This is a genomic window from Winogradskya humida (genome assembly GCF_016862215.1).
GTDB lineage: Bacteria > Actinomycetota > Actinomycetes > Mycobacteriales > Micromonosporaceae > Actinoplanes > Actinoplanes humidus.
Genome location: NZ_BOMN01000033.1, coordinates 57,672 through 113,491 on the forward strand (window position 1 = coordinate 57,672; position 55,820 = coordinate 113,491).

A 55,820-nucleotide genomic window follows, 5' to 3' on the forward strand; every position below is an offset into this window, starting at 1 on the left:
GAGGACCGCACGTCGTGGTCCCAGTGGTCGTGGGCGCTGGGTCTGCCCGTGCTGCGCACCCTGGGGTTCGTCGTCGCAGGCGCGATCCTTGTCCTGGTCATGCGCAAGAGCTACCGCTCGCTGGTGGTCGCCGTGGTCGCCGCCGTTGCCGGGGCGAGCCTGGCCTACGGCACTTCCAGCTACACCAAGTCGTGGTGGAACGCCGAGTTCGGCCCGGCGCCGGCAGCGGCCGCACCCGCCCGGCAGCTCACCAGGGCGGAGATGCGGGCCGCGCTGTGGCTCGACGAGAACGCGGGCAACGACGACGTGGTCGCCACCAACGTGCACTGCCAGCCGATCGGGCGCGCCAAGCCGTGCGACGCCCGCGCGTTCTGGGTCGCGGGTCTCGGCGGACGGCGCACCCTCGTTGAGAGCTGGGGATACTCGGACGCCACCGTGGCCGCGAACGGGGTGAACGGGATCAAGTACCCGTTGCAGCCCGCTCCCGGCCCGGCGTTGTTCGCGCTGAACGAGCGGGTGTTCACCACCGCCGACGGGGCTGATGTTCGTCAGCTGCGGGAGGCGTACGGCGTGAAGTGGCTCTTTGCCGACGGCCGTGCCGGAACGGTCTCCCCGCAGCTGGCCACGCAGGCGAAGGTTGCCTACACCGCGGGCAGCGTCACGATCTACGAGCTCGAGTAGAAGTCACCGACCGCCCGGAACGATTCCTTCGGCGCCCACGTGCCGTCCTCACCCACCCTGACGATGCCGTAGCTCGCCAGGTCGAGGTCGTCACGTGGGTCGCCGTCAGGGCGGTGCGGGAACGACGACAGGGCGAAGGTGAACACGAACGCCGTGTCGATCCCGCCCGCGTCGAAGATCTCCAACAGCTCGCGGATGTACGCGCCCTGGCCCGCCTCGTCGCGCTCGTAGACGCCTTTCAGCCTTACGGGCGTACCGGCTTCGTCGTTCTCGACGATCTGCATTCCCTGCGCGCCGACGTCGCCTGCGTTCCGGTAGCTCGCCGTCCCGAACTCGGTGACCGCCACCGGCTTGGTCTCCGCAGCGAGGATTTTCACACCCGCCGCGAACTGGTCGACGATCTCCTTCGAGCGGTACAGATCGACCGAGATGATGTCGAACGGCGTCCAGTCGACCTGCTCGAGCTGCACGGACGCGTACGTGACCGGGCCGCCGAACCGCTCGCGGACAACCTTCACCGCCCGGCCCAGGAACTCGTTGATCTGCGCCGCCAGCCCCGGAATCCGCTGCCGGTCGGTCAGCAGGGCCGCGACCCGCTCATCGGTGTTCGCGCCGGGCAGGAAGCCCAGGGCCATCAGGCTCAGCTCCGCGCCGGTGACGAAGACGACCTCGGCGCCGCCCGTCCGCAGGCGCTCGGCCCGGTCGGCGCAGTCGGCGAACAGGTCCAGCATCTCGTCCGTGGTCAGGTCCAGCGGATACGGCGAGAACCAGACCTCCAGGCCGAGCTGGGCGGCGTACCGTGCGGCGATCTCGATCCGCCCGGCGTCACCGCCCATGATGCGCACGGTGTTGCAGTGCAGGTCGTCGCGGATGACTGTCAGGTCCCGCTCGACCTGCTCCGGCTCGAAAAAATCGCGTGAGTTCCGTCCCCTGAGGACCCATCCGGTGTCGTAGCTGATGCCTCTACCTCGCATGGCTCTTAAGGTACTCCACGTACCCTATATCGTCTACGGTACGGTCAGTACCCATGGGATCGTCACGGCGCCGCGGGCCCGAACTCGAACAGGCGATCCTGCGCGCCGCGGTCGAGGAGCTCACCGAATCCGGCTACGCGGGCTTGACCATGGACGGCGTAGCCGCCCGGGCCGGCACCAACAAGAACGCGATCTACCGCCGCTGGCCTTCGCGGGCCACGCTCGCCCTGGCCGCCTATCGCGAGCTGATCGGCGCCGACCGGGACCCGCCCGACACGGGCACGCTCCGAGGCGACGTAATGGAGTTGCTGCGAGGCGCCAACAACCACCTGGCCGCACCGGCGGTCAGCGGCATCGTGCTGGGACTGCTGGCAGCCGCCGCCGACGACCCGGACCTGATGGCCCAGCTGCGCGACAGCATCATCGACGCGGGCTCAGGCCTGTGGCTGACCGTGCTCGGCCGCGCGGTGACCCGCGGCGAGATCCCCGAGAAGGCCTTGAAACCGAGGGTGGCCACGGTCGCCATCGCCCTCCTGCGCAACGAATACGTCACCCGTGGCACGTCCTCGGTCCCGGACGCCGTCCTCACCGAGATCATCGACGACGTCTACCTGCCGTTGTTGCGCTCCCCCCGCTGAGGCGGGCTCCCGGTGGTCCGTCGGGGTTTGGCCGAGCGGGGCGGTGCGCTGCGCATCTGCGCCCGGACCCGCCCGAGGATGTCGGTGATCGCCGCGATGTCCGCGTCGCCGAGTGGCGTCAGGAACAGCCGGCGCACCACCTCGATGTGGCCGGGCATCACCTTGAAGAGCACCGCGCGCCCGGCGTCGGTCAGCGTCACGATCACGCTGCGTTCGTCGTCCTCGGCTGACGCGCGCGTGACCAGCTTGGCTTTCTCCAGTTGCGCGGCCTGGTAGGTGAGCCCGCTGCGGCTGTAGACCAGCCCGTCCGCGAGATCGGTCATCCGGCGCCGCCCGTCCGGAGCGTCGGCCAGCGTCGCGAGGATCTGGAACTGCGGCGTGGTGAGCCCGCCGTCCTCCTTCAGCTGCTGCTCGACCGCATGCTCCAGCAGGGCAGCAACGTCCTTGAGCGCCAGATAGGCGGTCAGCTGTCGCGGGTCGAGCGGCGTGGTATCGGTCACCAGCTCATCCTACTTGCTTCGAGTTCGAAGCATGCTACGGTAACCAAGTACTTCGAGTTCGAAGCAAAAACTTTTCGGAGGTAGTCATGAAGGCCATGCGATTCCACGAGTTCGGCGGCGCCCTTCAGCTCGACGAGACCGAGCGCCCGGTGCCGGCCGACGGTCAGGTCCTGGTCCGCGTCGCGGGAACGTCGTTCAACCCGGTCGACGTCGCCATTCGCGCCGGCTTCCTCCGCGATCAGATGCCCGTCACACTGCCGCACACCCCGGGCATTGACCTCGCGGGCACCACGGAAGACGGACGCAAGGTGATCGCGTTCCTCCCGATGACGGAGAACGGCGCCGCCGCCGAATGGGTCACCGTCCCGGCCGAGCTCCTGGCCGACGCGCCTGCCACGATCCCGCTCGCCGACGCGGCTGCCATCCCGTCTGCCGCCCTGACCGCCTGGCAGGCCATCCACGAGCACCTCGCCGTCAAGCCCGGCCAGCGCATCCTGATCAACGGTGCGGGCGGCGGCGTCGGCGGCTTCGCGATCCAGTTCGCCAAGCAGGCCGGCGCCCACGTCCTCGCCACCGCCAGCCCCCGTAGCCGCCAGTCGGTCAGCGAGGCCGGCGCCGACGAGATCATCGACTACACGGCGCAGCCCCTGACCGCCGCGATCACCACCCCGGTCGACGCGATCCTGACCCTCGTCCGAGCCGACGACACAACCATGGCCGGCCTGGTCACCCTCGTCAGCCCTGGCGGCACGGTCGTCAGCACCCAGTCCCCAGCCCCGGCCGACCCCATCCGCAACATCACCACCAGCAACATGTACGTCCGCAGCGACGCAACCCAGCTCACCGCCATCGCCGCCGCCGTGGACGCGGGCACCCTCCGCATCGACATCTCCGAGCGCCACCCCCTGACGGACCTCCCCGCCATCCACGACAAGGCCATGACCGGGGCCTTCCGCGGCAAGGTCATCATCGAGCTCTGACCGCCGCCTCAACCGATGAGCCTCAGTACCAGCGCCACGCTCTCCCGAGCGTCTGCCGGACCCAGCGCCAGGCTCTTCCGAGCGTCTGCCGGACCCAGCGCCAGGCTCTTCCGAGCGTCTGCCGGACCCAGCGCCCCGGGAGCGGCTCGGTGCCCCACACAGTCCGGGGACCCTGAGCCGCTCGCCGGTAGCCGCCCTTAACCCAGCGCTCGATCAGCTCACTTCCTCATACACTCGGATTGTTGATGCCAGGGCGGCGGTGGCGAGGCAGACGGCGGCCAGCAGGAGGACATAGGGCACGCCGAGGCCGCGGCCCAGGGCGAGGCCGCCGAGCAGGGGAGCGAGCACCGGGCCGGACTGCTGGGAGAGGGCGAGCGCCGCGTTGTAGCGTCCGCGCAGCTCGTCGGGTGCCAGGTCGTTGACGAGTGCGGGCAGCGTCGGTGAGAGCAGGGTCTCGCCGACGGCGAAGACGCCGAGCGCGGCAACGATCAGCGCCGCGTGGCCCGCCCCGAAGGCCAGCAGCACCCAGGCGCCCGCGAAGACAACGGCCGACGCGGCGGCCACGCGTAATCGGGAGCGGCCGCGGGCCCAGGCGAGCACCGGGAGCTGGCAGGCCAGCAGCACCGCGATGTTCACCGCGAACGCGATCCCGGCGACCCGCGACGACTGCCCGCCCGGGCCGGTCACCCAGGCGGTGAAGATCGCGCTCGGCTGGGCCAGGGCGAAGACCGTGAGCAGCGTGTTGACGACCAGGACCCTCAGCAGCGCCCGATCCCGCAGCACGACGCGATAACCACCGCCGGTGTCGGTGGAAGTCACCACGGGGGCCGGGACCAGCAGCATCGCCGCCGCCAGTGCCACGTAGGAGACGGCATCCACGAGCAGAATCGCCACATACGGCCCGGCCGTCGAGCCCACCGTCACGAACCCGGCGATCAGCGCGCCCGCACCGAAAGCCGCGTTGGCGCTCGTGTAGCGCAGCGCGAAGACCGCGCCCCGGGACGAGGCCGGCACCAGTTGCGCCAGCAGGCTCGCGAAGCTGTTCCACGTCAGGCCGCCCGAGAAGCCGTAGACGACGGCAGCGAGCAGTGCCCAGCCCAGGCTCGTGGCCACGGTGAAGAGCGCGATGCCGGCCCCGCCCACGAGCAGCCCGCCCACGAACGCCGGACGCGCTCCGGCACGGTCGACCAGAGGCCCGGTCAGCGGCACCACCACGAGCCCGGCCACACCGGAGACGGCGAGGACAGCTCCGGCCGTACCCAAGGGGAGATCTCGCACCGCATGCAGATAGACCAGGAGAAACGGCATGGTGAGACCGCTGCCCAGACAGGACAGCGCGTTCATCCCCAGCGCGAGCCAGGCGTCACGACCGAGCGGCGGAACCCTCACAGGCCCAAACTAGGCGGGGGGTACGACATGAATGTCGATGTGATCCTGGATCTGGCCGGCGAATCCCTCGGCCATGGTCAGCTGGTCGCGCAGGGCTGTGACCCGTGCCTGGGCCGCCTCGTGGAACATCGTCAGGCGGTCGAGCAGCGCGGCGCGGTTGTCGGCGGGGTCGGCCTCGGTGAGCGAGTCGAGGAGTGCGAGGAGGTCGCGCATCTCGTCGAGGGTGAAGCCGAGCGGCTTCATGCGCTTGACCACGGCGAGACGGGCGAGGTCGGGCTCGGTGTAGAGGCGGAAGCCGCCCTCGCTGCGGGCCGACGGCATGATCAGTCCGGCTTCCTCGTAGTGCCGGATCGTGCGGATGCTCAGTCCGACGCGCTCGGCTGCCTCGCCGATCTGCATGTGCCGTCCCGTGGTCATCCCCATAGTGTGCCCGTCGTGGGAAAAGGTCAGGAAAGCGTCCCGGCCAGCCGGTCACGCAGCTTCGCGCTCGGCGGGTTGAGACCGGTGATCTCCACCGTCTTGCCGCGGGCGGCGTACTTGGCGCTGATGGCGTCCAGGGCGGCGACCGACGAGGCGTCCCAGATGTGTGCCTGGGACAGGTCGATGATCACCGAGTCGGGATCCTCGGCGTAGTCGAACCGGGTGACCAGGTCGTTGCTGGAGGCGAAGAAGAGCGACCCGTGCACCGAATAGATCCGGGTGCCGCCGGCGGGGTCGAGGACGCTGGTCACCTCGACCAGGTGGGCGACGCGGCGGGCGAAGATGACGGTCGCGGTGAGGACCCCGAGCACCACGCCGATCGCCAGGTTGCGGGTGGCCAGGGTCGCCGCGACCGTCACGACCATGACGATCAGCTCGCCCGGGGGCATGCGCCGCAGGGTGGCCGGGGTGATGCTGTGCCAGTCGAAGGTGCCGACCGAGACCACGATCATGACCGCGACCAGGGCGGCCATCGGGATCAGCGCGACCACGTCGCCGAGGGCCACGACCAGGATCAGCAGGAAGACCCCGGCCAGGAACGTGGAGATGCGGGTACGCGCGCCCGACGTCTTCACGTTGATCATCGTCTGGCCGATCATGGCGCAGCCGCCCATGCCGCCGAAGAAGCCGGTGACGATGTTGGCCACGCCCTGGCCCCAGGCCTCGCGGGTCTTGTTCGAGCGGGTGTCGGTGATGTCGTCGACCAGCTTCGCGGTCATCAGGGTCTCCATCAGACCCACCAGAGCGACAGCCAGCGCGTACGGAAAAATTGTCTGCACCGTCCCGAAGCTGAACGGCACGTCGGGCAGTGCGAACATCGGCAGGCTGTCCGGCAGTGCGCCCTCGTCACCGACCGTCGGCACCGCGACGTGCACGCTCACCGTGAGAACCGTCAGGGCGAGGATCGCGACCAGGGGCGCCGGTACGACCCTGGTGAACCGGGGCAGGATCCAGATGATCGCGAGCGCCGCGGCGACCAGCGGATAGACCAGCCAGGGGACGCCGATCAGATGCGGCACCTGGGCCACGAAGATCAGGATGGCCAGCGCGTTGACGAAGCCGACCATGACGCTGCGGGGGATGAAGCGCATCAGCTTGGCGACCCCGAGCAGGGCCAGCACGATCTGGATGAGACCGCCGAGGATGACCGTGGCGAACAGGTAGTTGACGCCGTGCTCGCGGACCACCGGCGCGACGACCAGGGCAACCGCCCCGGTGGCCGCCGAGATCATCGCCGGGCGCCCGCCGCAGACCGCGATCGTCACCGCCATCGTGAACGACGCGAAGAGCCCCACCCGCGGGTCGACCCCGGCAAGGATCGAGAAGGAGATCGCCTCGGGGATGAGCGCCAGGGCGACGACCAGCCCGGCCAGCACCTCGGTACGCAGGACGCGGGGAGAGATCAGCACCGGCGAACCCTACCCTCCCGTAAGAGGAGAGTTGCTACCCGCCCACAACGGCCGCGTGGATCGTGGCGGCGATGCCCTCCATGGGGTCGTCGTCGGTCGTGCCGAGGTAGTTCTTGGTGATCGCCAGCGAGAGGCCCAGCTCGGGGTAGAAGCCGGCGAGGCTGCCGCCGTTGCCGCTCCAGCCGAAGCGGGTGCCGCCGAGCTGGGAGACGTACCCCATCGTCTTGGGCAGGTCGCCACCGAACGCCCAGTCCGGGCCTTCCGTCAGGACCGTCGTGACCTCTTTGAGGCGTTCCGGGGAGATCAGGCGTACGCCGTCCACCTCGCCCATCAGTGCCGCGTACATGCGCGCGATGGCCCGGGCGCTCACCGTGGCCACCGCGGGGATGTCGGTCTGCAGGATGTCGCGGCGGTTCGCGAGGCCGGACTCCGGGCGTACGTTCGGCGGGGCGATCGCGTCGAAGTTCTCGATGTGCTGGCTGAGGAGTTCCAGGGCCTGGCGCCAGTTGCGGTCCTTGAGCCGCGCGACCCGGTTGATGTCCTGCGGGGGCACCCCGAAGAACAACTCCCGCTCGCAGCCCAGCGGCCGGGCGATGTCCTCGGCCAGCACCCAGGCCAGGGGCCGCTGTGTGGCGCGCCGCACGACCTCGCCGATCAGCCAGCCGTACGTCCATTCGTGGAAGCCGTGCCGGGTGCCGGGCTCCCACGTCGGGGTGGCGCCGGCGATGGTGCGGCACATCCTGTCCCAGTCGAGGAAGTCCTCGGCGGTCGTGTACGACGGCAGCGTCGGCACCCCGGCGGCGTGCAGCAGCGCGTGCCGCAGTGTGGCGCCCTTCTTGCCGTGTTTACCGAACTCCGGCCAGACGTCCGCGATGAGCAGGTCGTAGTCGAGTTTCCCCTTCTCGACCAGGACGTGCACCGCCGTACTCGTGAGACCCTTGCCCGTCGAGAAGCTGAAGAAGGGCGTCTCCGGCGTGACGGGCGCCCCGGTCGACTCGTCGGCGAGCCCGCACACCGAGTTCACGATGAGCTGCCCGTCGAGGTAGGCGGCGACCTGCACGCCGATCTCCCGGCCCGCGAAGACCAGCGATTCGATCTGTCGCTGCACCTTTGTCTGCAGCTGCGCCCAGTCGCTCACATTTCCAGCATGGCGCAGAACAGACAGCTGGGTGGGGTTAACCCTACTTTCGCGCGGGGGGTCTGCGGGCTCGGCCGGGGTGCCGCCGATGCCTAGGGTTTGACCCATGAGAGCTCTGCGTCAGCTAGGAACCGACTCCTCCTACGTCCTGCTCGGCTTCCCGCTGGCGCTGATCACGTTCGTCCTGGGCGTGACCGGCTTCTGCCTGGGCCTCGGCACGGCGATCATCTGGTTGGGCGTGCCCATCCTGATGGGCACGCTGATGATGTCCCGCGGATTCGCCGTGCTCGAACGCAACCGGATCGGCCCGGTGCTCGGCTATCAGCTGCCACCGACCCGCTACAAGAGCGCGAAGCCGGACGCCGGGTTCGGCCGCAAGCTGATCACCCCGGCCACCGACGGGCAGTCTTGGCTCGATCTGCTGCATGCCGTCTTCCGGCTGGTCCCGGCGATGTTCGGCTTCGTCGTCGTGATCTCCTGGTTCGCCGTGGCGCTGGGCGGCATCACCACCCCGCTATGGGACTGGGCGATCCCGCGCGGCCCGGACCAGCACGACCTGCCCGAACTGCTCGGCCTGGGCGACGCCGCCTCCACCCGGATCATCTTCCACATGTGCCTGGGCTTCTTCTTCATCGGCACGCTCTTCCCGGTTGTCCGCGGTGTCGCGCTGCTCGAAGCCCAGTTCGGCCGGGCCCTGCTCAGCGGCATGACCACGCTGCGAGCCCAGGTCGCCGAGGCGAACGCCGACCGTGACACGGCCCGGGCCCAGAAAGCCGCCGCGGTCTCCGCCGAGGCGATCGCCCTGCGCCGGCTGGAACGCGACATCCACGACGGCCCGCAGCAGCGCCTGGTCCGGCTCGCCATGGACCTCGGCCGCGCCGAGCAGCAGTTCGCCACCGACCCCGACAAGGCCCGGGCCACCGTCGCCGAGGCGCTCACCCAGACCCGCGAAACCCTCGACGAGCTGCGCGCCCTCTCCCGGGGCATCGCCCCGCCGATCCTGGTCGACCGTGGCCTGAAGGCGGCCCTGACCGCCCTCGCCGGCCGCTGCACGATCCCGGTCGACCTGGACGCCCCCGCGATGGACCGCTTCGACCCGTCGGTGGAGAGCACGGCGTACTTCGTGGTCGCGGAAGCCCTGACGAACGTCGCCAAGCACAGCAACGCACTGGAGGTCCAGGTATCGGTCCGCCGGGCGGGCAACGGCCTGATGCTCACCGTCGCGGACGACGGCGTGGGCGGCGCCAGCCAGGCGAAAGGCCACGGACTCGCGGGCCTCGCCGACCGGGTTGAGGCCGCCGGCGGCGTCCTGAGCCTCGAGAGCCCGGCCGGGGCGGGCACGACGCTGACGGTGGCCCTCCCGGTCTGACCGCTACGCTCGTCGGCATGCGGGTGGTGATTGCCGACGACGCCGTCCTCCTGAGGGAGGGCCTGGTCCGGCTCCTGGAGGAGAACGATTTCACGGTCGTGTCCGCGGTCGCCGACGGCCCGTCCCTGGTCAAGGCGATCGTCGACCACCGTCCCGACGTCTCCATCGTGGACGTCCGGATGCCGCCCAGCCACACCGACGAAGGCCTGCGAGCCGCGGTCGAGGCCCGGCTCAAGGTCCCCGGCAGCCCGATCCTGGTCCTCTCGCAATACGTCGAGGTCGAATACGCCGACGACCTGCTCGCCGACCGCCGCGGCGCGGTCGGCTATCTCCTCAAGGACCGCGTCGCCGTGGTCGCCGAATTCCTCACGGCCCTGCGCCAGGTCGCCGGCGGCGCCACGGTCCTCGACCCCGAGGTGGTCGCCCAGCTCCTCGTCCGCCGCCGCCGCGACGACCCCCTGCGAGCCCTCACCCCCCGCGAACGCGAGGTGCTCGGCCTGATGGCCGAGGGCCGCTCCAACAACGCCATCGCCCGCAAGATCGTCGTCACCGACGGCGCCGTCGAAAAGCACGTCCGCAACATCTTCACCAAACTCAACCTGCACCAGGACGAAGAACAACACCGCCGCGTCCTAGCCGTCCTCACCTACTTGCAGGGTTAAAGGTCGACCATGTAGCGAAGGTTGCGCCGGACCTGCCCGATCTCCAGATCCTTGAGCGTCCACCACGGGTCAGCGCGCAGGAACCTCCGCGTGTCAACGGTCCGGAGCTGGTCGGTGATGACCCAGTTGGGCTCGTCGTGCGGGTTCAGGATCCGGACCCGATTGCGCAGCCGCCGGTCCTTGCTGGTGATCGGGGCGACGGTGGCCATCCGCCCGGCCATCGCGCGCAGGTGCAGCTCGGAACTGACGATGACCACGGGTCGCGCCCCGGCCTGCTCATGACCCTTCGGTGGGGTCCAGGTCCTAAGCCCGCAGCTCGTGGAGGGCCTGGAGGACTTCGGTGCGGAGTTGAGCCGGGCAGCCCCAGTAGTCGTAGATGCCGCCGCGAGTGCTGTTCTGGCCGCAGGTGACGAAGACGCCGGTGCCGAGCTCGCGTTTGAGGTGGGTGGCCAGCCAGCCGACGAAGCCGCTGTTGTCCAGCTCCGGCGGGAAGTGGAACGACACGACGACGAAGCGCTCGCCTGCTGACGGGTCGGCCGGGGCGAGCCAGGACCAGCTGTCCTCGTCGCGTACGACGGCGAGCATGTCTGTTGTCAGCGCGGGCGGCTGGGTGAGCGGTGGCGAGGGTGCGGACGTAGGGAACACGCGGCCAGTGCGCGGCCGGGCTGCCCGTGGCGGCGAAGTGGGTCCAGGTGGTGACCATCTGCTGGGGCAGGGCGGGTTGGGGCGCTCCGGGCAGCTCGTCGATGTCGAAGAGCCTGGCCCGGCCGGCCGCTCCGATTATCAACCGACGGGTGGTGAAACCCATCCGTCAACCGGTGGATGGTGGGGGTAGCACCACCACGAAGCGGGAGGCTGGCGGGTTCGTTACCGGGCAGCGTTCTTCATAGCGTTTTCGGTATGAAGAAGAGCGAAAACGTCACGGGGATCGCGGCTCGGGCCGCGGTGTGGAGTGCGCGGCATCGCACTCTGGCGATTCTTGGGTGGATTGCGTTTGTGGTCGGGGTGACCGTGCTGAGTGGACACTTCGGCACGCTCGAGGCGACGGAGAGCGACACGGGGCACGGGGATTCGGGGCGGGCGGATCGGGTCGTTGCGGCGGCGGGGTTTCCGGAGCGGCCGGCGGGGGAGTCGGTGCTGGTCCAGGGGGCAGGGCGGGAGGCTGCTGTCGCCGATGTCACGAAGATCTTGACGGGGCTGGCGGCGGTCGGGGACGTGGCGAAGCCGGTGGTGTCGCCCGACAAGGGGTCGACGCTGGTGTCGTTCACGATGGCGGGGGACTCCGAGACCGCGAAGGATCGGGTGCAGCCGGTGCTGGATGCCGTGGCCGGCGTACAGAAAAAGTATCCGCAGTTGTATGTGGCCGAGGCCGGGGATGCCAGCGGGGATCTGCTGATCGGGGATGCGCTGGATGAGGGGCTGACCCGGCTGTCGATGCTGTCGATCCCGATCACGCTGGGGATTCTGCTGGTGGCGTTCGGGGCGCTGGTGGCCGCGCTGCTGCCGGTGGGTCTTGCCGTGACCGCGGTGGTCGCGGCGACCGGTTTGCTCGCGTTCGCCAGCCGGTGGGCGCCGACCGTGGATACGACCATGCACGTGATGTTGCTGGTGGGGCTCGCGGTCGGGGTGGACTACTGCCTGTTCTACATCCGGCGGGAGCGCGATGAGCGGCGGCGTGGGGCCGATCCGCATCGGGCGCTGGTCATCGCGGCGCAGACGTCGGGGCGTTCGGTCTGGGTCTCCGGTCTCACCGTCATCGTGGCGATGGCGGGCATGTTCCTCACCCGGGATGCCGTGTTCACGAGCTTCGCGGTCGGCACGATCCTGGTCGTCGCGACCGCGGTGCTGGGGAGCCTGACCGTCCTGCCGGCGCTGCTCTCCACGCTGGGTGACCGGGTCGACTCGATCAAGATTCCGGGGCTGTACCGGCGGAACAGCGAGGGCCGGGTGTGGAAGGCGATCCTGCGGGTCGTGCTCGCCAAGCCGCTGATCTCGGCGGTGCTCGCCGTCGTGGCGCTGGGCGCGCTGGCCGCGCCGATGCTGGACATGAAGACCCGGGGCGAGGGCGGCGTGACGGATCTGTCGCCCAAGTTGCCGATCGCGCAGGCCATGGCCCGGATCAACGAGGCCTACCCGAGCGACCAGGCCACGGCGCAGGTCGTCGTGCAGGCGCCCGCGGTCAAGAAGTACGAGAAGGCGCTGGCGAAGCTCGGTAAGGAGATCGAGATCAACCCCGCCGGGACGGTCGCGGTGGTCAGGGTTCCGATCCCGGGTGATGGCAATGACAGTACGTCCAAGGCCGCGGTCGACGACCTGCGTGCGAAGGCGCCGGACGGTTTCCAGGGCGCGACCGTGCTGGTGACCGGGGACACCGCCGAGAACATGGACTTCGCGAACCGGCTGACCAGCTCGCTGCCCTGGGTCTTCGGGTTCGTGCTGGGGCTCGCGTTCCTGCTGCTGCTGGTGTCGTTCCGGTCGGTCGTGGTCGCGGCGACAGGTGTGCTGCTGAACCTGCTGTCGGTCGGGGCGGCGTACGGAATGCTGGTCTTCGTCTTCCAGTACGGACACTTCGAGAACGTGCTCGACTTCAGGTCGGGCGGCGGGATCACCGTGTGGATGCCGCTCTTCCTGTTCATCATCCTGTTCGGGCTGTCGATGGACTACCACGTCTTCGTGCTCAGCCGGATCCGCGAGGGCTACGACGGGGGCATGTCCACGCGGGAAGCGGTGTCGCGGGGCATCGGCAGCACGGCCGGGGTGATCACGAGTGCCGCGGTGGTGATGGTGGCGGTCTTCGCCCTCTTCGCGACGCTGCCGCTGATCTCGACCAAGGAGCTGGGAGTCGGGCTGGCCGCCGCGGTGCTGCTGGACGCCACACTCATCCGGGCGGTGCTGCTGCCCGCGGTGATGGCGCTGCTCGGCGAGCGCAACTGGTGGCTGCCGCGCTGGCTGAACTGGTTGCCGAAGGTCTCACACGAGCCCGCCCCGGTGGAGAACGCACCGGAGCGGGAACTCGTACAAGCGGGTTACTAGCTCTTGAAGGCGTCCTTGATGGCTTCGCCGGCCTGCTTCAGCTTCGAGCTGGACTGGTCGGCCTTGCCCTCGGCCTCGAGGCGCTCGTTGTCGGTCGCCTTGCCTACGCCCTCTTTGACCTTGCCGCCGAGCTCCTCGGACTTGTTCTCGATCTTGTCATCGGCAGCCATGTCAACCTCCAGGGGGACGGTGAGAACTTCCTACGACCTGGGGGTACCCGCCGTCAGCTCCGGCAACCCTGTATCGGGCTGTGAGAAAGCCGGGGTCAGCGAAACCCCGGCGCCGAGCAGCTCACCGAGCCTGGCGGGTGGCATCGGGCGGGCGAAGTAGTAGCCCTGCGCGGCAAGATAGCCCAGCTCCAGCAGCTGCTCGGCCTGCTCGGCGGTCTCCACACCCTCGGCCACCGCGTGCAGGCCGAGCACCTGGGCGAGGTGGATCACCGCCGCCGAGATCGGCACCCGGTTGTCGATCGGCGTCTGGGTGAACGAGCGGTCGAGCTTGATCTCGTCGATCGGGCAGTCGTGCAGCAGGGTCAGCGTCGAGTGGCCGGTGCCGAAGTCGTCGAGCGAGATGCGTACGCCCAGCGCCCGCAGCCGGTGCAGGTTGGTGACCGACTGCCCCGGCTCCACCGCCATGGTCTCGGTGATCTCCACAACGATCCGGTCCGCGGTGATCCGGTGCTCGGCGAGCAGCGCCGCCACCGCGTCCGCGAAACCGGCCTCGCGCAGGTCGCGCGCCGACACGTTGACGTTGAGAACGCCCGGGGCGGCCTCCTTGTGCTCCGCGATCCACGCGGCGAGCTGCGCGAACGCCGTCCGCAGCACCCAGCGCCCCAGCGGGACGATCAGCCCGGTGCGCTCGGCGACCGGGATGAACGAGTCGGGCGCGAGCGTGCCACGGGTGGGGTGGGCCCAGCGGACCAGTGCCTCCGCGCCGATGATCCGGCCGTCGTCGAGGGAGACGATCGGCTGGTAGAGCAGGAACAGCTGGCCGTCGGTGATCGCCTCACGCAGCTCCGCGCCGAGGTGGGCATGGTCGCTGCCGGTGGTGGCCATGGTCGGGTCGTAATGCAGGTACGCCGTCCCGTGCAGCTTCTTCGCCGCGTACATCGCGATGTCGGCGTGCCGCAGCAGCACCGACGCCTCGTCCCCGGTCCGCCCGTCGGCGATCCCGATGCTGGCCCGGATCGGCAGCTCGTGCCCGTCCGCGTAGATCGGCTGGTGCAGCGCGTTCATCATCCGCTCGGCGGCCAGGTCGGCGGCGGCCGGATCGGCGTCGTCGAGGACCACGACGAACTCGTCGCCGCCGAGACGCGCGACGGTGTCCTCGACGCGTACGCACCCCTCCAGCCGCTTGGCGACCCCGATCAGCAACTGGTCGCCGACCTCGTGGCCGAGCGTGTCGTTGACCTCCTTGAAGTCGTCCAGGTCGATCAGCGCCACGGCGACGGGCCGGTCCCCGGGTGCGGTCAGCGCCGTGTCCAGCCGGGCGTGGAACAGCACCCGGTTGGGCAGCTGGGTGAGCCCGTCGTGGGTGGCGCCGTGGTCGAGGCGGGCCAGCAGCTTGCCGTTGTCGCGGAAGGCGAGGCTCTGCCGGATGACGACCAGCGCCATGAGCATGACCGCGGCGCCGACGACGACACCCTCGTCGGGGCTGTCACTGACGGTGACCGAGATCAGCAGGGTGTCGACGGCGGCCACGGCGGCGTATGGCAGCAGGCTGAACGGCCGTCGCCGAGGCTCGATCACTCCCCGGCGCTTCGTCGCCACCCCGGCGGCGGTGCGCTGGCGGTCTGCGGCCCAGGCGGCGAGGAAGAAGACGAACGGGGGGCCCACCATGCTCGGGAAGAGGGCCGGGTCGACCTTCTCGAACAGCGGCCGGAACATCGGGCCGACCGCGCCGACGAACATCGCCACGCCCAGCAGCCGCAGCGCCTTGTTGTCCACGTGCAGGCGGCTGGTGAGCACGAACTTGACGACCGCGAACACGGCGAGCAGCGCGATGAGGGTGACCAGCAGCGACAGGTAGACGCCGGTCTTGTCGTTGCTCTCCAGCGCCTGACGGGTGGAGTAGTGCCAGATGAACACCGCGGCCGCCAGCGCGACCGTGGCGGCGTCGAGCACGATCCGGACGATCTCCCCGGCGGACTGGCGGCCGAGGGGGAGGCGGAAGAGGGCGTACATGACGACCAGGACCGCCGGGCCGCAGAAGGCGAGCAGGCCCGGACCGCTGTGTGGGCCGTGCGGGTCGGCGGTGGTGAGCACTTCGATCGCCTGCGCCGCCATCCCGCCCGTGACCAGGGCGACGGCCACGGTCAACTGCCGCCAGAACCGCTGTGTGGGCAGCGGGAGCGCCGCGCTGCGGGCAGTGCGGAGCAGCACCAGGAACGCGATGATCCCGCTGGCGACCACCGGCAGCCAGAGCAGGAACCGGGGGCCGACCGGGTGAACAAGGTTCAGAGCGACCCACAGCAGGGCGAACAGCGCTGTGCCCGCGGAGGCCCGCATCAGCCGGTCCACGCTCGCCCCTTCCCGATCGGTCAAAGGTCCTATCGGTCGTGCCGGGGCGCGTGTGAGTTATTCGTGGGGCGTCCAACCAGGGTTTCGGCTTTGGTCACCCAAGGGGTCGAACGTGAGCGGAATGAATTCCTTGCTGCTGACGGTCGTCGTCCCGGTGTACGCGGTGGAGGGCTACCTCTATCAGTGCCTGGAGTCGATCAGGGCGGGTCTGACCGCCGAGGAATCGGCGTCGGTCGAGGTCATCGCCGTCGACGACGCCTCGCCGGACGGCTGCGGGGAGATGCTCGACGGCTATGCGGCCCGCCACGGTGACCTGCGGGTGGTGCATCTGAGTCACAACGTGGGCCTGGGGCTGGCCCGCAACGCCGGCCTGGCCGAGGCGCGCGGGGAGTACGTCTGGTTCGTGGACAGCGACGACTGGCTGCCGGCCGGTTCGGTGCGGGCCGTGCTGCAGCAGCTGCGTACCGGGCCTGACCTGCTGCTCATCGATCATCTGCGGGTGCAGGAGAACGGCCGGCTGGAGCGTGACGCGAGCAGCGGCGCACTGAAGGACCCCTCGCTGGCGAGCCTGATCAAGCTGCAGCACACCGCCTGGAACAGGATCGTGCGGCGCGGCCTGCTGGAGGAGCTGAACCTGCGCTTCCTGCCCGGTTGGTACGAGGACGTCCCGTTCAGCAACCCGGTTCTGATCGCCGCTGACCGGGTCGCCGTGCTCGACCGGGTCTGTTACCACTACCGCGTCGGCCGGCTGGGCGCGATCACCGCGACCCGCAGCGAGCGGCATTTCGAGGCGTTCGAGCAGTACGACCGGATGCTCGCGTGGACCGCCGAGCGCGATCTCGAGCCGTGGCTACGACACGCGTTGTTCACCTTGATGGTCAACCACTTGTTGGTCGTCCTCGGTAACGACGGTCGTGTTCACCCGAGGCAGCGCCGCGCCTTCTTCAAGCGCCTGGCAGCGCACTACCGCCGCTATCTACCTGCGGACTACCCGGGTCACCCGGGGATCAAGCACAAGCTCGTGCAAGCGCGCAGTTACGCTGCGTACGCGACCATGCGGCAGGCGTACCGGGTGGTCAAGCGCAACCCCGAGCCGTCACCTGCGGTTCAGCCTGTCCTCGCCTCCGCGCCACAACCGGCTCAAACGGTGACCATACGTTGACGCCCGTGCTTCGCCCCGCCAGTGACTCCGACCGCGACATCGTGCTCTCCTGGCGTAACCACCCGGACGTGCGCGCTGTCAGCCTGACCACCCACGAGATCCTCCCGGAGGAGCACGCGAAGTGGTGGGAAGCGGCAACCGCGGACCCGCAACGGCACATCATGATCTTCGCGGAAGAGACCCGGGACTGCGGCGTCGTCATCTTCGACCTGCGCGAGGATCCGCCCAGCTGGAGTTTCTACCTCGACGTCGAGGGCCTGGACGGCAAGCTGCTGCCGGCCTGGATGCGGCTGGAACAGGCGGCGGTCGAGTACGCCTTCGGTGAGCTGGGCCTGACCCGGCTCGGCGGCGAGACGCTCGCCGCGAACAAGCAGGTCATCGCCCTGCACCGGCGCTTCGGTTTCCTGGAGAAGCGCCGCTACGAACGGCTGATCGACGGCATGCCACAGACCGTGGTGTGGACCGAGAGAGGGACTGACCAGTGATCGTCAACGACGTGGAGATCGGCGCCGGCAAGCGGCCCTACATCGTGGCCGAGATGTCCGGCAACCACAACGGCTCGCTCGACCGGGCGCTCGCCCTGGTCGACGTGGCCGCGGAGGCCGGCGCCCACGCCATCAAGATCCAGACCTACACGGCCGACACCATGACCGTGGACGTCAAGCACCCGCGCTTCCAGCTGTCCCAGGGCCACGAGCTGTGGGGCGGCGAGTACCTCTACGACCTGTACGAGCGGGCGCACACCCCGTGGGCGTGGCACGAGCCGATCTTCGAGCGGGCCCGCGAGCGCGGCCTGACGCCGTTCTCCAGCCCGTTCGACCGGACCGCGGTCGAGCTCCTGGAGAAGCTCGACGCCCCGATGTACAAGATCGCGTCCTCGGAGATCACCGACCTGCCGCTGATCCGGCTCTGCGCGAGCACCGGCAAGCCTCTGATCATCTCGACGGGCATGGCGAGCGTGCAGGAGATCGCCGCCGCTGTCGACGCTGCCCGGGGTGCCGGTGCGCAGGAGATCGTGGTGCTCTCGTGCACCGCCTCCTACCCCGCCCCGCCGGAATACACCAACCTGCGCCGCATCCCCGTGCTCGCCGAGGCGTTCCGGGTGCCGATCGGGCTCAGCGACCACACGATGGGCATCGGCGTGCCGATCGCCAGCGTCGCGTTCGGGGCATGCCTGATCGAGAAGCACCTCACGCTCGACCGCGCGGACGGCGGCGTCGACTCGGCGTTCTCGCTGAATCCGCAGGAGCTCGCGGCGCTGGTCGTCGAGTCCGAGCGGGCCTGGCAGGGCCTGGGCACCACCGCGATCGGCCCGACCGAGGCCGAGAAGGAGGGGCTGCGGTTCCGCCGGTCCCTCTACGTGGTGACCGACGTGCGCGCCGGTGACCCGGTCACCGAGGAGAACGTGCGCTCGATCCGCCCCACCGGGGGACTCGCCCCCGACGCCATCGGCCTCGTGCTGGGCCGCACCTTCACGCAGGACGCGGCCAAGGGCACGCCGCTTTCCTGGGAACTGATCTGAGAGGCACGGACAAACACGGTGTGGCTGAAGGCGAACAGCAAGGAACTCCAGGTCTTCCTGGAGTCGGCGACGGTGTACTGGGAGAAGAACCTCCCGCATCCGGCTGACGATGCCGTGATCGTGGTGGAGATGTTCCACCAGGACATCCGGGTGAACCTGCGCAACCTGGTGTTTGCGAACGCGCTCCGGCGGCTGCACCCGGCGCGGATGGTGGTGCTGACCGGCGTCGAGGACGCGTGGATGAGGACGCTGTGGAGCGGCTTCGACGTCGAGATCGTCCGTAAGGTCAGTGACGCGTTCGCCGGCTCCGAGGTCATCGACGTCTGGGAGCAGGTGCGCCGCTCGACGACGCCGGCCCGCGACGACGAGACCATCGTCGCCTACACCGACGCGACCTACTGCCGGCTCGCCAAGCTGCCGCGGCTACCGCAGGGATACCAGTCCCGGCCGGACTACCAGCAGCGCCACGCGTACGCGACCCGCCTGCACGACATCTACCAGGAGCTCTTCCAGCGCAACGTCGTCGCCCTGGTCACCAGTCACGTCGACTACGACCAGTGGGGTCTCGCCGCGGAGGCCGCCCGGCAGGCCCGCGTACCGATCATCCACACCCAGCAGACCGGGTGCATGAAGGCGTACGGCCTGTTCCCGGAGCACGACAGCGGCACCGGCACGTTCCGCGAGGAGCTGACCCGGCAGATCGGCGAGGTCTTCGAGAGCAAGGTCTGGAGCCGCCGCGAGAAGCTGCGCTCCACCGCCGAGCTGGTCGCCTGGCGCGCCAAGGTCAACCTGGGCCGGCCGAGCTGGTGGCGCGGCGGCGTCACCGCGTCCGTCGACCTCAACAACCCGGCCGAGCGGGCGCGGCTGCGCACCCACGTGGTCGACCGGCTGGGCTTCGACGCCACCAAGCCGATCATCACGGTCTACAACCACGCGGTCTCCGACGCGCTCGGCACCAACCGCGAGCTGTTCCCGAGCCTCGCCGACTGGTTCGCCGACACCGCGGCGTACGCGGCCGAGCACCCCGAGGCGCAGTGGCTCTTCCTGGACCACCCGAGCCAGGCGCTCTACGACTCCACGAGCTTCTTCGACTCGGTCGCCGCGCAGTACAAGAAGGTCAGGCACATGGCGTTCCGGCCCAGCGCGACGCTGAGCAAGAACGCGCTGTGGAGCCTCACCGACCTCGGCGTCACGGTGCGTGGCAGTGTCAGCAACGAGCTGCCCGCGTACGGCATCCCGGTCATCCAGGCCGGCTGGTCGGAGTGGAGCTCGTGCGGGCTGTCGATCGTCGTCGACGACCAGGACGCGTACTGGAAGACCCTCGAGCAGAGCATCACCGCCATCCGCGCCGGTGAGGAGCTCGTCACCGAGGAGCAGGTGCGTCGCGCGCGGCTCTGGCTGTGGCTCTACCGCAGCGGCACCGACGTCGTCACCCCGCTCGTCCCGCAGTGGGAGGTGTGGCCGGCCGACATCCTGCTCAAGACCATGCGGGCGACGTTCCGGCACATCGAGGCCGACGCCGACCCCATGTACGACTCGGTCGAGCGGATGTGGACCCGGCGCGAGCCGATGCTCACCCGGACGGACTTCGGCGCATGATCGGCCGCTGGTTCGCCACCGACTACGACGAGCCGGTGCGCTTCATCGAGGGCCTGCCGATCGAGGTGAGCAGCGGAAGTGAACTCGGCATCGTCGACCAGGTGGTGCGGGGCAACGCGATCGTGGGACGGGTCACCGGGGATTTCGGGGCTGTCGGGCTGAAGGTGCGTAGTCCGGGCGTACCCACCAGGGTCTCGGTTGTGGTCCATCTCGACGAGCTGGGCACGCGCTGGTGGTCCGACCGGGTGCGCCCGCCGCGGCACGCCCCCGAACTGCCCCGGCTGGTGCTGGTGCGCGCTCAGGGCGAGATGCGTGGGGCGGCGTTACTCGCCCGGCGGCAGGGCCTGCGCAGTGCGGGCGGTGCGAAGGTCACGGTCGAGTTCGACCTCACCGCCGAGGAGCTCGACGAGGACGGCCTGCTCATGATCGAGCTGGCCGAACCCCCGCGACCCGAGTGGATGTCCGGCCGCGTGGCCGCGCGTTCCGCTCTCGGCCTGCGCATCGACAAGATTTATGTACGCCCGGAGCCGACCACGACCGCACCAGCGCCGTCTCCCTATGCCACGGGTTGCGACCTCGCACTCCTGGCATCGGACGGGCCGGAGCAGTTCCGCCTGGAAGTCAGCCCCGTGACACCGGCGCCGCCGCTCCCGCGTTCACCCACGCACAAGTGGAGTCGCCGCAAGCCGGCCCGCGCCGGGTTCAAGGCACTCCGGATCGCCCGCCGCGCCGGCACCCGCGTCGCCGCCGAGGTGGTCAAGTCCCGCCCCACCGACAACTTCGGGGTGCGTGCGACCGACCTGCTGACGGGCGTACCCGTCGAACTGAAGGTCGTGTCCCGCGGAGCCGGAAGCGTCACGCTGCGCCGAGGTGCCGCCCAAGGTCCGATCCTGCTCGGCCTGGAACAGCCGGACCGCGGCCTGTCGTGCCGGATCGTCCCGTGATCCACCGCCCGGTCCTCGGCGCGAACGCCGAGGACAACCGCCGCGTGCTGCAGGACGTCCTGGACACCGTGCCGGCCGGCAAACTCGAGCTGCCGCCCGGCACGCACACCATCGCCGACGGCCTGCGGGTGCCCGGCGGCTGGACGATCCGCGGCTCGGAGGTCGCCGGCGCGAACGGCGGCCCGCCCGGCACCTGGCTGGTCTCGGCCGGCCTGACCGGGCACCCCGTCCTGCACATCGTCGGCTCGGACGTCGCGGTCAGCGACCTCGGCCTGCGCCCGCCGCCGGCCGACCCGGGCGAGCACGGCGGCGACCGCGGCACGGCCATCACCGTCGGCGACTATCTCTACGCCGCGCCCCCCGACTGGATCACGCACGTCGACCTGCGCCGCGTACACGTCGAACGTCTGGGTGAGAAACACGCCAACTGCATCGCGCTGATGGGCGCGGTCAGCGACATCACCCTGCACGACATCACCATCCGCGGCGGCTACACCGGCGTGGCCGTGCACTGGGGAGCCGTCGGCGCGGACGTCGCCTCGATCGTGGGCCCGACCTACCACCCGCACCGGCTCGCGATCACGGACCTGCGGGTCAGCGACGCGCTCGAAGGCTTCTACCTCAGCTCGGTGCACGACGTCCGCGTCGACGGCGCCTGCCTGACCGACGTCGAGATGGGCTTCCGCCTGCTCCCCGGTGACAACACCGACCGCTTCGTCACCTCCGACCTCGTCGGCTCCCGCATCGACATCTCCGACGTCTGCGTCACCTGGAACGGCCCCCGCTACGCGATCCGCGTCGCCGGCTGGGGCCGCAGCGAGATCGACGGCGAGGTCAGCGTCCTCACCTACCGCGACACCGCGATCCGCAACTGCACCCTCCGCGGCGCCGGCACCGGCGACGCCTGGTCCCCGATCCTCGTCGAACGCGCCGCCGGCGTGGAGATCGACCAGATCACGCTCACGACCGCGGGCTCCGAGGACTGCTGCCGGCTCCACTCCCGCTGAACACCGGCAGGGGATTGCTGCCGGCTCCACCTCGCTGAAACACCGACAGGGGGCTGTCGCGGCTACCGACGAGGGTGGGTTTCTCCCCACCTCAAGGAGTACGCCATGTCCGCGATCAACAAGGTCGACTGGTTCCAGATCGGCGCCGCCGAGTCCGCCGAGGCCGAACGTTTCTACAGTGAGGTCTTCGGCTGGACCTTCTCCGGCGACGATGACACCCCCGGTTACCGGCTGGCGACCACGCCCGGTCAGGCCGGCCCGAGCGGCGGCCTGACCGCGAGCCCGTCGAGCCATGCCATCTTCTTCATCAACGTCCCCGACACCGCGGAAGCCTGCCACCGGGCCGAGGCCGCCGGTGCAAAGGTGCTGGTGGCGCCCCAGGACGGCGGTGGCGGCCTGATCTTCGCCCACCTGCTCGACCCCTCCGGCAACCTCATCGGCATCTACACCCCGGCAGACCATTAGGGCGCACCTGAGGGATCACGGCGAGCCTGCGGCGAGGTCCCTCAGATGGACCCTAGGCCAGGCTCAGGGCATCCATCGGCTCGCCCGGGACCTGGAGGTCGCCGAACTCCAGGTGGCGCTGCGGCGGCTCCTCGGCGGTGACGGTGACGGCGGCGATCCGGTCGGTGCGGAACACCCGCACCGACTGGCGCAGCCGGCACCAAGCCACCAGATACCAGCTCGCGGGAAAACCCACGAAGACCAGCGGCTCGATCTCGCGCACGGTCGTCGCGCCGGCCTTGTCGGCATAGTGGATGCGAAGCACCCGGCGTAACGACAGCGCGTCGGCGACCAACCGGGGCATGCCGTTCTGGGGCTGGCCCGCGTTCTGGGGCTGGCCCGCGTTCTGGGGCTGGCCCGAGCTCTGGGGCTGGCCCGCGCTTTCGGGCCGGCCCGCCAGCAGCACCCGGCTGGCCAGATCCTGGGCCCGGGCGACGTCCGCAGGACGCATGGAGTTGACCAGCTTGCGCAGCGCGGCCGCAGCGGCGGCGTGGAACGGCGAGCCGGTCAGCTGCTGTAGCGCGACGGCCATGGCCACCGCTTCGTCGGGCCGGAAATTGACCGGCGGCAACGTGTGCGCCCGATCGAGGCAGTAACCCCCGGTCCTGCCCGGCTCGGCCCAGATCGGGGTGCCGGACTGCTGGAGAGCGGAGATATCGCGCTCGACGGTCCGGACGCTGATCTCGAAACGGCCAGCGAGCCATCGCGCACTGCGCGGGCGCGGGGCGACAGCACGTAACTCCTCGACGAGCGCATAGAGGCGGTCGGTGCGATTCACCTACCGAACGCTAGACCGGGGGTACGACACTCTGCCGACGCCGGCAGGCTAGCTTGATCAGGTGCGGAACGTTCCAGTCGTCGTGGCGGTCGCCGCGGGCGGGGTTCTCGGGGCGCTCGCTCGATACGGCCTGTCCACGCTGTGGCCGTCCGTGTGGACGGTCTGGGCCATCAACGTCACCGGCTGCTTCCTGATCGGTGTCCTGACCGTCCTGATCACCCGGCGCCGCCCGGAGTCCCGGTTGATCCGCCCGTTCTGGACCACCGGCGTCCTCGGCGGTTACACCACGTTCTCGACGGCGAGCGTCGACGTAGTGCGCGCAGCGCCCGCCACGGCTCTGGCCCTGCTCGGCGCGACCATCGTCAGCGCGCTGATCGCCGTCTGGCTCGGCACAGCACTGGCTGAGCGGATGGTCGCCCGATGACCGTCCTCTTTGTTGCCCTGGGTGCCGCCGTCGGCGCCGCGCTGCGCTACCTCACCGGGCGATGGGTCAAATCGGACAGCTTCCCGTGGCCGACGCTCACGGTCAACCTTGCCGGATCGCTGCTCCTCGGCTTCCTTGTCGGCCTCCCGGTCGCCCCCTGGCTCGCGGCACTGCTCGGCACCGGCTTCTGCGGAGCGCTGACGACGTACTCAACCTTCAGCCTGGAAACCTTGCAACTGGCCCGCGGCGGTCGGCGACTCCGGGCCGCCGCGTACGTCATCATCAGCCTCCTGGCGGGTCTCGGCGCTGCCTACCTGGGCATTCTCATCGCCGATCATCGGTAGGCCCGCACATTGCCGGCTGCCCACTGCGCGAACGTGCGGGGTGAGCGGCCGAGGATCTGCTCGACGTGCGGGCTGATCAGTTGCTCGGCCGGGGTGGGCGTGCCGAGGATGTCCAGCGTCCCCTCGACCACGGGCGGGGGCATGAAGGCCGACATCTGCGCGTACGCCTCATCGCGCGTCTGCTCCACGAACGTGACCGGCTCACCCAGCACAACCCCGATGTCCCCGGCCCGCTGCCGTGGCGTGCTCAGCTCCGGCCCGGTGAGCTCGTAGACCCGCTCGCCGTGCCCGCCCGTCCGCAGCACCAGATCGGCGACCGCGGCGATGTCCGCGGGATCGATCACCGGCAGCCCGACATCCCCGAACGGCGCAGCGACCGTCCGGCTCTTCCGGATCGGCTCCACCCAGGCGTATGCGTTGGAAGCGAACCCACCCGGCCGCAGAATCGTCCACCCGAGCCCGGACCCCCGCACAGCATCCTCGAGTCTCCGCAGCGGCGCATGCGACACGGATTCAGGCCGCGTGCCGGCAGCCTGCGACGAGAGCAACACGACCCGCTCGATACCGCCGTCCTTCGCCACTCCGAGGATCGCCTGTGGATCCAGGTGAGCCCCAGCCCCCGAAACCAGCAGGAACAACGCCTCAGCACCCTCCACCACCGGCCGCAACGTCTCCGGCCGCGAAAGATCCGCGCGCACCTCACCATTCCGCGACACCGGAACAACCTTTTCCCCGGCCTCGGTCAACGCCCGCACCAGCACCCGGCCGACGTTCCCGGTAGCCCCCGTAATCACAAACATGGCAATCTCCCTCACACTCCGTCGAGTTCGAGGGACGCTAACATCGTGCGGATACTAGGTACCTAGAAGAAAGCGACTATCCCGCCGTGGCCGATCCCGTGCAAACCTGCCCCATCACCCCCGTGGTCGACCTGGTCTTCAGCCGCTGGACCACCCCGATCCTCTGGACCCTCAACGAACACGGCCGCCAGCGCTTCGTCGAACTGGCCGCCCACATCGGAACCATCACGCCCAAGGTCCTGACCCAACGCCTCCGCCAACTCGAACGCGACGGCCTCGTCACCCGCACCTACCACCCCGAAGTCCCACCCCGGGTCGAATACGAAATCACGGCCCTCGGCCGCAGCCTCGCCCCGTTGTTCCACCACCTGGCAGCCTGGGGCGAAAACAACCTCCCCAAGGTCGACGAGGCCCGCACCACCTACGACGGCCGTTGACCCTTCGGGGCATCCGCGGGCTGCCGTCGGCGGCGATCCCGAAGTCCGGGACGAGCTCAACGAGTAACAATGAGTAATCAGCGGCAGCATGTACATCTCATGCTGAGACATGTCTGGCCCCCGTTTGACGGCCAGCGCCGCAGAAGATTGCGCCAGCACGGTTTTCGGCGCAACGTTCAACCCTGCACCGTCGCATCGGTAGTGGACCTGTTACCGACCGCTCCAGGCGTTCAGTGACCGGGCGTTACGGTCGCGAGCGGGGCCGAGCCGGTATTGAGTCTTTCTGTTCCTAACACGATCTCTGGGTGGTCCAGTTGATCAGTCGGCGCCAGCAGATCAGGACGCAGGCAAGGCTGACAAAGCCGTCGTGGATGTCGAGGCGGCGTTCCCACCTGCTGTAGGCCTTGTCGGCCAGCAGGGCATCGAAGCGGCGTCGTGGCCGGCCACGCCGTCCATCGCCGCGCGGGTCCAGTCGATCCGGTTCGCCGCGTTCAATCTGGTAAGCAGGAGTTGATGGACCTGATCGAACACGTCGGCTTCAGTCCAGCGCTGCAACCGGCGCCAGCAGGTCATCCTCGAACCGAACCCGAGCTCCTGCGGCAGATCTTCCCAGCCGATCCCGGTATGCAACACGAACAAGATGCCCTCCAAGCACAACCGATCCGGAACCGGCCTCGGCCCTGGAGCCTTCGCCGGCCACGGCGGTAGCAGCGGTTCGATCAGCTCCCACAGGCCGTCATCAACAATCCACGCCTTGCTCATACCTGGCCGAACGAGACTGATCTTCACATCGTCGAGCTGATCAACATCGATTTAGCAGATCGTGTTAGGAAATTTTTGACTCATTTGCTGAGGGTTCAGCGCAACATTCATCCCGGCCTCGCGGCCACCAGGAAACTCCTGACTCAGGAAGCTAGGAGGAGGCGCCGGTCGGGAAGAGGAGTTCGTCCGTGGCGATGTCGGTGAGGGGTTCGGCGAAGTAGTAGCCCTGGCCTAGTTCGCAGTTGCCGTCGGTGAGTTCGGTGAGCTGGAATTTGTCCTCGATGCCCTCGGCGATCGTGGAGAGGCTCAGGGCGCGGCCGAGCTGGATGATGCCCATGGTCAGGGCGGCGGCGGTGGGTTCGTCGCCGACGTCGTCGACGAAGCTCTTGTCGATTTTGATGATGTCGACGGGGAAGCGGCGCAGGTAGGCGAGGGACGAGTAGCCCGTGCCGAAGTCGTCGATGGCGAGGCGTACGCCCAGTTTCTTGATCTGTTCGAGCTGGTGCAGGGTGGAGTCGCGGTGATCGACGAGCAGGGATTCGGTCAGTTCGATGATGAGGGAGGTGGCCGGGAGGCCGCTGTTGGCGAGGGCTGAGGCGACGACCGCGGGGAGGTTGGGCTGGTCGAGCTGGACCGCGGAGAGGTTGACGCTGACGCTGAGCGGGTGCTGGCTGTCGCGGCGGGCGTTCCAGGTCGCGGCCTGGCGGCAGGCTTCGCGCAGGACCCATTCGCCGATCGGGACGATCATGCCGGTTTCCTCGGCGAGTGGGATGAAGTCGAGCGGGGGGATCACGCCGCGTTCGGGGTGCTGCCAGCGGATGAGCGCTTCGAGGCCGGTGATCTCGCCGGTTCGCAGGTGGACGATGGGCTGGTAGCGCAGTTCGAACTCGTGGCGGACGACCGCGCGGCGCAGGTCGGCCTCCAGTTGCAGGCCGGCCTGGAATGTTGCCTGCAATTCGGGTTCGAAGATCTCGTAGCGGTCCTTGCCCTGCTTCTTCGCGTGGTACATGGCCAGGTCGGCGCGGACCATCAGCTCTTCCGGGCCGGAGGTCACGCTGTAGGCGACGCCGATGCTGCAGCTGATGAACGTTTCCTTGCCGGCCAGGTCGAAGGGCTGCCGGAGGGATTCGAGGACGCGCTTCGCGACGGGTACGGCCTCCTCGATCCCGGCGCCGTTGGGCAGCAGCACGGCGAACTCGTCGCCGCCGAGGCGGGCGGCGGTGTCGCCGGAGCGCAGGCAGGCCTGGATGCGTTCGGCGACGCCGCGCAGCAGCAGGTCGCCGGCGGCGTGCCCGAGGGAGTCGTTGACCACCTTGAAGCGGTCGAGGTCGACGAAGAGGACCGCGACCCCGGTCGACGTGGCGAAAGCGCGCTCCATCCGGGTGAGGAACAGTGCGCGGCTGGCCAGCCCGGTCAGGGAGTCGTGGAACGCCTGGTTCATCGCCTCCAGGGTCTGCACGTCGGTGAGCGCCAGGCTGACGTGCTCCGCGAAGGCGCGCAGGACCTCCTGGGCGGCCTTGTCCCACTGGCGCGGGCCCTCGTACGTGCCGACGGTCAGCGCGCCGACGACCTCGCCGTTCTCGTGCACGGGTACGGCCATGACGGCCTTGAGGTGGGAGCGGACCACGTCGGGGATGGCGATGGGGGAGCCCGCGTAGTCCTCGACCATGACCAGTTCGTCGCCCATGACGGCGAGTCCGGCCGCACCCGCGGACGGCAGCGGTACGCGTTGCATACGGGTCAGGATGTCCGGGGCGAAGCCGACGCTGGACACCATGCTGCCGACCGAGCGGTCGTCGCGTTCGAGCAGGTTGAGCGAGGACATCTCGACGTTGAGCAGCTCGGCCGCGCCGGCGGTGATCGAATCGAGGATCTGGTCGAGCGGCGCGCGGCGGGCGATGAGCCGCTGGACCCGCGTGAGGTGGTCGAAGAGTCGCTGGTGTTCCTGGAGCGAGCCGACCAGCCGGACGTTCTCCTGGGCGCGCCGGCGTTCGGCGGCGGTGACGTGCAGTGCCTGCAGGCTGAGTTCGAGCACCCGGGCCATGCCGCGCAGCAGGCAGATCTCCTGGTCGGTGAACTCGGCGCCGCGACGGCCGAGCAGGAGCCGGCCGGGGGCGGGGCCACCGATCGGGGCGGAGGCGATCGCGTAGTCGTCTCCGACGAAGTCGCCGGGGTCGGGTTGCCCGACCGAGGCGACCATCTCTCCGTCGATCACCAGCGCGGCGATCTGCGCGTCGAGGGCACGCGCAGCGCACTCCACGGCGGCGTGTTGCGCCGCTGGTCCGTCCGGCCGGTCAGCAACGGCGGAGAGGAAGTCCGTCAGCTGCTGCGTTGCGAGCATGCCCATGACCTCGACTAACGGTCCGCGAGGGCGGGAGTTGAGCAAAAGCGGCGTGACCGTTTGGTCATGGCGACCGGTCCCGTCCGGTCCGGGGCGGTCCGCGACGGGCCTCGAACGCCCGAACTCACAGCGCGGAGCTAACCGACCTCACAGCCTCGGGCACTACTTGGGCGGTATTTTCGGGCAAACGGGCATGACCTTCATCCTGGTTCGTCACCCGATGGCACGATAAAGGGCGGACCGGAGCGGTTGCCAAACGGGCAGAGACAGGCCGAATCACCGTACATTGTGACGGCGGCCACACGTTTCCTCGGTGTTACAAATGGCGTACGGCAGGCGGGGAGGTGTGGTTTGAACGCGGACGAGCGACAGCATCAGATTGTCGCCCTGGCCAGACGGCAGGGCGAGGTCGACGTCGCCAAGCTCGCAGCGGAGCTCACCGTCTCGGCGGAGACCATCCGACGGGATCTGCGGCTGCTGGAGAAGCACGGTCTGCTCAGGCGCACGCACGGCGGCGCCTACCCGGTGGAGACCGCCAAATTCGAGACCGACCTCGCGATGCGTACGACGCGCGGGGTCCCCGAGAAGAGGCGGATCGCCGCCGCCGCCGTCGGACTCATCGGCGACGCGGAGACGATCTTCATCGACGAGGGATTCACGCCTCAGCTCATCGCGGAGGCGCTGCCCATCGACCGCCCCCTGACAGTGGTGACGGCCTCGCTCAACACCGCGGCGTGGCTGTCCACCAACACCCCGGCGACCGTGCTTCTGCTCGGCGGCCGGGTCCGTGGCCGCACGCTGGCCACGGTCGACCACTGGGCCAGCAGCATGCTGGCCGGCTTCGTGCTCGACCTCGCCTTCGTAGGCGCCAACGGCATCTCCCGGGAGGTGGGCCTCACGACCCCCGACCCCGCCGTGGCGGACGTGAAGGCGCGGGCCGTGCGCGCGGCACGCCGGCGGATCTTCGTCGGCATGCACACCAAGTTCGGCGTACGCACATTCTGCCGCTTTGCCGAGATATCCGATTTCGAGTCACTGGTCACGGACACGGGCCTTCCGGCGTCCGAGGCGCACCGCTATTCACGGCTGGGCCCGCAGGTAATCCGGGTCTGACCCGAACACAGAGATTCCAGAACCGGCCCTTCGCGGAATGGCCGGCACGTTCCCGCATGTCTTCAAACGGAGGATCTGCAGTGCACAAAAGAAATGGCAAGCTCTCTTTGCTGATCGCGGGGGCGGCGACCGGCGCGCTCGTGCTCTCGGGCTGTTCCGGCGCGGGCTCCACCAGCGGGGGCTCCGACGGGGACCACACCATCACCGCTCTGATGGTCGGTAACCCGCAGATGGAGGACATCCAGAAGCTGACCGCCGAGAACTTCACCAAGCAGACCGGCATCACGGTGAAGTTCACGATCCTCCCGGAGAACGAACTCCGCGACAAGGTCACCCAGGACGTCGCCAACCAGGGCGGTCAGTACGACGTCGCCACCGTCGGCGCGTACGAGGTGCCGATCTGGGCGAAGAACGGCTGGCTGCACGAGCTGTCCACGAAGTCGGCCGCGGACACCGCGTACGACAGCGCCGACCTGCTCAAGCCGATGGTGCAGTCGCTGACGGGTGACGACGGCAAGATGTACGCCGCCCCGTTCTACGGCGAGTCCTCGTTCCTGATGTACAACAAGGACATGTTCGCCGCGGCGGGCCTGACCATGCCGGAGAAGCCGACCTGGGCGCAGGTCGCCGAGTTCGCCAAGAAGCTCGACGACAAGCAGAAGGGCGTCGCCGGTATCTGCCTGCGCGGCCTGCCCGGCTGGGGCGAGCTGTTCGCGCCGCTGACCACCGTGGTCAACACGTACGGTGGCACCTGGTTCGAGAAGGACTGGACCCCCAAGGTCAACTCGCCGGAGTTCAAGGCGGCGACCGACTTCTACGTCAACCTCGTCAAGAACTACGGCGAGAAGGGCGCGGCGCAGGCCGGCTTCACCGAGTGCCTGAACACGTTCGGTCAGGGCCAGGCCGCCATGTGGTACGACGCCACGTCGGCCGCCGGCACGCTCGAGGACCCGAAGGCGTCGAAGGTCGCCGGCAAGGTCGGCTACGCGTACGCCCCGGTGGACAAGACCGCGTACTCCGGCTGGCTCTGGACCTGGGCGTGGGCCATGCCCAAGACCACCAAGCACGAGGACGACGCCTGGAAGTTCATCTCCTGGGCCACCAGCAAGGACTACGAGCAGGTCGTCGGCAAGAACCTCGGCTGGTCGCGCGTGCCGTCCGGCAAGCGCACCTCGACCTACTCGATCCCCGAGTACAAGGAGTCCGCGAAGGCGTTCGCCGACGTGACCCTCGGCTCGATCGAGAACGCCAACCCGCAGAACCCGGGTGTGCAGCCGCGGCCCGCACTGGGCGTGCAGTTCGTCGGCATCCCCGAGTTCGCCGACCTGGGCACCAAGGTGTCGCAGGAAGTGAACGCGGCCATCGCCGGTAGCTCCACGGTCGACAAGGCCCTGACGGATGGTCAGAAACTCGCCGAAGACGTGGCGAAGAACTACAAGTAGCGCCCGCGGAGGCGCTGTCCCCCACGGACAGCGCCTCCGTACCTACCCGGAAGGCCGACAATGACCGACGTCATCACCCGGGCGGATCCCAAGCCGGACGTTCCCGTGGTGTCACCCAAGGGCGGAGCCAAGGACCGCTGGGTCCGCCGGGCACCGTTGCTGCCCGCGCTCATCTTCGCCATCGTCGTGACCCAGGTGCCGTTCCTGGTCACCATCTACCTGTCCACGCTGGACTGGAACGCCCTGCGCCCGGGCGACCGGCCGTTCGTCTTCCTCGACAACTACGTGACGGTGCTGACCGACACGCGGTTGCAGTCGGCGCTGCTCAACACGGTGCTGCTGACCGCCGGCGCGGTGATCTTCTCGATGATTCTCGGGCTGGCACTGGCCATCCTGCTGGACCGCAAGTTCTTCGGCCGGGGCGTCGTCCGGACGATGCTGATCACGCCGTTCCTGGTGATGCCGATCGCGGCGGCGCTGCTCTGGAAGCACGCCCTCTACAACCCGGCGTACGGCCTGATCAACGGCATCTTCGGCGGCTCGACCGACTGGGTCTCGTCGTACCCGAAGGCCGCGGTCATCGCCACGCTGGTCTGGCAGTGGACGCCGTTCATGATGCTGATCCTGCTGGCCGGCCTGCAGTCGCAGAGCGAGGACATCCTGGAGGCCGCCCGCGTCGACGGTGCCGGCGCCTGGAAGATCTTCACCCACATGACGCTCCCGCACATGCGTCAGTACCTGGAGCTGGGCGCGCTGCTCGGCTCGATCTACCTGGTCAACACGTTCGACGCGGTCTTCACCATCACCCAGGGCGGACCGGGCACGGCAACGACCAACCTGCCGTACGAGATCTACCTGACGACGTTCCGCAAGTTCGAGTACGGCGAGGCGTCGGCCGCCGGCGTCATCGTGGTGATCCTGACGATCATCGTGGCGACGTTCGCGCTGCGCGTCATCTCGAGCCTGTTCCGCATGGAGGAGTCCCGATGACGACACTCGCCACGCCCGCAGTGAAGTCCTCCACGGCCTTGAAACCCGCCGCACGGCGCCGCATGGGCAGTGCGATCTGGGGGGTCGTCGCCTGGGTCGCCGGGATCATCTTCGTGTTCCCGGTGATCTGGATGGTGCTCACCAGCTTCAAGCAGGAGCAGGACGCCGCCAGCAACCCGCCCACGTGGGTCTTCACCCCGACGTTCGATCAGTACGCGCAGGTCTTCGACCGCAACATCATGCCGTTCCTGCTGAACTCGCTGATGGCGAGCGTGTTCTCCACGCTGCTGGTGGTCATCCTGGCCACCCCCGCGGCGTACGCCCTCTCGCTGCGCCCGGTCGCGAAATGGACCGACGCGCTGTTCTTCTTCATCTCGACCAAGATGATGCCCGCGGTCGCCGCGCTGCTGCCGGTCTACCTGCTGGTGAAGAACCTGGGCATGCTCGACAACGTGTGGACGATGGTGCTGCTCTACACCTCGATGAACCTGCCGCTCGCGGTCTGGATGATGCGGTCGTTCCTGCTCGAGGTGCCACGCGAGGTGCTGGAGGCCGGCGAGGTCGACGGTGCCGGGCTCGTCACGTCGATCCGGAAGATCATCCTGCCGATCGTCTCGCCGGGCCTGGCCGCGACGGCGCTGATCTGCTTCATCTTCGCCTGGAACGAGTTCTTCCTGGCGGTGAACCTGACCGCGACGAACGCCGGCACCGCCCCGATCTTCCTGGTCGGCTTCATCTCCTCCGAGGGCCTCTTCCTGGCCCGGCTCTGCGCGGCGGCCACCCTGGTCTCGCTGCCGGTGCTGATCGCCGGCTGGGTCGCCCAGAACAAGCTGGTCCGCGGTCTCTCGATGGGCGCGGTCAAATGAGAGCCGCCGTGGTTGTCACGCCCGGCACGATCCGGATCGAGAACGTGCCGGACCCGGCGCCCGGCCCCACCGACGTGGTGGTCAGGCCGGCGGCGGTGGGCATCTGCGGCACCGACGCGCACATCATGGACGGCGAGTTCGCGCCGGCCTTCCCGATCGTCCCCGGCCACGAGTTCGCCGGCGAGATCGTGGAGGTCGGCGCGGCCGTCACCGACTTCGCGGTCGGCGATCAGGTCGCGGTGGACCCCTCGCTGTACTGCGGCTACTGCTACCAGTGCAAACGCGCCCGCGGCAACCAGTGCGAAAATTGGAACGCCATCGGGGTCACCCGGCCCGGCGCGGCCGCGGAATTCGTCCTCGCACCCCGGGCCAACCTCTTCCGGCTGCCGTCGCACCTCGCGGCCCGCGACGCTGCCCTGATCGAACCCCTCTCCTGCGCGGTACGCGGATTCGACGTCCTCCCCCGCCGCATGTCCGACACGTTCCTCATCTACGGCTCGGGCACGATGGGCCTGATGATGCTGGAGCTCGCGAAACGCGCCGGCGCGGCCACCGTGTCCATGGTGGACATCAACCCGGAACGGCTAGAAACGGCAAAACTGCTGGGGTGTACGGCTGCAGTCACCAACGCCGAAGAGCTGGACGCCCCCCGCGGCTGGGACGTCGTCATCGACTGCACCGGAGCACCGGCCGCGATCCGGGACGGCCTCGCCCGCGTGGGCCGGGGCGGCACGTTCCTACAGTTCGGCGTGTCCGCGTACGACGCCCGCGTCGAGATCGAGCCCTACGAGATCTACCGCCGCGAGATCACTATCACCGGCTCGATGGCAGTCCTGCACAGCTTCGACCGCGCAGGCGAACTCCTGGCCGCGGGCGTCCTCGACCCGGCCATCTTCATCAGCCACCGCTTCCCGCTGACCGACTACGCCAAGGCCCTGTCCCAGTTCCGCGCCGGCGTGGGCAGGAAGACGCTGATAGAACCCTGATGTGCCAATCTTTTCACCATTGGTCATTGCGTGATCACAGGTAGTTGCCAACGACGTCCGGCATGGGCGTCAATGGAGCGGTGCCCCCGCCGCTGACCTTGAAGGCGGGGCGCCTCGGCGGAGCGTCCGTGATCGGCGTCGCCCTCGCCGCGGCGACCCCGCTGCTCCCCGCCGACCTCCCGGCGCCGCTGGTTGTGGCGGCCGCCGGGCTCTTCCTCCTGATCTTCGCCACTGCTTATGCGGGGCTTACCCGGCGGCTGTCGTCCTCGGGTGCGCTGTACACGTTTGCGGCGCGTGGGCTCGGGCGGCCGTTCGGGGTGGCGGCGGGGTGGTTGGCGCTCATGGCGTACCAATCAATGCAACTCGGTCTTTATGCAGTGCTTGCGCCGCGCTTCGGGGCACCGTGGTGGGCGGTAGCAGGTGTGTGCTGGGCAGTGGTCGCGCTGAGCGGAATGCTCCCGATCGGCGTCGCCGCGTGGTTGATGATCTTGTTGGTCGTAGGCGCCCTCGCCTCACTCACCATCCCGGTCGTGGCTGACCTCCCGCACACCCTGGACGCCCTGCGCCTGACCGAAACGGGTCGCCCGGAGCTGGGTCTGCTACTGCTCACCGCGACCCTCGCCTTCGTGGGCATCGAGGTCACTGCGGCATTCAGCCAGGACGTGCGACGCTCCGCGGCCCCCGCGACCTACATCGTGGTCCTGCTTCTGATCATCCTGTACGCGCTCAGGTCGTCCACGGACGTCCAAGCCACCACCTGGGCCTTCACCGCGAGCCTCCTCGCCGGCCAGCTCGCCCTCCACCACGTGATGGTCCGCTACCTCGCCGCCATGGGCCGAGAACGAGTGCTGCCGTCCTCGCTGGCCAGGCTCCGCCCCGCGTCCGCAACGCAATCCGTTGTTGCCGGACTGTCCATCGCAGCCCTGATCTTCGTCCCGGTGGATCCCCAGGACCTCACGCTCGCCGGCGGTCTCGGCGTTCTGGTCCTGCTGCTCGGGGCCTCGCTCTCCGCGCTGCTGTTCCTCAACCGCCACCCATCGGGCGAGGGGTTATGGCGCCGCCTTTTCGCGCCCGCTGTGTCCACTGTGGGGTTTGGGGTGCTGGGTTGGCTCGCCTACGAGAACCACCGCGCCCTGCTGGCCTGCGCCGCGGCACCGGTTGCCTTCGGGCTACTGCACGCGGCGGTGCTCCGGTTGGCGAAACCCGTTGTGTACGCCGGAATCGGCCTCGGCGGCACGGCAATCGTGGTCGCCCCCTCCCCATCCGCTCTCGCGGACCTTCGCGATCCTGAGATCCCGCAGTCCCGTGTCCCCGGTGCCCACCGCCCAGAGCGGGTAAATCCGGAGAAAATGATCGGCTGAGTTACTTGTCGCGTGCTAATACCTGACAAACGCCTACTAGGCCTTCCGCAACCCTTGCGGAACGACTAGCCTCATCCGCATGTCAGTCACACTCGCTGATGCCCCGGCGGCATCCGAAAGTTCCCTGGCGCAGCACCCCGTCGAGGTCTCGCCGACTACCCCTGAGCAGCCATATCATTCGCGAATGACCGTCTCCGCACGCGACGTCGCCGCAGTCCTCCGTGATCGGCTCCCCGAGCTGTCGGTCAAGAAACTCCACAAGCTGCTCTACTACTGCCAGGGCCACCACCTGGCGACGTTCGAAGCGCCGCTCTTCGCAGAGACGATTCATGCCTGGGACGGAGGCCCTGTGGTCGGGGCGCTCTGGCGGCAGGAGGCGACGGGCGAGCCGAGCCCTTCACCGCGGCCGCTGGGTGAGGCTGAGCTCAACACGATCGGCTATGTGCTGAGTCGTTACGGCAATCTCACGGGTAATGATCTCGAGAATCTGACCCGTAACGAGACTCCCTGGGAATCGGCTGATCGGGGCCGCAGTCCCCTGCGGAGTGTCCCGATCGAGCTTGAATCGCTCACCCATTATTTCCAGACCCGGGGCGCCCAGGGAACGGACGATGCGATCCCGCTCGACGGTGGTGAGCTGCGTCGGATGCTTGAGGACGTGATGAGCCGGCCACCCTCGACGTCCGGGAAGGTCGACACCCGGGAAGAGATCCTGGCAAGGATGCGGCGTGAATCCTGAGCCCTCCCCGTGGCGCCTCAAGGAGTTCATCGAGCATATCGACATCTGGATCGGCCTCGAGAAGCCCGACGTTGATCTGCGAATCCATGTCCTGGCTTGGGCCATGCGCCGCGATGAAAGCCCTTATCAGGGGGCCCGTCGCGAATCTGGGTTTCCGAACCTCTGGTTCGCGCCGGTCCCGCAGTCCAACCGGAATGGGCAAATAGTCATCTGCTACTACGAAGTCTTCGAGTCGTTACATGAGTTGCGCTGCAAGGGGTTCGGCACGTTGAGCTGGCCCGTTTGAGGGTCGTCAGCGGGTGGGGTCGTCGGTGAAGAATTCTTGGATCTGGGTGAGGGTGAGGTAGCCCTGGGGTTCGAGGGGGCCCTGATCTGGCGGGAGGGTTCGGTGGGTTACCTCCAGGTCGGTCATGTGGTCGGGGAGGGCCGGCAGGGGCGGGACAGGGGGCAGGGGCGGTAAGGCTATGGCCTCGCGGATGACTTCGAACATGCCCGTCACCTCGTGGATGGCCAGGGGGAGGAGTGCTGCCGGGCGGGCTGTGGAAGCGGGGGCCGCGCAGGTGAAGTTGGCGCGGAGTTTGCTCTTGATTTTTCGGATGTCGGCGCTGGGGCGTGGGTGGTCGAGGGGGTTTGCCGCGACGATGCCGAGTTCGCAGTGGGGGATTCCGGAGGCTTGCCACCAGCGGCGCCAGGCGGGGTCTTTGTCGAGGGTGCGGGCTACGTGGCTGAGGGCTGCCAGGTAGGCCTCGGGGGCGGGGCTGTGGAGTGTCGTTGTTCCCAGGTGGGGATGCAGCCAACTGTGGTGGCGGCGCGGGTCCATGGATGCATCGTGGCATTTCGGGTGTGGGGCGCGGGGGACTTCGGGGTGCGCGCGTAAGGGTGGTCAATGTGCGTCGTGGGTGAGGGGTGCGTCACGTCGGGCAGATACATGTATAAGCCAGTGATATAAATCTTGGTGTGCAACCAGTGATCGAGACCCCGCCCGAGAGTGCGCTTGTCGCATTCGGGCTTGAGCGGCTCTACGACGCTCTGCGCCGGCTCGCGCCGCGGATGGGGCTCAGCCTGACCGCGCATTCCACCCTGAAGCGCCTCAGTCAGCTCGGCCCGCAGCGCCTGTCCGAGCTGCACGCCGCCGAGAGCGTCACGCAGCCCGCGATGACCCAGCTGGTCACCCGGCTGGAGAAGGACGGCTTCGCCGTGCGCGGCGGTGACCCCGCCGATCGCCGGGCCGTGCTCGTGAGCATCACCGAGGCCGGGAGCGCGCTCGTCGAGCAGCGCAGAGTCGCATATGCCGAGGCCCTCGACACCGTGCTGGCCGGCCTCTCCGAGGCGGACCGGGCGGCGATCATCGCCGCGCTGCCGGCCATGGAGCGGCTCGTCGACGCCGTTGCCGCGCACGCCACCACCTGAAACCCGTACCACCTGAGCCCTGAAGGGGGGTCATCTCGCCGTGCTCGCCGTTGATCATCCGAGGTACAAGTGGGTCGCTCTGTCGAACACCACGCTCGGCACGCTGCTGGCCACCATCAACTCCTCGATCGTCCTGATCTCGCTGCCGGCGATCTTCAAGGGCATCCACCTGAACGCCCTCGAGCCGGGCAACGTCAGCTACCTGCTCTGGATGCTGATGGGATACATGCTGGTCACTGCGGTGCTGGTGGTCACGCTGGGCCGCCTCGGTGACATGTACGGCCGGGTGAAGATCTACAACGCCGGGTTCGCCATCTTCACGCTGACCTCGGTGATCCTGGCGCTGGACCCGTTCGACGGCGGCGGGGGAGCGCTGTGGCTGATCGGCTGGCGGGTGCTGCAGGCGGTCGGTGGCGCGATGCTGATGGCCAACTCGGCTGCGATCATCACCGACGCGTTCTCGTCGAAGCAGCGCGGCATGGCGCTCGGCGTCAACATCGTCGCCGCGCTGGCAGGCTCGTTCATCGGCCTGGTCGTCGGTGGTGTGCTGGCCGAGTGGGACTGGCGTTCGGTGTTCTGGGTCAACATCCCGCTGGGCATTCTCGGCACGGTCTGGGCGTACCGGTCGCTGCATGACACCGGGGTCCGGCGCAAGGCGAAGATCGACTGGTGGGGCAACGCGACCTTCGCGATCGGGCTCACCGCGGTGCTCGCCGCCATCACGTACGGCATTCAGCCGTACGGCGGCCACACGATGGGCTGGACGAGTCCGTGGGTGCTCACCGGGCTGATCGGCGGCGGGCTGGTGCTGGTGGCCTTCGGCATCATCGAGACCCGGGTCGCCGATCCGATGTTCCCGCTCGCGCTCTTCCGGAACACCGCGTTCACCAGTGGCAACATCGCCAGCCTGCTCTCCGCGGTGGCGCGGGGCGGGCTCCAGTTCATGCTGATCATCTGGCTGCAGGGGATCTGGCTGCCGCTGCACGGGTACGACTACGAGCAGACGCCGTTGTGGGCCGGTATCTATCTCGTCCCGTTGACGATCGGCTTCCTCGTCGCGGGTCCGCTGGCCGGTGCCCTCTCCGACCGCTTCGGTCCACGGCTGTTCGCGGCAGGCGGTCTGCTGGTGATGGCCGGGTCCTTCGTCGGGATGCTGCTGCTGCCGAGCGACTTCAACTACGCCGTCTTCGCGCTGCTGATCTTCGTCAACGGGCTCGGCGGTGGCCTGTTCGCGGCGCCGAACACGTCGCTGGTCATGTCGAGCGTCCCCGCCAACATGCGTGGTGCCGCGTCCGGGATGCGGGCGACGTTCCAGAACGCCGGACAGGTGCTGTCGATCGGGCTGTTCTTCTCGCTGATGGTCGCCGGGCTGGCCGGGTCGCTGCCGTCGACGCTGAGCTCGGGGCTGACCGCGCAGGGCGTCTCGGCCGCGACCGCCGATCAGGTCGCGCAGATCCCGCCGGTCGGCACGCTGTTCGCGGCGTTCCTCGGCTACAACCCGATCGCGGAGCTGCTGGGTCAGCCGACCCTCGACAGCCTGCCGGCGCAGAACGCGGACACCCTGACCGGCCTGGAATTCTTCCCCCGGCTGATCTCCGGCCCGTTCCACGACGGCCTGGTGATCGTCTTCTGGCTGGCGATCGCGATGACGGTCATCGGTGCCCTGGCCTCGCTCCTGCGCGGCAAGCCGGCGCCGAAGGAGGACGAGACGCCCGAGGGCGAGTTCGTAGCCCACGAGGCCGAGCTGGCCTCGGAGCTGGCCGAGGCGCAGGGACTGGCCCCGGCCACGCGGGTCGCCGAGCCGATCGACGCCCCCGGGGTCAAGGCCTAGACAAAGGCAGCAAGCTCAGAGAGCGGCGATGGCGGCGTCCACCAGGACTGCCGCCATCGCCCTTGCCGTTACAGCGGCCTCGGGGTGGCGGTCCAGCCGGGCCCCGGCGGAGGCGCCGTCGTACAGGATCACGAGCTGGGCGGCCAGAACCGCGGGATCGGGAACGCCGGCCTCGCGGGCCAGCCCGATCAGCAGCTCCTGGGTCCAGGCGCGGTTGGCGTCGCTCATCTCCTCGGCGACGCCGCCCTTCTCCGATTCCGCGCTCGCGTTGTAGAACGCGCAGCCGCGGTAGGCCGGCGCGGACACGTAGTCGATCAGCACATCGAAGACGCCGACCAGCCGGTCGCGGGGGGTGTCGAAGCGTTCGAGGCCCGTGAGGATCCTCGTCTGCCGGCTTTCGTGCCGGCCCTGCAGGTACGCCCGGATCAGCCCGTCCTTGTTGCCGAAGCAGCTGTAGAGCGAGGCCTTGGCAACGCCCGCCTGCTCGATGACGCGATCGATGCCGACGGTGTGCACCCCCTCGGCGTAGAAGAGCTCATCGGCGGCGGCGAGCAGGCGGTCCCGTGCGGATTGCTTGCGCACGGCAGGTGATGCAGCGGACATGCCCTTGACGATAGCAGACAGATCTGTCTAGTGTCGTGACCTACCAGACAGACCTGTCTGTGCGACTTCGGGAGCGACATGACCACCTCACCCACCACCGCCCCCTCCGTGACCACGACCTCCCGTGAGGTGGCCACGCGCCGGAGACGGCTGTCCCATCCGGTGGCCTTCGCCGCCATCGCCGCCATCTTCGTGGCGTTCACCGCGGCGTCCAGCGCGCCGTCCCCGCTCTACGTCGTCTACCAGCAGCTCTGGGGCTTCTCCGCGACGACCCTGACACTGGTCTTCGCCGTCTACGTGGTCGGGCTCGTCGGATCGCTGCTGATCCTCGGGGCGCTCTCCGATCACGTCGGCCGCCGTCCCGTGCTGGCCGCCGCGATCGTCCTCGAGGCCGTCGCGCTGGTGCTGTTCCTCAGTGCCGGTGACGTGAACGTGCTGCTCGTGGCCCGTTTCCTGCAGGGCATCGCGACCGGTGCGGCGCTGACCACCCTCGGCGCGACCCTGGTCGACCTGAACCCGCCGCACGCCCCCGGCCGCGCCGGTCTGCTCAACAGCATCGTGCCGCCGGCCGGTCTCGCGTTCGGCTCACTGGGCACCGGAGCGCTCGTCCAGTACGCCCCCGGCCCCACCCATCTGGTGTGGGCGATCCTGCTGACGATCATGGTCATCGCGGGTGTCGTCGTGCTGCTGCTGCCCGAGACCTCAACCCGGCGTCCCGGCGTGATGTCCTCCCTGCTGCCGAAGCTCGGCGTGCCGGCCCGGCTGCGCAAGGACCTCTTCGCGCTCGTGCCGATCATCGTGGCCAGCTGGGCGCTCGGCGGCCTCTACCTCTCGCTCGGCCCGTCCGTCGCGGTCGGCGTCTTCGGCCTGGGCAGCCACCTGATCGGTGGCCTGGTCGTGACCCTGCTCTGCGGCACCGGCGCGCTGGCGGCCTATGCGCTGCGCAGCCGGGCCACCAGCCGGGTCCTGACGATCGCCGGTGCGCTGCTGACGATCGGCACCGCGGTGACCCTGATCGGCATGGAGACCGAGTCGACGCTGGTCGCGGCGATCGGCACGGTGGTGGCCGGGGTCGGATTCGGCGCCTCGTCGCTCGCCTCGTTCGGCACGCTGGCAGTGCTCGCGGCCCCCGACGAGCGGGGTGAGCTGTTCGCGGTCGCGCTGACCATCGCGTACGTGGCCTTCAGCATCCCGGCCGTCATCGCCGGCCTCGCCGCCACGACGTTCGGCCTGCACTCGACGGCCCTGGTCTATGGCCTGGTCGTGGTCGCCCTCGGCGGCATCGCCATGATCGCCCAGCGAGCCCGTAAGGCCTGACAGAAGCAGGGCCTGAATGTGAGCCCGAAAGTAGAACCGTCCCGGCGTGGGCGGCGGCTGACCCCGCCGCCCACGCCGGACCATATGTGGCGAAACTCAAAGAAGGGCCACATATGAGACGAATTCTGACAACCGTCATCACGCTCGGACTGGTGCTCTCCTCCGGCGCGGCCGTGGCGTACGCCGCATCCGACACCCCGCGCCGCGGCACCACCACCTACGAGCCGATCACGTGGGGCACCTGCGAGAGCACCGGCCTCGCAGCCCGCAACGCGCAGTGCGGCCTGCTCAGCGTGCCGCTCGACTATGCGAAGCCCGGTGGCGAGCAGATCGAACTGGCCGTCTCGCGCATCAGGCACACCACGAAGGATGCCGACTACCAGGGCGTCATGCTGGTCAACCCGGGTGGGCCGGGTGGCTCGGGTCTGGACCTGTCGGTGCTGGGCGAATACGTGCCGAAGGACGCCGGGGACGCGTACGACTGGATCGGGTTCGATCCTCGTGGGGTCGGCTCGAGCGAGCCGTCCCTGGGTTGTGACGGCGGGTATCTCGGATACGGACGCCCGCCCTACGTGCCGACCGGTTCGAAGATCGAGAAGGCCTGGCTCGGCAAGGCCGAGGGGTACGCGTCGGACTGCGCGCAGATCGCGGGTGACCTGCTCGACCACATGCGCACCACGGACACCGTGCAGGACCTCGACAGCCTGCGTGCCGCACTCGGTGCCGAGCAGATCAACTTCTACGGCTTCTCGTACGGCACCTACCTCGGCCAGGTCTACGCGACGCGCTACCCCCAGCGGGTACGCCGGATGGTGCTCGACGGCAACGTCGACCCCCGCCGCGTCTGGTACGACGCCAACCTCGACCAGGACGTCGCCTTCGACCGCACCATGAAGGTCTACTTCGCCTGGATCGCCCAGTACGACAAGGTGTACCACCTGGGCCGGAGCGCGAAAGCCGTCGAGAAGCTCTTCTACAAGGAGCAGTCCCGGCTGCTCGGGCATCCCGCCGACGGCGAGTTCGGGCCCGACGAGCTCACCGACGTGTTCCTGCAGGCCGGTTACTACGTCTTCGGCTGGGAGTCGGTCGCGTACGCGTTCTCCGCCTGGGTCAACGACCGTGACCCGGACCCGCTGAGGTCGCTGTTCGAGTCGGCGAACCCTACGGACGACGGCGCCGACAACGGGTACGCGGTCTACCTCGCAGTCCAGTGCACCGACGCTCCATGGCCCACCTCATGGAAGAAGTGGCACGCGGACAACTCCCGGATCCACTCGCAGGCGCCGTTCCTGACCTGGGGCAACGCCTGGTACAACGCACCCTGCCTGACCTGGCCCGCCGCGCCGGGCAAGCGGATCAAGGTAAGCGGCACGAATGCCCCGCCGATCCTGCTGCTCAGCGAGACCCTGGACGCCGCGACGCCCTTCTCGGGCAGCCTCGAGGTGCGCCGGCGCTTCCCGAAGTCCGCGCTGATCGAGGGCGTCGGCGGCACCACCCACGCCGGGTCGCTCTTCGGCAATGCCTGTGTCGACAACTCCATCGCGGAGTATCTGGCGTCCGGAAAGCTCCCGCAGCGAGCGAAGGGCAACACCGCGGACAAGCGCTGCGACCCGTTGCCGAAGCCGGACCCGACCAAGCCGTCGGCGAAGCGTGCAGGGGTCGCCACGCTCTCCCGGCTGGATCTTCAGCGCAGGATCGCCGGTTACTGAGCTGCCCGGCGGTCGTGCAGGGCCGCGTTGTGCCGCAGGTTCTCCGGGATCAGCTCCAGCAGCTGGTCCCGGCGCAGCGGCAGGTCCAGCAGGCTCAGCTTGATCTGGCTGCGGTTCTGGTGCGTGCCGGCGGAGAGCCGGACCACCTGGGCGGCGTTCTCCCGGAACCGCGCGGAGAGGATGCCGCCCGCCGCCAGCTCGCCGGCGTCGGTGCCGTCGACGTCCACCGCGACGGGGGCGCTGTCCGGTGCCACGGTCAGCGTGATCTGGTCGCCGGCCCCGAGCACCACCGCCCGCCCGATTCCCGCCATCGGCGCCACCGGCGTGATCACCGTCGCGGCGGCCGAGGGGGAGAGGATCGGGCCTCCGGCGGCGTAGTTGTACGCCGTCGACCCGTTGGGCGTGGAAACCACCACGGCGTCACAGCGGTAGTAGCCGTACTGGCGGCCGTTGACGGTCAGGTCGGCGCTCACCGCGCCCTTGCGTCCCAGCCGCGCGAGCACCACGTCGTTGAAGCCGAAGCTGGTCCGCAGCCGCACCGGTCCCGCGTCAGCGACCAGGCAACCGTGCGACTCGATGGTGAAGTCGCCACGGCCCAGCTGCTCCAGCGCCGGTGCCAGGCTCGACGGGGTGATCTCGACCAGGAAGCCCAGGTTGCCGTGGTTGACGCCGAGCACGGGCACCGGCCGGTCGATCACCAGCCGCATCGCCCCGAGCATCGTGCCGTCACCGCCGAGCGCGATCACGCCGTTGACCCGGCGCAGGAACTCCTCGTCGCCGACGACCTCGAGCCCGTCGGTCGTGATCCGGGCCGCCTCCGACTCACGGATCAGAACCGTGCCCTCGTGGGTCCGGGACCACTCGACGATCGTCGCCACCGAGTCGCCGACCGGTTTGCTCGGATGGACCACCAGGCCGAACGTCTTGACCGCTGTCTCCAGGCTCACACGCCCACACTAGCCATGATCCCTTCCGCGCCCGGTAGGCTGGCGTACGCGAAGGGGAGTAGCTCCCAACGTGTTGGTCGACATGCTGACGGCGAGAAGTTTTCGCGGTCCGGCCACACGGCCTCGGTTCACCACGCCGGGGCGAGCGAGACCTTCGACTTGGCCGATTCATATGGCCGGGTCGAGGTCGCCCTGCGCCCAAACCCCGGTCTGACCATTACACCGGGAGTTCCCTTGTTCGACGGTTTCCTAGCCGCGACAGCGCTCAGCTTCGCCGTGATCTTCGTGGCCGAGCTCGGCGACAAATCGCAGCTCATGGCGCTGACATTCGCGACCCGCTTCAAGACCATGCCGGTGCTGATCGGCATCACGGTGGCCACCGCGGTCGTACACCTCGTCTCGGTCGGCATCGGTTATGGCCTCGGCGCGACCTTGCCGACCGGCTGGATCTCGCTCGTGGCGGCCATCGCGTTCCTCGCCTTCGGGGCGTGGACGCTGCGCGGGGACAAGCTCACCGATGACGAGAAGCAGAAGGCCGAGCGCACCACGGGCTCGGCGATCCTCGCGGTCGGTGGCGCGTTCTTCCTGGCCGAGCTCGGTGACAAGACCATGCTCGCGACCATCACCCTGGCCACCCAGCACGGCTGGTTCGGCACCTGGCTCGGCTCCACGCTCGGCATGGTGGCGGCGGACGCCCTCGCCATCGTGGTGGGCCGGCTGCTCGGCCGGCACCTGCCCGAGAAGGCGATCAAGTACGGCGCCGCCGCGCTGTTCGCTATCTTCGGCGTCTGGCTCCTCATCGAAGCCATCCGCGAACTCACCTGACCCCGGGGGACCACGTGCCGCTGCAGTACCGCGCCGAATTCGACGCTGTCGTGACGTTCAGCAACGGCGGTGGCCTGCAGACCCAGGGCTTCCGGGTGGACGTGCCGCACGCCGACGTGACCGAGGCGGAGATCTCCGCGCTCTTCGTGTCGGCGTGCCGGCTGCTCATGGTCGGCGCCGTCGAGCTGTCGAACGTGAGGATCTTCGCCGACCCGCACCTGGGCACCCCCGCCGGGCCGTCCGACATCCGGCGCCGGCTGCGCTGGGTGGAGCTGAGCCACGTCATCGAGGCCGGCATGGTCACCTACCCGGGTCTGCCGGCGCCGGTGATCACACCCCACCTGACCAGGGAGGACTCCCGCGGCGTCTACGCCGAGGGCACCGAGTTCGCCATGGACGTCATCACGATGATCGGTAACACCGGCACCTACCTCGACAGCCCGTTCCACCGGTACGCCGATGGCGCCGACCTGGCCGGGATCCCGCTCGACCGGGTCGCCGACCTGCCCGCGGTCGTGGTCCGCACGGCCGGCAGCGGCGTCCGCGGCGTGGGCGTCGAGGCGCTGGAGGACCTCGACGTCGCGGGGCGGGCGGTGCTGCTGCACACGGGAGGTGACGCGCATTGGGGCACTCCGGCGTACGCGGAAAATGCCCCGTTCCTGACCGGAGCCGGCGCGCAGTCGCTGGTCGACCGGGGTGCGGCCCTGGTCGGCATCGACGCCGTCAACATCGACGACACCTCCCCGGATGCCGCTGGCACCCGTCCCGCTCACAGCCTGTTGCTGGGCGCGGGCATCCCGGTGGTCGAGCACCTGACGGGTCTGGCGGAGTTGCCGCCGACGGGGGCGCGCTTCACGGCGGTGCCACCGCGGGTGGTCGCATTCGGGACATTCACCGTACGGGCGTACGCGACGATGCCCGTGGAGGAAGCGCACGACCACCGGCGTTCCGGGGGCTGGTTGCCCACCGAAAAAGCGTGAACGGGCTCAGATCCGTACCGTTGGTGCCGATGATGGCCGTGTGACCTTTATCTTCCGCATGTCCGGCGCGCGTGTCTTCCGCATGGCCGGTGCGCGCCGATGACCGATGTTGACGCCGTGCCGGGTGTCCTGCGGATCGGGTCCGAAGGTCTGAAGACCCCGACGGAGATCGGCGTGGCCCGGGCCGCCGCCCTGTTCGAACGGGTCGACCCCGCCGCGGCGGCCCAGCACCTCGAGCCGATCCTCGCCGCCGACCCGGTGTCGGGGCCCGGGTGGATCCTGATGGCCCGGATCCGGCTGGCACTCGACCAGGTTCCGCAGGCGCTGGAGGCGGCCGAACGCGCTGTCGCCGTCGCGCCCGAGGACCCGCGCCCGCTGGCGACGGCGAGCCGGGCCCTGACGCTGCTCGGCCGGCACGAGGAGGCCGTGACGATGGCCTACCGCGCGGTGATCGTCGAGCCGAAGAACCCGCTGTGGCACGACCGGGTCGCATGGGCGCTGCTCGCCGCCGACCGGCAGTACGCGGACGCCGAACAGGCCGCGCGTACGGCCGTCGGGCTGGACCCCCACGAAGCGCACTACTACTTCACCCACGGCGTGACGCTCGACGCGCTCGGCCACTCCGACCAGGCCAGGCAGGCGTTCCTGATCTCGCTCAAGATGGAGCCGGAGAACCCGGTCGCGCAGCACCGGCTCGCCGTCCTGAACGGCGAAGCGGTCAAGGAGCCCGAGAAGAAGAAGCGCGGCTGGAAGATCTTCGGCCGCCGGGGCGCTAACGGGCCATCACGCCCGGAGGAGTTCCTGCCCTAGAACGCATCACGAGCCAGACGAGCCAGCCCGTACCGATCACGAAGACGAAGCTGATCAGGCGGTAGAGCACCACGGCCGCGACCGCCGAACCGGTGGCCAGGCCGCCCGCGACCAGGCCCAGGATCAGCGCGCCGTCGACGACGCCGAGCCCGCCCGGCACGATCGGGACGCTGGCCGCGGCCATCCCCGCGCAGTACGCGATGACGAGCTGGCTCGGATGGATCCCCTCGGCGTCCAGCGCGATGCAGCACATCCAGAGGCACAGCGCGTCGAGCAGCCAGTTCGCGACGGCGAGCAGGATCGCGTACGTCAGCTCCGCCGGCCGCATCCGCACCGACCGCAACTGGTCGATGAAGCTCGTCAGCCCCGCCTGGCCGGTGTCGACGGGCCGGTGCCGCACCCTGTTGAGCAGGCCGAGCAGCATCCGCGCCGGGTTGATCAGCCATTCGGGGTGCTGGGCCACGAGCCGGACGCCGACAGCCACCAGCAATGCCCCGCCCATGTAGACCAGCAGCGTGCGCCAGCTGCCGGTGCTGCGGGTCAGGATCCCGAAGACAGCGCCGATGACCACCAGCGCGCCCGCCGAGAGCACCCCGCTGAGCGCGATGCACCAGGACGCGACCGCCGACGAGGCACCGAAGCGGCGTAAGTGCTGGAAGTTGAAGGTGGTGGAGAAGAGCGGTCCGCCGGGCAGCGTCGCACTCAGCGAATGGGCCGCGTACGCGAGCGCCACGTGCCGCCGGATGCCCACTTTTGTGCCTGCACCACGCAGCAAAGCCCGCTGCATGCGCGCGTAACTGCCCATCGACGCGATCTCCGCGACCAGGGCGCCGGCGACCCAGTTCCAGTGCGGCGTACGCAGCTGGCCCAGCGCCTCCACCAGCGATCGCCACCCGAACACCAGCTCGACGGCGAGCACGGCGAGGACCGCCGCGGCCACGACGGGCCCGCGGCGCCACCACGGCTGGACGGTGTCGGCCACTTGATCGATCGTCGCAAAAATCCCGCGCGCACGCTGGGGAGATTGACAGTAGGTGATCTCGTCGGTACAACGATTCCACCAGAGCGTGAGGAGCCGTGCCTTGTCGGAGCTGTACGCGCCTCCCACCCGGGAGTCAGGGCTGAAAGCGCAGGTCCAGCGGTTCGGCGGTTATCTCTCCGGCATGGTGATGCCGAACATCGCGGCGTTCATCGCGTGGGGGCTCATCACCGCGGTCTTCTTCGAGCACGGCTGGTGGCCCAACGAGCGGTTCGCGGCCCTGATCGACCCGATGTCGCACGTGCTGCTGCCGGTCCTGATCGGATACACCGGCGGGCGCATGGTGCACGCCCAGCGCGGGGCCGTGGTCGGTGCGGTCGCCACGATGGGCCTGGTCGTCGGGTCGCCGTCGCCGATGTTCTTCGGCGCGATGATCGTCGGGCCGCTCGCCGCGTGGGCGCTCAAGTACGTCGACGGCCTCACCGAGAACCGCATCCGGTCCGGCTTCGAGATGCTGGTCGAGAACTTCAGCGCGGGCATCGTCGGCGCGTTCGCCGCGCTGTTCGGGGCGCTGGCCGTCGGCCCGGTGATGCGGATCTTCACCGACGCGCTGGGCGAGGGCGTCCGGTTCCTCGTCCAGCATCACCTGCTGCCGTTCGCGGCGGTGCTGATCGAGCCCGCCAAGGTGCTGTTCCTCAACAACGCGGTCAACCACGGCGTGCTCGGGCCGCTGGGCATCGCGGAGTCCTCCGAGGCCGGCAAGTCGGTCCTGTTCATGCTCGAGACCAACCCGGGGCCCGGGTTCGGGATCCTGCTCGCCTATCTGCTGTTCGGCCCGCGCTCGCTGCGGCCCAGCGTGCCGGCCGCGATGGCGATCCAGTTCCTCGGCGGCATCCACGAGATCTACTTCCCGTACGTCCTGATGAAGCCCAGCATGGTGCTGGCCGCGATCTCGGGCGGCGCCGCGGGCATCGTGACGTTCATGGCGACCGGGGCCGGTCTGGTCGCCACGCCGTCGCCGGGCAGCATCTTCGCCTATCTCGCCGAGACCCCCCGCGGTGGCTACTTCGGTGTCCTCGCCGGTGTCGCCGTGGCCGCGGGCGTGTCCTTCCTGATCGGCTCCCTGCTGCTCGGTGTCGGCCGGCTGACCCGCGACGACCTGTCCCGCAGCGAGGGGGAGCTCTGAGATGACCAGCATCCACGGCGGCAACATCCGCAAAGTGGTGGTGGCCTGTGACGCCGGCATGGGCAGCAGCGTGATGCTCGCCTCGCAGCTGCGGCGGGAGCTGCGCGGGGCTCCGGTGATCGTCGAACACCACTCGATCGCGACCATCCCCGACGACGCCGACGTGGTCCTCTGCCAGCTCGGCCTCGCCGGCCGGGCCCGGGCCGGCGCGCCCGGCTCGGTGGTGGTCGGCTTCCGGATGTTCCTCGGCGACCCCGCGGTGGCCCGGGTGGTCGCCGCGGTCAAGCAGGGTGGCGTTGTCTTCGGTACGCCGGGGAGCTGACCGTGCTCGGCTCCATGCCGACGGACCACGTCGTGACGATGCTCCGTGCCTCTCCGCCCCAGCGCGCCGCCGGGGCGCTGCTCGCCATGCCCAAGGACCGGATCGACCGGCTCCTCGCCGTGATGGACGGCCGGATGATCGCGCGGATGCTGATCGCCACCGACCCGGCCCGGCGGCTGGCGCTGCTCGGCCATCTCGACGACACCCGCCTCGCCGCCGAGCTCGCCCTGCTCCCGGTCGTCGAGGCCGCGGCGGTGCTGGCCGTGCTCCCCATCGAACGGGCGCGCCCGCAGCTCGAACGGGGTGCGCCGGAGCACGCCGCGATGCTGCTCGACGCGATGCCCGCGGCTCAGCGGACCCGGCTCGTCGCCGTGCTCGATCCGCTACGGGATGCGGAGTTGCGCCGGGTCGCGTACGAGAAAGCGGTCATCGATGCCCTGCGTGGCACCGCCGCGACCCTGCAATGGGTGCCGGACGACCACGGCAGCAACCTGCTCGCCGGCGTCTTCCACCGGCTGTTCGGGGTCGCACTGCGGCATGTGGCCGACGGCCCGCTGCCGGCGGTCGCCGTCGCGGACGCGCACCGGGTCTTCGCGCAACGTCAGGTGCACGGGGTGCTGATCGTGACGAATGCCTTCACGACCGAGGTACCTGTACCGTCGCGGGAGCCGCCCGCTCTGGTGGTCGTCTGGGAGAGCGGCGACAATGACGGCGTGCTGGGACGTGCGCTGGTGAGGCTGGCGGGATGACGACGAACATCAGCGGTGTGCTCGAACCACGATCCGTGCGTGTGCACGAGATCGCCACCGACCGCGAGTCGGCCATCCACCGCTGCGCCGACGTCCTCGAGGAGATCGGCGCGGTGCATCCCGCCTACCGCGAGGCCATGCTGGACCGCGAGTGGGCGATGTCCACCTATGTCGGTGAGGGCGTGGCGATCCCGCACGGCCTCGACATGTCCCGTGAGCTGGTGCGCCGCGACTCGCTGGCGGTGCTGCGCTTCCCCGGCGGCGTCGACTGGGAGGGCGGCAGGGTCACCGTCTGCGTGGCGATCGCGGCCCGCGGTGACGGGCACGTCGCTCTGCTCTCCCAGCTCGCCCTGATCCTGCTCGACCCCCGCAAGGCCGAGATCCTGCGCTCGGCCACCGACCCGGAGGCGATCGTGGCCATGCTCGAGGCGGACGACGAAGAATGATCCGCACGGTTCTCCTCGCCGGACGCGCCGGTCTGCACCTGCGCGCGGCTTCCCGCATCGCCGAGGCCGCGGCCACGCTGCCGACGCAGGTCACGGTCCGCACCCTCGACCGCAAACCGGTGCCGGCCGACAGCGTGCTCTCGCTGCTCGGCCTGGGCGCGCTCTGCGGCACAGAGCTGATCCTGGAGGCGTACGGCGACGGCGCGGCCGAATCACTGGAGCGGCTCGCCGAGTTCTTCGCCGTCGACCCGGACGCCGTCGGTGCCTGATCTGCTCCGGGGGCTCGGCGCCAGTTCCGGTGCGGCGACCGGTCCTGCCTACCGCGTGGGTGATCCGCCACGGTTGCCACGCCCGCGCGCGGTCACCGACGTGGACGGCGAGCTGGCCAGGGCGTTCGCGGCCATGGACGCGGTGCACGATGACATCGGCCGCCGCGCGGCTGCCGCAGCGGATCCGACAACCGCGGAGATTCTGCGCGGACAGGCAAACCTGGTTGCTGACCGTACGCTCCGCGACGGCGTCGCCGTGGCCATCCGCGACGGTCTGGAGGCGCCGCACGCGGTGGCCGCCGTCCTCGCCGAGCACCGGGCCGCGCTGCTCGCCGTCGGGGGGCTGCTCGCCGCCCGGGCCGCCGACCTGGACGACCTGCGGGACCGGATCGTCGCGTCGTGCCTGGGCCTGCCGATGCCCGCGATGCCCGCGCCCGGCCGCCCGTACGTCCTGATCGCCGTGGACCTCGCCCCCGCCGACGTGGCCCTGCTGGACCTGTCGCAGGTGCTGGCCGTGGTCACCTCGGCCGGCAGCTTCGTGAGCCACACCGCGATCCTCGCCCGCGCCCGCGGCCTGCCGACGGTGGTGGCCTGCGGGGGAGCGCTCGACATCACCGACGGCACCGTGATCACAGTGGACGGAACCACCGGCCGGGTCACCTTCGGCAGCGTCCCGCCGGTCCCCGCGGTGACAGTGCCCACGGACAACGGCGATCCGCGCGGATCCACCGCCGACGGGCACCGCATCGCGCTGCTCGCGAACATCGGCGGCGCGGCGGAGCTGGCGGGGGCGTGTGTCGAAGGGGTCGGGCTGTTCCGCACCGAGCTGCTCTTCCAGCATCACGTCGACCCGCCCGGGCTCGACGAGCAGGTCACGGCGTACGAGCAGGTCTTCGCCGCGATGCCGGGCCGGCGCGTGGTGGTGCGCACCTTCGACGCGGGCTCCGACAAACCGCTGCCGTTCCTGTCCGCGGGCGACGAACCCAACCCGGCGCTGGGCATCCGTGGCCTGCGCGTGGTCCGCCGCCGTGCCGAGATCCTGGGCACCCAGATCGCCGCGATCGCCGCCGCGGCCCGCAGCTCGCGGGCCCGGGTCGAGGTGATGGCCCCCATGGTCACCACCGTCGCCGAGGCGGCGCAGTTCGCCGCGCTCTGCCGCGACGCGGGGCTCCCGACCGTCGGCGTGATGATCGAGGTGCCGGCCGCCGCGGTCCGCGCCGCCCAGATCCTCGGGGCCGTCGACTTCCTCAGCGTCGGCACCAACGACCTCAGCCAGTACGCGTTCGCCGCCGACCGCCGCAGCGGCGAACTCGCCGACCTGCTCGATCCGTGGCAACCGGCCCTGCTGTCACTCGTCGCGCTCTGTGCGGCGGCGGGTTCGGCAGCCGGGCGCCCGGTCGGGGTGTGCGGTGAGGCGGCGGCCGACCCGGCGTTCGCGGTGGTGCTGGCCGGGCTGGGGGTGACGAGCCTGTCGATGACGCCCGCCGCTGTTCCCCCGGTGCGGGCGGCGCTGGCGGCGTACACGTTGGAAGAGGCCCGGGTGGCAGCGCAGCAGGCCCTCGCCGCGACCGACCCGGCAGCAGCCAGGGCAGCGGTCTCCCGTCTCTAGGTGCACGCCGAGGCCGAAGTAGCCCGGCGGATCGCCGAAGCCGTCAGGTCATAAAGGGAAGATTCACTTCGCAAGTAATAATTCGGGCATGACTCTTCGTCGTGCCGTTCTTGCTGTGGCCCTCACCGGAATGGTGCTGGGCGCCGGTGCAGCGTCCGCCCGGGCCGCCACCGATGGTTTCGTCGCGCGGTACGACTTCGATGGCGGGCGGTCCGGGGCGATCGCCGACGAGTCCGGTAACGGGCACGTTCTCGGGCAGGTCAGCAGCGGTGGCGGGGCCGTGCGAGTGGTCGCGCACCGCAGTGGCCAGGCCCTGCGTTTCCCGGCGAGGTGCGGCAGGAAGGATCAGGGCACGTGCCCGCATATCGCCCTGCAGAGCCCCAGCACCGCGTCGCTCAATCCCGGCACGCGGCCGTTGTCGTTCGGCGCTTCCGTGTTGCTTGCCAAGAGCCAGACCACGAAGGGCCAGAACATCGTCCAGAAGGGTTACTCGGCGACCAGCAGCCAGTGGAAAATGCAGATCGACGGCGAGGCCGGGCAGCCGAGTTGTGTGCTCGTCGGCGCGCGGCCGGGCATAAAGATGGTGCGTAGTTCGGTGTCCGTGACCGATGGCCATTGGCACACCCTGCGATGTCTGCGCCGGGGCACGCAGTTCACCATCGTTGTCGACGGCGTGGTGCGGGGCACTCGCACGATCTCCGCGGAGCTGGCCATTACGAACGAGCTTCCGCTGAGCATCGGGGGCAAGGGCGCGTTCCGGGACAACGATCAGTTCCAGGGCATTCTGGACGACGTCTGGGTCAGGGTCGGGTGAGACCTTCGGCCATGGCGGTCAGCAGTTTCGCGTCCGCGGTGTCGCCGGACAGTTCCCAGGCGAAAGCGCCACCGAGGCCGTTGCTCCGGGCGTACGACATCTTGGTCCCGATGGTTTCCGGGGTGTCGTAGCTCCACCATTGGCCGCGGCAGAACGCATAGGCCGTGCCCGCGACCGTGCCTGTCGGTGGGCATTTCTGGCTGAGAACGGCGTAGTCCTCGATGCCTTTCTCGTAGGTGCCCCGGGCTGCGCCGGTCGCTTTACCGCCCGGTGCGGCGGCGCTGACCCCGGTCCAGCCGCGACCGTAGAAACCCACGCCGAGCAGGATCTTCCCGGCCGGAATTCCCAGGCCGCGCAGGCCTCGGACAGCGGCGTCGGTGGTCGCTGTCTCCTTCGGAATTCCCGGGTACGCGCTGAGCGGCGAATGCGGTGCAGTAGGTCCCGCGGTGTCCCCGGTGCCGAAGAAGTCATAGGTCATGGCGCTGAGCCACGTCGCCTGCGCCGCCACGCCCGCGTAATCCGTGGCGGTGATTTTCGCGAGATCCGCCGGAATGGCGGCGGTCACCAGGGCGTCCGGGCCGAGCTCGGAACGCAGTGCCGACACGATCCGGGTCAGAGCGTCCGGGCCGCTCGTGTCGCAGTTCAGACCGCACGCGTTCGGGTATTCCCAGTCGATGTCGATGCCGTCGAAGAGCCCTGCCCAGCGGGGATCGCGGAGCACTTTCGCGCACGAGGCGGCGAACTTCGCGGGGTCCCTGGCCACGGCCGGGAAACCGCCGGAACCGTTCCACCCGCCGAACGACCACAGCACGCGTAGCTGAGGGTGGCGCGCCTTGAGCTTGCGTAGCTGCCCGAAATTGCCGCGCAGGGCATTGCCCGACAGGTCGGCGGTGCCGTCCACGCTGTCGGCGGCGGCGATCGGCTTCTCGTAGTCGGCCCACGTGTCTCTCGGCGTACAGGTGCCATCCTTGACCTGGCCGAACGCGTACAGCAGATGGGTGAGGCTCTTCGCCGCACCGCTGGCCTCGACGTTGCGGACCTGGAAGTTGCGGCCGTAGACACCCCAGTCGGTGAAGTAGCCCACCACTCGCGTTTCCACTGGGACGGCCGTTACGGGCTTCGCGGGCCCGGGGGACGAGCATCCGGCGAGCAGCAGGGCGATGACGGCAACAACGGGTCTGACCCGCACGCGGACCTCCGGGCCTTCGGTGGAATCCGAAGCTACCGGCAGGGCAAGGTGAGAAGTTCCCGGGTAATCCGAACGATGGATGTCAGTAATACGACGCTTCACCTGGTGCGGGAGTGTCCTTCACTACGTAGCGAGCGCAGGTGGGCCCGGCTGTGCGATCGTTTTCCGGTGGTCGTACAAACCCGGGGCAGCCGCACGGACGAGTGGCGCGCGCTGTTCGCCTGGCCGCGGGTTCTCGACCGGGTCAAGGCTGTGCTCCGCAACGGCATCATCACGTTTCTCGTCCTGACTTTCACGCTGTGGCTGATGCCCGGCGTGCGCAGCACCGACGTCCTCGACACGATCGGTCTCGTGCTGCTGGTCGCCGGGGTCGGCGCGGTTCTGCGGCCCCTGCTGCTGTTCGGCGTCACCGCGCTGGGCGGCTGGGGCGCGATGCTGCTCGGCGTGACCGCCCAGGTCATCGTGATGGCGGTTGCCCTGGAGCTCGACCCGTCGAAACGGCTCAGTGGCTGGCCCACCGTCGGTGTCGCCGCCCTGCTCGCCGTGATCGGTGCCGCGATCCTCGACTGGATGGTCGACAGCGGCACCGAGGACACGTTCATCAAGGAAGCCAAGCGGCTGATGCGTGGCATCCGGCGCCGTCAGGCCCGTCAGGCCGGCGCGCGGCTGCTCACCTTCCGGCGCCCGGCCCCCGGCACCGAGCCGGGGCTGCTCATGGTCCAGCTCGACGGGGTCAGCGAGCCGGTGCTGCGCTGGGCGGTCCGGGCCGGCAACCTGCCCACGCTCGGGCACTGGCTGCGCTCAGGCACGCACACCATGCGCGGCTGGCACACCGGCATCCCGTCGACGACGCCCGCTTCGCAGGCCGGCATCCTGCACGGCGCCTCCCGGCAGATCCCCGGCTTCCGCTGGTTCGAGAAGGAGACCGGCAGGCTGATGGTTTCCAACCGGCCCCGGGACGCCGCGCAGATCCAGCCGCGGCTCTCCGACGGGCGGGGGCTACTGCGCGACGGCGGTGTCAGCATCGGCAACGCGTTCTCCGGCGACGCCGCGATCAACCTGCTGACGGTCAGCCACGCGGCCCTGCCCGGGCGTTCGGCCCGGGGCTGGGCGGCGTTCATGGCCAGCCCGTTCGGCTTCACCCGCGCGCTTGTGCTGGGTGTCGGCGAGGTGATGACCGAGCTCTACCAGGCCCGCCTGCAGCGGCGGCGCAACCTGCAACCGCGGGTCAGCCGCTCGGGGGCTTTCCTGGCGCTGCGCCCGGCCTCGATGCTGCTGCGCGACGTGAACATCTCCCTGATCGCCGAGCAGATGGCCCGTGGCGCCCCGGCCGTCTACTGCGATCTGGTCGACTATGACGAGGTCGCGCATCACGCCGGGCCCGCGCGCCCGGAATCGATGCGGCAGCTGGAGAGCCTCGACCGGATGCTCGGGGTGCTCGAACGGCTCGGCCCGGAGGCGGCCCGGGCGTACAAGATCGTGGTGCTCTCCGATCACGGGCAGAGCCAGGGCGCCACGTTCCGGCAGCGGCACGGCGAGACCCTGGACCAGGCGGTCGAGCGCTTCTCGGCGCCCGACCCGGCCGACGCTCCGAAAAGCGCGGCCGAGGACGAGGCGACCGCGGAGCCGGATTTCCCGCCCTCGCCGGTCGCGCCGTTGCTGGTGGTCTCCTCGGGCAACCTCGCGCTGCTATACCTCACCCGCTACAAGGAGCGCCTCGACAAGGCCCGGATCGACAAGGCATACCCGCAGCTCGTCTCAGGCCTCGCCGGTCACCCCGGCGTGGGGCTGGTCGTCGTCCGCGAGGAGGGTTACCCGGTCGCCTACGGTCCGGCGGGGCGGCGTCGGCTCACCGACGGCGAGGTGGAGGGCATCGACCCCCTGCTTCCGTACGGTGACCACGCCCGCGCCGACCTGCTGCGCCACCAGGAG

At 69.4% G+C, this 55,820-nt stretch carries 56 protein-coding genes and 2 pseudogenes (2 of these 58 cut by a window edge); 39 read left to right on the top strand and 19 right to left on the bottom strand.

The genetic code is table 11. The features are described from left to right. Window positions 1-681: the 3' portion of a hypothetical protein gene (locus tag Ahu01nite_RS14520; protein ID WP_203837032.1), read on the top strand. It extends 1,611 nt beyond the left edge of the window; 681 of the gene's 2,292 nt are visible here — the last part of the coding sequence; the start codon falls outside the window, past its left edge; its stop codon occupies window positions 679-681. Here the strand turns inward: Ahu01nite_RS14520 and Ahu01nite_RS14525 are convergent. Continuing rightward, window positions 666-1,655 carry a glycoside hydrolase family 113 protein gene (locus Ahu01nite_RS14525; RefSeq protein WP_203837033.1) on the bottom strand — a complete coding sequence of 330 codons (990 nt, stop codon included), beginning with the start codon at window positions 1,653-1,655 and terminating at the stop codon, window positions 666-668. The two genes, Ahu01nite_RS14520 and Ahu01nite_RS14525, sit on opposite strands and share 16 nt — an antisense overlap. Before the next feature lie 53 nt (window positions 1,656-1,708). On the opposite strand from Ahu01nite_RS14525, the gene Ahu01nite_RS14530 reads away from it, so the two are divergent. Beyond that, window positions 1,709-2,293, top strand: a complete 585-nt coding sequence (locus tag Ahu01nite_RS14530) for a TetR/AcrR family transcriptional regulator (protein WP_203837034.1) — start codon at window positions 1,709-1,711, stop codon at window positions 2,291-2,293. On the opposite strand, the gene Ahu01nite_RS14535 is transcribed toward Ahu01nite_RS14530, so the two are convergent. Further along, entirely contained in the window at window positions 2,263-2,793 is a 531-nt protein-coding gene (locus tag Ahu01nite_RS14535) for a MarR family winged helix-turn-helix transcriptional regulator (protein WP_203837035.1), read from the bottom strand. The two genes, Ahu01nite_RS14530 and Ahu01nite_RS14535, sit on opposite strands and share 31 nt — an antisense overlap. A gap of 86 nt (window positions 2,794-2,879) precedes the next feature. On the opposite strand from Ahu01nite_RS14535, the gene Ahu01nite_RS14540 reads away from it, so the two are divergent. Then, the gene (locus Ahu01nite_RS14540; RefSeq protein ID WP_203837036.1) at window positions 2,880-3,773 is read left to right on the top strand and encodes an NADP-dependent oxidoreductase; all 894 of its coding nucleotides are present in this window, start codon (window positions 2,880-2,882) and stop codon (window positions 3,771-3,773) included. Between the two features lie 213 nt (window positions 3,774-3,986). Here the strand turns inward: Ahu01nite_RS14540 and Ahu01nite_RS14545 are convergent, their stop codons facing one another. From Ahu01nite_RS14545 to Ahu01nite_RS14560, 4 genes are read right to left on the bottom strand one after another with little or no spacing between them, the layout of a single operon-like run. Then, window positions 3,987-5,162 carry an MFS transporter gene (locus tag Ahu01nite_RS14545; protein ID WP_203837037.1) on the bottom strand — a complete coding sequence of 392 codons (1,176 nt, stop codon included), beginning with the start codon at window positions 5,160-5,162 and terminating at the stop codon, window positions 3,987-3,989. Between the two features lie 9 nt (window positions 5,163-5,171). After that, on the bottom strand, window positions 5,172-5,579 hold the full coding sequence (locus tag Ahu01nite_RS14550; protein WP_203837038.1) for a MerR family transcriptional regulator: 408 nt from the start codon (window positions 5,577-5,579) through the stop codon (window positions 5,172-5,174). 29 nt (window positions 5,580-5,608) lie between these two features. Next, entirely contained in the window at window positions 5,609-7,051 is a 1,443-nt protein-coding gene (locus Ahu01nite_RS14555) for a SulP family inorganic anion transporter (protein ID WP_203837039.1), read from the bottom strand. A gap of 34 nt (window positions 7,052-7,085) precedes the next feature. Then, window positions 7,086-8,189, bottom strand: a complete 1,104-nt coding sequence (locus Ahu01nite_RS14560; RefSeq protein ID WP_203837040.1) for a serine hydrolase domain-containing protein — start codon at window positions 8,187-8,189, stop codon at window positions 7,086-7,088. A gap of 106 nt (window positions 8,190-8,295) precedes the next feature. On the opposite strand from Ahu01nite_RS14560, the gene Ahu01nite_RS14565 reads away from it, so the two are divergent. Together Ahu01nite_RS14565 and Ahu01nite_RS14570 are read left to right on the top strand one after the other, a co-directional pair. After that, window positions 8,296-9,558 carry a sensor histidine kinase gene (locus Ahu01nite_RS14565; RefSeq protein ID WP_203837041.1) on the top strand — a complete coding sequence of 421 codons (1,263 nt, stop codon included), beginning with the start codon at window positions 8,296-8,298 and terminating at the stop codon, window positions 9,556-9,558. 17 nt (window positions 9,559-9,575) lie between these two features. Then, on the top strand, window positions 9,576-10,220 hold the full coding sequence (locus Ahu01nite_RS14570; RefSeq protein ID WP_203837042.1) for a response regulator: 645 nt from the start codon (window positions 9,576-9,578) through the stop codon (window positions 10,218-10,220). On the opposite strand, the pseudogene Ahu01nite_RS14575 reads toward Ahu01nite_RS14570, so the two are convergent. After that, a pseudogene (locus Ahu01nite_RS14575) lies at window positions 10,217-10,504 on the bottom strand (type II toxin-antitoxin system PemK/MazF family toxin); the annotation flags it as partial. The gene Ahu01nite_RS14570 and the pseudogene Ahu01nite_RS14575 overlap by 4 nt on opposite strands. A gap of 19 nt (window positions 10,505-10,523) precedes the next feature. Then, window positions 10,524-10,865, bottom strand: coding sequence for a DUF6196 family protein (locus Ahu01nite_RS14580; protein ID WP_203837044.1), 342 nt, complete (start codon window positions 10,863-10,865; stop codon window positions 10,524-10,526). A 255-nt stretch (window positions 10,866-11,120) separates the two neighbouring features. On the opposite strand from Ahu01nite_RS14580, the gene Ahu01nite_RS14585 reads away from it, so the two are divergent. Continuing rightward, window positions 11,121-13,253: an MMPL family transporter gene (locus tag Ahu01nite_RS14585; RefSeq protein WP_203837045.1), complete on the top strand. Its 2,133-nt coding sequence runs from the start codon at window positions 11,121-11,123 to the stop codon at window positions 13,251-13,253. On the opposite strand, the gene Ahu01nite_RS14590 is transcribed toward Ahu01nite_RS14585, so the two are convergent. Beyond that, on the bottom strand, window positions 13,250-13,423 hold the full coding sequence (locus Ahu01nite_RS14590; RefSeq protein WP_203837046.1) for a CsbD family protein: 174 nt from the start codon (window positions 13,421-13,423) through the stop codon (window positions 13,250-13,252). The two genes, Ahu01nite_RS14585 and Ahu01nite_RS14590, sit on opposite strands and share 4 nt — an antisense overlap. 30 nt (window positions 13,424-13,453) lie before the next feature. Continuing rightward, window positions 13,454-15,772, bottom strand: a complete 2,319-nt coding sequence (locus Ahu01nite_RS14595) for a putative bifunctional diguanylate cyclase/phosphodiesterase (RefSeq protein WP_203837047.1) — start codon at window positions 15,770-15,772, stop codon at window positions 13,454-13,456. 121 nt (window positions 15,773-15,893) lie between these two features. Here Ahu01nite_RS14595 and Ahu01nite_RS14600 point away from each other — a divergent pair, with 121 nt between their 5' ends. The 7 genes from Ahu01nite_RS14600 to Ahu01nite_RS14630 all read left to right on the top strand — a co-directional run bounded on the left by Ahu01nite_RS14600 (window position 15,894) and on the right by Ahu01nite_RS14630 (window position 22,471). Beyond that, a complete protein-coding gene (locus tag Ahu01nite_RS14600) occupies window positions 15,894-16,934 on the top strand; it encodes a glycosyltransferase family 2 protein (RefSeq protein ID WP_203837048.1) in 1,041 nt (346 codons plus the stop codon). Continuing rightward, entirely contained in the window at window positions 16,931-17,419 is a 489-nt protein-coding gene (locus tag Ahu01nite_RS14605; RefSeq protein ID WP_203837049.1) for a GNAT family N-acetyltransferase, read from the top strand. Before Ahu01nite_RS14600 ends, Ahu01nite_RS14605 begins: the two co-directional genes overlap by 4 nt. Beyond that, window positions 17,416-18,456: a pseudaminic acid synthase gene (gene pseI / locus Ahu01nite_RS14610; RefSeq protein ID WP_203837050.1), complete on the top strand. Its 1,041-nt coding sequence runs from the start codon at window positions 17,416-17,418 to the stop codon at window positions 18,454-18,456. The genes Ahu01nite_RS14605 and pseI overlap by 4 nt, the downstream gene beginning before the upstream one ends. Before the next feature lie 18 nt (window positions 18,457-18,474). Continuing rightward, entirely contained in the window at window positions 18,475-20,055 is a 1,581-nt protein-coding gene (locus Ahu01nite_RS14615) for a hypothetical protein (RefSeq protein ID WP_203837051.1), read from the top strand. Next, window positions 20,052-20,999: a hypothetical protein gene (locus Ahu01nite_RS14620; protein WP_203837052.1), complete on the top strand. Its 948-nt coding sequence runs from the start codon at window positions 20,052-20,054 to the stop codon at window positions 20,997-20,999. The genes Ahu01nite_RS14615 and Ahu01nite_RS14620 overlap by 4 nt, the downstream gene beginning before the upstream one ends. Beyond that, window positions 20,996-22,006, top strand: coding sequence for a hypothetical protein (locus Ahu01nite_RS14625; protein WP_203837053.1), 1,011 nt, complete (start codon window positions 20,996-20,998; stop codon window positions 22,004-22,006). Before Ahu01nite_RS14620 ends, Ahu01nite_RS14625 begins: the two co-directional genes overlap by 4 nt. Before the next feature lie 105 nt (window positions 22,007-22,111). Next, a complete protein-coding gene (locus Ahu01nite_RS14630) occupies window positions 22,112-22,471 on the top strand; it encodes a VOC family protein (RefSeq protein ID WP_203837054.1) in 360 nt (119 codons plus the stop codon). Between the two features lie 52 nt (window positions 22,472-22,523). Here Ahu01nite_RS14630 and Ahu01nite_RS14635 read toward each other — a convergent pair whose 3' ends face one another. Further along, the gene (locus tag Ahu01nite_RS14635; protein WP_203837055.1) at window positions 22,524-23,288 is read right to left on the bottom strand and encodes a helix-turn-helix transcriptional regulator; all 765 of its coding nucleotides are present in this window, start codon (window positions 23,286-23,288) and stop codon (window positions 22,524-22,526) included. A gap of 61 nt (window positions 23,289-23,349) precedes the next feature. Here Ahu01nite_RS14635 and Ahu01nite_RS14640 point away from each other — a divergent pair, with 61 nt between their 5' ends. Beyond that, the gene (locus Ahu01nite_RS14640) at window positions 23,350-23,712 is read left to right on the top strand and encodes a fluoride efflux transporter FluC (protein WP_203837056.1); all 363 of its coding nucleotides are present in this window, start codon (window positions 23,350-23,352) and stop codon (window positions 23,710-23,712) included. Beyond that, window positions 23,709-24,056: a fluoride efflux transporter CrcB gene (crcB, locus tag Ahu01nite_RS14645; protein ID WP_203837057.1), complete on the top strand. Its 348-nt coding sequence runs from the start codon at window positions 23,709-23,711 to the stop codon at window positions 24,054-24,056. The genes Ahu01nite_RS14640 and crcB overlap by 4 nt, the downstream gene beginning before the upstream one ends. Here the strand turns inward: crcB and Ahu01nite_RS14650 are convergent. Continuing rightward, the gene (locus Ahu01nite_RS14650; RefSeq protein ID WP_203837058.1) at window positions 24,047-24,856 is read right to left on the bottom strand and encodes an NAD(P)H-binding protein; all 810 of its coding nucleotides are present in this window, start codon (window positions 24,854-24,856) and stop codon (window positions 24,047-24,049) included. The two genes, crcB and Ahu01nite_RS14650, sit on opposite strands and share 10 nt — an antisense overlap. Window positions 24,857-24,942: 86 nt before the next feature. Between Ahu01nite_RS14650 and Ahu01nite_RS14655 the strand changes: the two genes are divergently transcribed. After that, window positions 24,943-25,293, top strand: coding sequence for a winged helix-turn-helix transcriptional regulator (locus Ahu01nite_RS14655; RefSeq protein WP_203837059.1), 351 nt, complete (start codon window positions 24,943-24,945; stop codon window positions 25,291-25,293). A gap of 450 nt (window positions 25,294-25,743) precedes the next feature. On the opposite strand, the pseudogene Ahu01nite_RS14660 reads toward Ahu01nite_RS14655, so the two are convergent. Together Ahu01nite_RS14660 and Ahu01nite_RS14665 are read right to left on the bottom strand one after the other, a co-directional pair. Next, a pseudogene (locus Ahu01nite_RS14660) lies at window positions 25,744-26,055 on the bottom strand (transposase); the annotation flags it as partial. Window positions 26,056-26,206: 151 nt separating this feature from the next. Then, complete coding sequence (locus Ahu01nite_RS14665) at window positions 26,207-28,396, bottom strand: putative bifunctional diguanylate cyclase/phosphodiesterase (protein ID WP_239158843.1); 2,190 nt, start codon at window positions 28,394-28,396, stop codon at window positions 26,207-26,209. 351 nt (window positions 28,397-28,747) lie between these two features. On the opposite strand from Ahu01nite_RS14665, the gene Ahu01nite_RS14670 reads away from it, so the two are divergent. From Ahu01nite_RS14670 to Ahu01nite_RS14705, 8 genes are all read left to right on the top strand, one after another. Next, window positions 28,748-29,509, top strand: coding sequence for a DeoR/GlpR family DNA-binding transcription regulator (locus Ahu01nite_RS14670; RefSeq protein WP_203837061.1), 762 nt, complete (start codon window positions 28,748-28,750; stop codon window positions 29,507-29,509). A gap of 80 nt (window positions 29,510-29,589) precedes the next feature. Continuing rightward, complete coding sequence (locus Ahu01nite_RS14675; RefSeq protein ID WP_213000337.1) at window positions 29,590-30,951, top strand: ABC transporter substrate-binding protein; 1,362 nt, start codon at window positions 29,590-29,592, stop codon at window positions 30,949-30,951. A gap of 60 nt (window positions 30,952-31,011) precedes the next feature. Continuing rightward, on the top strand, window positions 31,012-31,941 hold the full coding sequence (locus Ahu01nite_RS14680) for a carbohydrate ABC transporter permease (protein WP_203837063.1): 930 nt from the start codon (window positions 31,012-31,014) through the stop codon (window positions 31,939-31,941). Beyond that, window positions 31,938-32,807 (top strand): carbohydrate ABC transporter permease, encoded by an 870-nt coding sequence (locus tag Ahu01nite_RS14685; protein ID WP_239158844.1) that lies wholly within the window; start codon window positions 31,938-31,940, stop codon window positions 32,805-32,807. The genes Ahu01nite_RS14680 and Ahu01nite_RS14685 overlap by 4 nt, the downstream gene beginning before the upstream one ends. Window positions 32,808-32,815: 8 nt before the next feature. Further along, window positions 32,816-33,793 carry a zinc-dependent alcohol dehydrogenase family protein gene (locus tag Ahu01nite_RS14690; protein WP_239158845.1) on the top strand — a complete coding sequence of 326 codons (978 nt, stop codon included), beginning with the start codon at window positions 32,816-32,818 and terminating at the stop codon, window positions 33,791-33,793. 62 nt (window positions 33,794-33,855) lie between these two features. Then, on the top strand, window positions 33,856-35,154 hold the full coding sequence (locus Ahu01nite_RS14695; RefSeq protein WP_203837065.1) for an APC family permease: 1,299 nt from the start codon (window positions 33,856-33,858) through the stop codon (window positions 35,152-35,154). Window positions 35,155-35,338: 184 nt separating this feature from the next. Next, window positions 35,339-35,893: a Panacea domain-containing protein gene (locus Ahu01nite_RS14700; RefSeq protein WP_203837066.1), complete on the top strand. Its 555-nt coding sequence runs from the start codon at window positions 35,339-35,341 to the stop codon at window positions 35,891-35,893. Then, the gene (locus Ahu01nite_RS14705; RefSeq protein WP_203837067.1) at window positions 35,883-36,179 is read left to right on the top strand and encodes a hypothetical protein; all 297 of its coding nucleotides are present in this window, start codon (window positions 35,883-35,885) and stop codon (window positions 36,177-36,179) included. The genes Ahu01nite_RS14700 and Ahu01nite_RS14705 overlap by 11 nt, the downstream gene beginning before the upstream one ends. A gap of 6 nt (window positions 36,180-36,185) precedes the next feature. On the opposite strand, the gene Ahu01nite_RS14710 is transcribed toward Ahu01nite_RS14705, so the two are convergent. After that, window positions 36,186-36,713: a hypothetical protein gene (locus Ahu01nite_RS14710; protein WP_203837068.1), complete on the bottom strand. Its 528-nt coding sequence runs from the start codon at window positions 36,711-36,713 to the stop codon at window positions 36,186-36,188. 137 nt (window positions 36,714-36,850) lie between these two features. On the opposite strand from Ahu01nite_RS14710, the gene Ahu01nite_RS14715 reads away from it, so the two are divergent. Next, window positions 36,851-37,303 carry a MarR family winged helix-turn-helix transcriptional regulator gene (locus Ahu01nite_RS14715; protein ID WP_239158846.1) on the top strand — a complete coding sequence of 151 codons (453 nt, stop codon included), beginning with the start codon at window positions 36,851-36,853 and terminating at the stop codon, window positions 37,301-37,303. Window positions 37,304-37,343: 40 nt separating this feature from the next. Next, complete coding sequence (locus tag Ahu01nite_RS14720) at window positions 37,344-39,134, top strand: MFS transporter (RefSeq protein WP_203837069.1); 1,791 nt, start codon at window positions 37,344-37,346, stop codon at window positions 39,132-39,134. 15 nt (window positions 39,135-39,149) lie between these two features. Here the strand turns inward: Ahu01nite_RS14720 and Ahu01nite_RS14725 are convergent, their stop codons facing one another. Beyond that, complete coding sequence (locus Ahu01nite_RS14725) at window positions 39,150-39,737, bottom strand: TetR/AcrR family transcriptional regulator (RefSeq protein ID WP_203837070.1); 588 nt, start codon at window positions 39,735-39,737, stop codon at window positions 39,150-39,152. 78 nt (window positions 39,738-39,815) lie between these two features. On the opposite strand from Ahu01nite_RS14725, the gene Ahu01nite_RS14730 reads away from it, so the two are divergent. Together Ahu01nite_RS14730 and Ahu01nite_RS14735 are read left to right on the top strand one after the other, a co-directional pair. After that, a complete protein-coding gene (locus tag Ahu01nite_RS14730) occupies window positions 39,816-41,054 on the top strand; it encodes an MFS transporter (RefSeq protein ID WP_203837071.1) in 1,239 nt (412 codons plus the stop codon). Window positions 41,055-41,167: 113 nt separating this feature from the next. Next, a complete protein-coding gene (locus Ahu01nite_RS14735; RefSeq protein ID WP_203837072.1) occupies window positions 41,168-42,763 on the top strand; it encodes an alpha/beta hydrolase in 1,596 nt (531 codons plus the stop codon). Here the strand turns inward: Ahu01nite_RS14735 and Ahu01nite_RS14740 are convergent. Next, window positions 42,757-43,710: an NAD(+)/NADH kinase gene (locus Ahu01nite_RS14740; RefSeq protein ID WP_203837073.1), complete on the bottom strand. Its 954-nt coding sequence runs from the start codon at window positions 43,708-43,710 to the stop codon at window positions 42,757-42,759. The genes Ahu01nite_RS14735 and Ahu01nite_RS14740 overlap by 7 nt on opposite strands. A 234-nt stretch (window positions 43,711-43,944) precedes the next feature. Between Ahu01nite_RS14740 and Ahu01nite_RS14745 the strand changes: the two genes are divergently transcribed. The 3 genes from Ahu01nite_RS14745 to Ahu01nite_RS14755 all read left to right on the top strand — a co-directional run bounded on the left by Ahu01nite_RS14745 (window position 43,945) and on the right by Ahu01nite_RS14755 (window position 46,325). Further along, entirely contained in the window at window positions 43,945-44,535 is a 591-nt protein-coding gene (locus tag Ahu01nite_RS14745) for a TMEM165/GDT1 family protein (RefSeq protein WP_203837074.1), read from the top strand. A gap of 14 nt (window positions 44,536-44,549) precedes the next feature. Beyond that, complete coding sequence (locus tag Ahu01nite_RS14750; RefSeq protein WP_203837075.1) at window positions 44,550-45,515, top strand: cyclase family protein; 966 nt, start codon at window positions 44,550-44,552, stop codon at window positions 45,513-45,515. A gap of 99 nt (window positions 45,516-45,614) precedes the next feature. Further along, the gene (locus Ahu01nite_RS14755; RefSeq protein WP_203837076.1) at window positions 45,615-46,325 is read left to right on the top strand and encodes a tetratricopeptide repeat protein; all 711 of its coding nucleotides are present in this window, start codon (window positions 45,615-45,617) and stop codon (window positions 46,323-46,325) included. Here the strand turns inward: Ahu01nite_RS14755 and Ahu01nite_RS14760 are convergent. Beyond that, the gene (locus Ahu01nite_RS14760) at window positions 46,288-47,307 is read right to left on the bottom strand and encodes a lysylphosphatidylglycerol synthase transmembrane domain-containing protein (protein WP_239158847.1); all 1,020 of its coding nucleotides are present in this window, start codon (window positions 47,305-47,307) and stop codon (window positions 46,288-46,290) included. The genes Ahu01nite_RS14755 and Ahu01nite_RS14760 overlap by 38 nt on opposite strands. A 181-nt stretch (window positions 47,308-47,488) precedes the next feature. Between Ahu01nite_RS14760 and Ahu01nite_RS14765 the strand changes: the two genes are divergently transcribed. The 7 genes from Ahu01nite_RS14765 (at window position 47,489) to Ahu01nite_RS14795 (ending at window position 52,699) form a co-directional block, all read left to right on the top strand. After that, on the top strand, window positions 47,489-48,490 hold the full coding sequence (locus tag Ahu01nite_RS14765) for a PTS transporter subunit EIIC (protein WP_203837111.1): 1,002 nt from the start codon (window positions 47,489-47,491) through the stop codon (window positions 48,488-48,490). A 1-nt stretch (window position 48,491) separates the two neighbouring features. Then, on the top strand, window positions 48,492-48,812 hold the full coding sequence (locus Ahu01nite_RS14770) for a PTS lactose transporter subunit IIB (RefSeq protein ID WP_203837077.1): 321 nt from the start codon (window positions 48,492-48,494) through the stop codon (window positions 48,810-48,812). Between the two features lie 32 nt (window positions 48,813-48,844). Then, window positions 48,845-49,561, top strand: a complete 717-nt coding sequence (locus tag Ahu01nite_RS14775) for a magnesium transporter (protein ID WP_203837078.1) — start codon at window positions 48,845-48,847, stop codon at window positions 49,559-49,561. Further along, window positions 49,558-50,007 carry a PTS mannitol transporter subunit IIA gene (locus tag Ahu01nite_RS14780; RefSeq protein ID WP_203837079.1) on the top strand — a complete coding sequence of 150 codons (450 nt, stop codon included), beginning with the start codon at window positions 49,558-49,560 and terminating at the stop codon, window positions 50,005-50,007. Before Ahu01nite_RS14775 ends, Ahu01nite_RS14780 begins: the two co-directional genes overlap by 4 nt. Next, on the top strand, window positions 50,004-50,276 hold the full coding sequence (locus Ahu01nite_RS14785) for an HPr family phosphocarrier protein (RefSeq protein WP_203837080.1): 273 nt from the start codon (window positions 50,004-50,006) through the stop codon (window positions 50,274-50,276). The genes Ahu01nite_RS14780 and Ahu01nite_RS14785 overlap by 4 nt, the downstream gene beginning before the upstream one ends. After that, entirely contained in the window at window positions 50,269-51,885 is a 1,617-nt protein-coding gene (locus Ahu01nite_RS14790; protein ID WP_203837081.1) for a putative PEP-binding protein, read from the top strand. Before Ahu01nite_RS14785 ends, Ahu01nite_RS14790 begins: the two co-directional genes overlap by 8 nt. A gap of 88 nt (window positions 51,886-51,973) precedes the next feature. Continuing rightward, window positions 51,974-52,699, top strand: a complete 726-nt coding sequence (locus Ahu01nite_RS14795) for a LamG-like jellyroll fold domain-containing protein (protein ID WP_203837082.1) — start codon at window positions 51,974-51,976, stop codon at window positions 52,697-52,699. On the opposite strand, the gene Ahu01nite_RS14800 is transcribed toward Ahu01nite_RS14795, so the two are convergent. Further along, the gene (locus Ahu01nite_RS14800) at window positions 52,686-53,888 is read right to left on the bottom strand and encodes a glycoside hydrolase family 18 protein (protein WP_239158848.1); all 1,203 of its coding nucleotides are present in this window, start codon (window positions 53,886-53,888) and stop codon (window positions 52,686-52,688) included. The two genes, Ahu01nite_RS14795 and Ahu01nite_RS14800, sit on opposite strands and share 14 nt — an antisense overlap. 168 nt (window positions 53,889-54,056) lie before the next feature. Between Ahu01nite_RS14800 and Ahu01nite_RS14805 the strand changes: the two genes are divergently transcribed. After that, on the top strand, window positions 54,057-55,820 hold the 5' portion of the coding sequence (locus Ahu01nite_RS14805) for an alkaline phosphatase family protein (RefSeq protein WP_239158849.1). The gene runs 330 nt beyond the window's last position; the window shows 1,764 of its 2,094 coding nt (coding positions 1-1,764); it begins with the start codon at window positions 54,057-54,059; the stop codon falls past the right edge of the window.

Bases quoted from the DNA above. Each gene is read 5' to 3' on its own strand.
- Ahu01nite_RS14525 (WP_203837033.1), bottom strand. From the start codon at position 1,655: ATGCGAGGTAGAGGCATCAGCTACGACACCGGATGGGTCCTCAGGGGA.
- Ahu01nite_RS14530 (WP_203837034.1), top strand. From the start codon at position 1,709: ATGGGATCGTCACGGCGCCGCGGGCCCGAACTCGAACAGGCGATCCTG.
- Ahu01nite_RS14540 (WP_203837036.1), top strand. From the start codon at position 2,880: ATGAAGGCCATGCGATTCCACGAGTTCGGCGGCGCCCTTCAGCTCGAC.
- Ahu01nite_RS14550 (WP_203837038.1), bottom strand. From the start codon at position 5,579: ATGACCACGGGACGGCACATGCAGATCGGCGAGGCAGCCGAGCGCGTC.
- Ahu01nite_RS14565 (WP_203837041.1), top strand. From the start codon at position 8,296: ATGAGAGCTCTGCGTCAGCTAGGAACCGACTCCTCCTACGTCCTGCTC.
- Ahu01nite_RS14570 (WP_203837042.1), top strand. From the start codon at position 9,576: ATGCGGGTGGTGATTGCCGACGACGCCGTCCTCCTGAGGGAGGGCCTG.
- Ahu01nite_RS14585 (WP_203837045.1), top strand. From the start codon at position 11,121: ATGAAGAAGAGCGAAAACGTCACGGGGATCGCGGCTCGGGCCGCGGTG.
- Ahu01nite_RS14590 (WP_203837046.1), bottom strand. From the start codon at position 13,423: ATGGCTGCCGATGACAAGATCGAGAACAAGTCCGAGGAGCTCGGCGGC.
- Ahu01nite_RS14600 (WP_203837048.1), top strand. From the start codon at position 15,894: ATGAATTCCTTGCTGCTGACGGTCGTCGTCCCGGTGTACGCGGTGGAG.
- Ahu01nite_RS14620 (WP_203837052.1), top strand. From the start codon at position 20,052: ATGATCGGCCGCTGGTTCGCCACCGACTACGACGAGCCGGTGCGCTTC.
- Ahu01nite_RS14630 (WP_203837054.1), top strand. From the start codon at position 22,112: ATGTCCGCGATCAACAAGGTCGACTGGTTCCAGATCGGCGCCGCCGAG.
- crcB (WP_203837057.1), top strand. From the start codon at position 23,709: ATGACCGTCCTCTTTGTTGCCCTGGGTGCCGCCGTCGGCGCCGCGCTG.
- Ahu01nite_RS14650 (WP_203837058.1), bottom strand. From the start codon at position 24,856: ATGTTTGTGATTACGGGGGCTACCGGGAACGTCGGCCGGGTGCTGGTG.
- Ahu01nite_RS14665 (WP_239158843.1), bottom strand. From the start codon at position 28,396: ATGCTCGCAACGCAGCAGCTGACGGACTTCCTCTCCGCCGTTGCTGAC.
- Ahu01nite_RS14680 (WP_203837063.1), top strand. From the start codon at position 31,012: ATGACCGACGTCATCACCCGGGCGGATCCCAAGCCGGACGTTCCCGTG.
- Ahu01nite_RS14685 (WP_239158844.1), top strand. From the start codon at position 31,938: ATGACGACACTCGCCACGCCCGCAGTGAAGTCCTCCACGGCCTTGAAA.
- Ahu01nite_RS14695 (WP_203837065.1), top strand. From the start codon at position 33,856: ATGGGCGTCAATGGAGCGGTGCCCCCGCCGCTGACCTTGAAGGCGGGG.
- Ahu01nite_RS14700 (WP_203837066.1), top strand. From the start codon at position 35,339: ATGACCGTCTCCGCACGCGACGTCGCCGCAGTCCTCCGTGATCGGCTC.
- Ahu01nite_RS14710 (WP_203837068.1), bottom strand. From the start codon at position 36,713: ATGGACCCGCGCCGCCACCACAGTTGGCTGCATCCCCACCTGGGAACA.
- Ahu01nite_RS14725 (WP_203837070.1), bottom strand. From the start codon at position 39,737: ATGTCCGCTGCATCACCTGCCGTGCGCAAGCAATCCGCACGGGACCGC.
- Ahu01nite_RS14730 (WP_203837071.1), top strand. From the start codon at position 39,816: ATGACCACCTCACCCACCACCGCCCCCTCCGTGACCACGACCTCCCGT.
- Ahu01nite_RS14735 (WP_203837072.1), top strand. From the start codon at position 41,168: ATGAGACGAATTCTGACAACCGTCATCACGCTCGGACTGGTGCTCTCC.
- Ahu01nite_RS14755 (WP_203837076.1), top strand. From the start codon at position 45,615: ATGACCGATGTTGACGCCGTGCCGGGTGTCCTGCGGATCGGGTCCGAA.
- Ahu01nite_RS14765 (WP_203837111.1), top strand. From the start codon at position 47,489: ATGGTGATGCCGAACATCGCGGCGTTCATCGCGTGGGGGCTCATCACC.
- Ahu01nite_RS14770 (WP_203837077.1), top strand. From the start codon at position 48,492: ATGACCAGCATCCACGGCGGCAACATCCGCAAAGTGGTGGTGGCCTGT.
- Ahu01nite_RS14780 (WP_203837079.1), top strand. From the start codon at position 49,558: ATGACGACGAACATCAGCGGTGTGCTCGAACCACGATCCGTGCGTGTG.
- Ahu01nite_RS14785 (WP_203837080.1), top strand. From the start codon at position 50,004: ATGATCCGCACGGTTCTCCTCGCCGGACGCGCCGGTCTGCACCTGCGC.
- Ahu01nite_RS14795 (WP_203837082.1), top strand. From the start codon at position 51,974: ATGACTCTTCGTCGTGCCGTTCTTGCTGTGGCCCTCACCGGAATGGTG.